The sequence below is a fragment of the Pseudomonas sp. Lz4W genome, assembly GCF_000346225.2.
GTDB classification, from domain to species: Bacteria; Pseudomonadota; Gammaproteobacteria; order Pseudomonadales; family Pseudomonadaceae; genus Aquipseudomonas; species Aquipseudomonas paraversuta.
Window position 1 is genome coordinate 2,164,434 of the sequence record NZ_CP017432.1, and the last position, 57,453, is coordinate 2,221,886.

Here is a 57,453-nt window from a genome sequence, read left to right on the forward strand (position 1 = left end):
CCACCGCCAGCGTCGGGCTGATGCTCACCATTTATGCCTGGGTGGTGTCCCTGGCTTCGCTGCCGATCATGCTGCTGACCCGCAACGTGGAACGCCGCAAGTTGCTGCTGGTGCTTTTCGGGCTGTTTATCCTCAGTCATGTGCTGTCGAGCCTGGCCACCAACTTCGGCATTTTATTACTCAGCCGAATAGGGGTAGCGTTGTCTCACGCCCTGTTCTGGTCAATTACCGCCTCCCTGGCCGTGCGTCTGGCACCCGAGGGCAAGCAGGTTCAGGCCCTGGGTTTGCTGGCCACCGGTACCTCGCTGGCAATGGTGCTGGGTGTGCCCCTCGGTCGTTTGCTGGGTGAGGCCATGGGCTGGCGCACCACGTTTATCGTGATTGCCGGGCTGGCCGGGTTGCTGGTGTTGTGGTTGACCCGCACATTGCCCCTGCTGCCAAGCCAGAACTCGGGCTCGCTCAGAAGCCTGCCGATTCTGTTCAAGCGTCCGGCGCTGGTGGCGATCTATGTGCTGACGGCAGTGGTGGTGACTGCGCAGTTCACGGCCTATAGCTACATCGAACCCTTTGTTCAGGGCGTAGCGGGCATGAGTGGCAGCATGGTGACGTTGGTCCTGTTGCTGTTCGGTGGCGCAGGGATCATTGGCTCCCTGTGTTTCAGCTGGTTCCACAAGCACAACCCGCAGCGATTCTTGCTCGGTGCTGTGGCTTTACTGACGCTTTGCCTGTTGCTGCTGCTGCCTGCCAGCGGCTGGATTGAGTCCCTGGGAGTGCTGAGCATTTTCTGGGGCATGGCGATCATGGGCTTCGGCCTGGCGTTGCAGTCCAAGGTGCTGACCCTGGCGCCAGATGCGACAGACGTGGCGATGGCGATGTTTTCGGGAATTTACAACATCGGTATCGGTGGCGGTGCGCTGCTGGGCAGTTATGTCGGTGGCCATCTGGGCTTTGCCTGGATCGGCCTGGTGGGCGGTGCGCTGGCAGGCCTGGCGCTGGCGTTGTACAGCTGGTCACTGTATCGGATCAGCCGCTCGGTCACGCCGGGCTGAGCAATGCCGGTATCTGACGCAGCCCCTGCGTCAGATACCGGTGAGGATTTAAACGGCGCTCAGGTGTTCATAGAGGATCGTTGCACCCACGATAATCAGCACCACGCCACCGACGATTTCCGCACGCTTGCCCACCAGACTGCCGAGTGCTCGCCCCAACATGGTGCCGATGATCACCATGGTCATGGTGGCCAGACCAATGGCCGCGGCGGCCATCCAGATATTCACGTCGACAAATGCCAGGCCAACCCCGACCGCCAGCGCGTCAATGCTGGTGGCGATGGCGGTGATCACCAGAATCCAGAATGAGTGCTGCGACGGTTTCTCTTCGGCTTCTTCCTCATCGGGCTTGACCCCGTTGTAGATCATGTACAGACCCAGACCCAGCAACAGGGTGAAGGCGATCCAGTGATCCCATTGGGTGACATAGCTGCTGGCGGCGTTGCCGATGGCCCAGCCGATTACGGGGGTGATGGCTTCAATCACGCCGAAGATAAGGCCGGTGCGCAGGGCTTCTGTGAAACGCGGTTTGTGCAGACTGGAGCCTTTGCCGATGGCTGCCGCGAAGGCATCTGTCGACATGGCGAAAGCGAGGAGAATCAGGGCAATCGGGTTCATGTTTATTATCCAGTCGGGCTCAAGACAACGGCATAACACTGTGCGCCCGACTTCAGCACAGGTATGTCGTTGGTCTCGCAAATCCAGACGGATGCCATGGCCACGGCAGGTTGCCGAGAATGTTGACCAGAGCGCCGCCACAAGCGTGACGGCCAGCTACTCCCCAAAGAGGCGCGCAGGATAGCAGCTGCATGTGAAAAAAAGGTGAAATCCTTGATTGCCCTTGCCTACTGCAGGAGCGAGGTTGGGGTTCGCAGGAGGCATTTCTGTAATTTGATGCAGACCTGTTTCAATGCCGTGCGGTGCAGGATTTTGCGTGGCCGCGCCAGGCTGATTACCTCTGTAGGAGCGAGCTTGCTCGCGAGCTTTTTCAAGATCAAAAGCTCGCGAGACAAGCTCGCTCCTACAGGTTGCGGTTCGCAGGCAGCATTTCTGTAATTTGATGCAGACCTGTTTCAGGACCGTGCGGTGCAGGATTTTGCGCTGCCTCGCCAGGCTGATTACCTCTGTAGGAGCGAGCTTGCTCGCGAGCTTTTTCAAGATCAAAAGCTCGCTCCTACAGGTTGCGGTTCGCAGGAGGCATTTCTGTAATTTGATGCAGACCTGTTTCAATGCCGTGCGGTGCAGGATTTTGTGTGGCCGCGCCAGGCTGATTACCTCTGTAGGAGCGAGCTTGCCTCGCGAGCTTTTCAAGATCAAAAGCTCGCTCCTACAGGTTGGTGTTCGCTGGAGGCATTTCTGTGGCTTGATCCTGGCCTGTTTCAATGCCGCAGAGGGTTGAAGCGCGGGTCTTTGAGCCATTCCTGCAATTCAAGTTCGGCCTGTTCCAGGGCTGTGCGGTTGAGCAGTTTGCGCAACAGTGCCACGTTGACCGCCCTCGAACGCAGGTTAAAGGCCGGGCTGCTGTCACTGTCGGTGCCGGGCTGGCGCACGCCGAGCTTTTCATACAGTTGTTGCAGGCGGTTTTGCACGCTGCGCAACGACAGGTTGCGACGTTGGGCGATGATCCGGTCTGTCAGGCCCAGGGCGATATCCTGCAATACTTCGTATTCGGTATCGGTCAGACCAAGCAGGTGATTCTGGCTCTTTTGCTGCACTCCGCGCACTTCACGATCGATCACGCACTGCTGCTCGATAAACAGGCTGCGCAGTGCCAGCCGCAGGCGATCCTCGGAGGCTGTCTTGAGGATATAACCATACGCCGCACCCTCGGGAACGATGCGTGAGATACCCCGCACATAGGCTTCGTCGGCGTAGTTGGACCAGAACATGATTGAGGTGTGGGGACGCTCGCGCCAGATCGCCCGTGCAGCTTCGACCCCGGTGCGTTTTGGCATCTGCAGATCCATGACCACCGAGGTGATGGCAAATTCATGGGCCAGCCGCTCGCCCACCAGGCCATCCTCGGCTTCATGCAGGCGCTCGCATTCTGGCAGCGCCCCCTCGATCACCTCCCTGAAAAAGGCACGGTGCACCGGGTCGTCTTCGATCAACAGGATTTGCATGGTGTTCTCTCTACCTATTGGGCCCGGTCCGACAATGGCAGGCTGACCTGGACGCAGGTGCCTTTGTTGTCGGGACCTTTCTCGATCTGCACCTGCGCGCCAAGCAGCTGTGCGCCTATGCGCATGTTTTTGATACCGCCGGTTTCCAGTCGATTGAGGCTGTCCAGCCCGGGGCCGTCGTCGACAATGGTCAGTTGCAAGTGGCTGCCAGAGACGGTGATCTCGACAATTATCACATTGGGTGCCGCGTGCTTTATCGCATTATTGACCGCTTCCTGAATGATGCGGAACAGCGCGATCTGCTGGGGTTCGGCCAGGTCGTTGGCCCGCCCGCCGGTGTTGTCCCGCAGGCGGGTGACAATCTCCAGACCACTGTTGCGCACGCTGCGCAGCAGCAGGTCCTCCAGCCCCTCGACAAACCCGAACAGCTGCAACACGGTGGGTTTGACCGCATCAATGATCAGTCTCAATTCCTGCATGCTTTCTTGCAGGGCCTGGCCGACCGGGGCCAGTTCTGCTGCCGGGATCTGCTCCAGCAGTTGCAGGCGGGCGATACGCCGGTGCAGACGGGTCATATCGGCCAGGGTCTGGTCGTGCAGGTCCATGCCGATGCGCTGGCGCTCGTTTTCCAGCTCTTCGGTCAGGCGCAGTGCCCCCAGGCGCAGGCCTTCTTCGCGGGCACGGATCTGCGCCTCGGCGATTGCCATATGTTTGGCCTGTTCGGTCTGGCGCAGGGCATACAGATAGGACGCCAGCAGATCAGCCACATGCTGGGTGTGGCGTACATCATCCAGGGTATAGAAGTTGGCGGCGTGGGTGGAGCAACTCAGGGCGCCGATCACTTCACCCCGGGCGCGCAGCGGGACGTGCAGGCGGCTGCGTAAATTGGCATCGAAAATCGGGTGGTTGAGGGCGCCGGGGAACTGGAAGCGCTGGTCGTTCATCGCATCGTCGCTGAGGATATAGGGCTCCATTCCCAGCAACAGCGCGCGAATCGGACTTCGGGTAATGGCCAGCGGATGAAAGGCAAAATCGCTCCAGGAGGTGTGCAGACCCGTTTCGTAGGCCGACAGGTGACTGTCGTCATCCAGCAGCAGGCTGACGTCAAGATGATCGTGGGGCAGGATAAAACGGATCTCTTCGGATACCGCATCGATCATCGACTGAAAGTCCAGGCGCCCGGCCAGTGCGCGGGAAATCCCGAGAAAATGATGCAACACGTTTTCTGCCGCGATGGGGACTCTTTGGGTCATGGCCTGCAATCCGTCAGAGGCGCACCCGCTGGCGGCCCGATATCCGAGTATGACCCAAAGCGCTCAGCGGCCAGGGGCAAAAACCCTGCATATTTGCGCGTTTCTTTTGCGGGATCCCGCAGGTTATTTGCGCGCAAAGGGTATCAAGTGTGCATCAACGCCCCAGACAGAGCCCCGTGGCCCGATCAGACTGAGGGTGTCAATTAGCCTACAAAAATAATAAGGGTCATGTCATGGAACGTCACACGCTGCGTTGCGCCTTGCTGTCCACTGCATTGCTGATTACCCCCTTCATGCACGCCCAGGCCGACACGGCCGACAAAACCATCGCGCTGTCCAATAACTATGCCGGCAACTCCTGGCGCCAGAGCATGCTCAACAGTTGGCAACAGACCACTGAGCAGGCGGTCAAGGACGGGATCATTGCCGGGGCGGACTCGTTCACCACAGCGGAGAACCAGGCCACTGAACAGGCGGCGCAGATCCAGAACCTGATCCTGCAGGGCTACAACGCCATCGTGATCAATGCGGCTTCGCCCACCGCACTGAACGGCGCAGTCAAGCAGGCCTGCGATGCGGGAATTGTCGTGGTGTCTTTCGACGGCATCGTCACTGAACCCTGTGCCTACAGAATTTCCATGGACTTCAAGCAAAGCGGTCTGGATGGCATGGACTATCTGGCCAAGCGCTTCCCGGACGGGGCTAATGTGCTGGAAGTGCGCGGCCTGGCCGGGGTCTCGGTGGACGGGATGATCCACTCCGGGGTCGTCGCCGGCGCGAGCAAGCATCCGCAGTTGAAGGTCGTAGGCTCGGTCAACGGCAACTGGTCGCAGACCGCGGCGCAAAAAGCCGTGGCGGGGATCTTGCCCAGCTTGCCGAAAATCGATGCGGTGGTGACCCAGGGCGATGACGGCTTCGGGGTGGCCCAGGCCTTTACCGCAGCGGGTCGGCCATTGCCGGTGATCATTTTCGGTAACCGCGAAGAAGAACTGGCGTGGTGGAAAAAACAGAAAGACGCCAACGGCTACCAGTCGTTCTCGATCTCCAGCGCGCCGAGCATCTCCAGCCTGTCGTTCTGGGTTGCCCAGCAGTTGCTCGATGGCAAACAGTTGCCCCATGACCTGCTGTCGCCCGCGATCAGCGTCACCCAGGACACTCTCGAAAGCTCGCTCAAAGGCCTGGAGAAGGGCGGGATCGTGAGTCAGGTGTACAGCGTCGACGACGTTGCCCAACTGAAGAGCCCTGCACCTCAATAAGCCTGGCCGGGGAAGGAGAGCGCAATGACAGTTACTCAAGCAGCGCTGGTTGACCTCAAGGGGGTCGGCAAGCGTTTTGGCGCCGTGCGCGCACTTAATGACGTAGATCTGACGTTTCGTCCCGGTGAGTGTCTGGGGCTGATCGGTCACAACGGCGCGGGCAAGTCGACCCTGATGCATATTCTGGCGGGGACCCTGAGTGCCGACAGCGGCACGGTGCTGATGGGCGGTGCCGATGTGCGCAACGGCTACTCGGTACAGGTGGCCCGGCAACACGGGATTCGCTGCGTGTTTCAGGAACTGTCGCTGTGCCCCAACCTGACCGTTGCCGAGAATACCCGGCTGACATGCCCCGGCCTGCGCGGTTTTGGCTGGCGGCGCAAGGCCGGCGCATTGATTGTGGCAACCCTGGACAGCATCTTCCCGGACCACAGGATCAGCCCCGGGGAGGTGGTGGCGGACTTGCCGATCGCCCAGCGGCAGATGGTGGAAATCGCCCGTGCTTTTACCTGTGTGGATGAGCATCTGGCGCTGGTGATTCTCGATGAACCCACCTCGTCGCTGGACGCCCGGGTCGCCGGGCAATTGCTGCACCATGTGCGGCGCTATGTCGAAAGCGGCGGCTGCGTGGTGCTGATCAGCCACATTCTGGGGGAGATGCTCGCCACCTGTGACCGGATTGCGGTGATGAGCGATGGCTGTGTGGTGGAGGTACGGGGTGCCAGTGCTTTTACCCATGCTTCGCTGGTGGAGTGCATGGGCACGGTGAGCAAGCCCCAGGATCAGGACCGGGTGTTTGTGTCCAGACGCGACGGGCAGCCACCGGTGGTCGAACAGTTGCCGGCACGCCAGCAGAACGGGCAGGCAGTGGCCGCCTGGCCGGGTGAAATCGTCGGTCTGGCGGGGCTGGCCGGGCAGGGCCAGAGCCAGTTGCTGGTGCAGTTGCTGCGCGAACGGATTGCCAGCGGGAAGCGAGTGGCCATGGTCGCCGGCGACCGGCAGACCGACGGGGTGTTCAGCCTGTGGTCGATTGCCGAGAACATCAGCATCAGCTCCCTGGCGGCACTCAGGCACGGCCTGTTGATTGATCCGCAGGCAGAGCAAGCCATGGCGGCCAAGTGGCAGCAGCGGATGAACATCCGCACCCCGGACATGAATAATCCGATTCTGTCGCTCTCCGGCGGTAACCAGCAAAAGGCCCTGTTTGCCCGGGCCCTGGCCAGTGACAGCGAGCTGATTCTGATGGATGACCCCATGCGCGGGGTCGATGTCGGCACCAAGCGCGAGGTCTACGCCATCATCAAGGAAGAGGCGGCCCGTGGCCGGACTTTTATCTGGTACTCCACCGAGCTTGAAGAGCTCAATCACTGCGATCACATCTACGTGTTCCGCAACGGCCAGGCGGTGGCGGATCTGCCGCGCAATGAACTGAGTGAAGCGCAAATCCTGCGCAGTTCCTTTCAGGAGGAGGTGGCATGAACGCGCCTCAACCCATGACATTAAAAAAACCGCCCGCGGCCAACACCGTGGACCGCGCAGCCGGGGGGGTGAACCGCGCCCGCTGGTTGCGTAACGCCTTGCCTGGGATTTCCCTGGTGGTGCTGCTGGCGACGATTTTTATCATGCAGCCGCGGGCCATGAGCTACATGGGCATGAATCTGATGCTCAACCTGGCGGTGCCCATCGCCCTGGCCACCATTGCGCAGATGCTGATCATCACGGTCAACGACCTTGATCTATCGCTGGGCAGCTTTATCAGCTTTGTGGCCTGTGTGGCAGCTACCTTGCTCAACGATCATCCGCTGCTGGGATGCCTGGTGCTGTTGGGCTGCATCGGTGTTTACGCGTTGCTCGGGGCGCTGATTCACAGTCGCCGGTTACCGGCGATTGTGGTGACCCTGGGCATGTCGTTCATCTGGGTCGGCGGCGCTGTGCTGTTGCTGCCCGCACCCGGCGGCAGTGCGCCGCAATGGTTGCAGGCGCTGGTCAAAATCAAGACCCCGGTGCTGCCGTTTGCCATTGTGGTGTGCGTGGTACTGGCCGTGGCGGTGCATCTGTTTTTGATGCGCTCCAGGTTTGGTGTGGTCTTGCGTGGCGCTGGCGGGAACCCGCTGGCGATGGCCAAGGCCGGCTGGTCGCTGTTGCGGATCAAGGTCACGCTGTATGCCCTGGCGGGTGGCTTCGGAGTGCTGTCCGGATTGTTTCTGGTGGGCCTGACCACCTCGGCCGACGCCAATATGGCGCTGCGTTACACCTTGCTGTCGATCGCTGGGGTGATTCTGGGCGGTGGTGAGTTTACCGGCGGCCGGGTGTCCCCCATCGGTGCGGTGCTGGGGGCTTTGACCCTGGTGCTGGCCGGCTCGCTACTGTCATTTATCCGCATTTCCCCCGACTGGCAGATCGGTGCCCAGGGCGCGATCTTGATCCTGGTGCTGGCCCTGCGCACTGCCGTCAATCGTCTGGAGGTACGTCCGGTATGAATCTGCCCATTGCTCTGAACCGTATTCGCAGCAAACCCTGGTTGTGGTCGTTTCTGGCGGCGTTGCTGGTGTGGCTGGCGACCCTGGGGTTTACCGGCGGTGAGGGTGCCGCTGCGCTGACGTCCAGTGCGCTGTCGTTCTCGGCATTTTTTGTCATCGTCGGCGTGGGGCAGATGTTCGTCATCACCACCGGCCCCGGCAATATCGATCTGTCGATTCCGGCCAATATCGCCCTCAGCGCAGCGGTCGGCATGAAGTTGATGGACAGCCAGAACAGCCTGATCGCTTTGGGGCTGGCCGGGGTGCTGGGGATTGGTGTGCTGGTGGGGTGTGCCAACTATGGGCTGATCCGTCTGCTGCGCATCCCGCCGATTATCGCCACCTTGTCGGCGAGCTTTCTGTTGCAGTCCATGGCCATTGCCTACGGCCGCAGCGTGCGAATCGCGCCGCCGGAGCTGTTCTATCAGTTCTCTACCGGCAGGTGGCTGGGCATTCCTTACCTGGCGCTGGCGGTTGCCTTGTTTACGGTTCTGGCCGGCTACCTGTTGACGCGCACCCGCTATGGGCGCTGGACCCTGGCCATCGGCCAGAATATGCGTGCTGCCGAGCTTGCCGGAGTGCGGGTGGAGCGGGTGCGCTGGGCCACCTATGTGTTGAGTGCGGTGTTTGCCAGTGTCTGCGGGGTACTGCTGGCCGGGTTTTCCGGCGGCGCGTCCCTGAGCATGGGCGAGGAATACCTGCTGGCATCGATTGCGGTGGTGGTGATTGGCGGCACTTCGGTGGCGGGCGGGTTTTCCAATGTGCCGGGGCTGTGGGGGGCGGCACTGTTTCTTTACTTGCTGGTGAGCATGCTCAACACCTTTGGCGCCAGCGCCGGTGTGCGGCTGATTCTCACCGGCGTCATCATAATCGCGGTGATTGCCGCCGTCAGCGGGCGCAAGACGCTGCGCAGCCTTTAAAGGACAGAACCATGAATGATGATATTTACCAGTTTCACGACCAGCGTTTTCGTCGCCTGACCCTGCCCAATACCCAGCTGGAGCGTCTGTACGACAAGTGCCGCTGGGCAGAAGGCCCGGTGTGGTTCAACGACGGCGGCTACCTGTTGTGGAGTGATATTCCCAACCAGCGCATCCTGCGCTGGACTCCGGAGCAGGGGGTTTCGGTATTTCGTCCGGCGTCCAATTTCGCCAATGGCAACACCCGCGACCTGCAGGGGCGACTCGTCACTTGCCAACACGGCACGCGCAGCGTCACCCGCACCGAAGCAGATGGCAGCATCACCACCCTGGCCGATCAGTTTGAAGGCAAACGCCTGAACTCGCCCAACGACGTGGTGGTGCACCGCGATGGCAGTATCTGGTTCACCGATCCCACCTACGGCATCCTCAGCGATTATGAGGGCTACCAGGCCGAGCCCGAGCAGAGCGGGCGCAACGTGTTTCGCATCGACCCCGATACGCTGCACATCACCTGTGTTGCCGATGATTTTGAACAACCCAACGGCCTGGCCTTTGCCCCGGACGGCAAGACCCTTTACATCGCCGACTCCGCCCGCTCCCACGACCCGGATGCGGCCCACCACATCCGCGCCATGACCGTTATCGACAACTGCCGCCTGGGTGAATCAAGGGTGCTGACCCATATTGAACCGGGCATCCCGGACGGCTTGCGGGTTGATGTGCAGGGCAACATCTGGACCAGCGCCGGGGATGGCGTGCAATGCTTTGATGCCAACGGGGTGATGCTGGGCAAAATCCTGCTGCCGGAAACCGTGGCCAACCTGACCTTCGGCGGGCCACGGCGTAACCAGTTGTTCATCACCGCCAATACCTCGCTGTACATGATTCATGTCGCGGTGGCGGGGGCGCAGCGGCCTTGATGGCATCGGCTAGGGGTTTTGCCCGGGCCCGGTGCCCGGCACAGGCAGCGCAGGGTCGCTGATGCTCGCGGTTGATGCCTTGGCGCGGCCCGGTTCCCACGGGGAATCTGCCCTGCTGCAGTCTTGTCTCGGGTCGGGCTTATAACGGTAACTGTTGAGCCCCCCGGCCAGTTTGTCCGGGTCGGGGGTCAGGTAGCGCCCCGTATGGGGGTTGTAGTAGCGATGGCGGTGGTAATGCAGGCCGCTTTCCTCGTCGTGATACTGGCCCTGAACACGCAGGGGATTGCTGATGTCGGCGATGTCGAGTTGCTGCACCTTGCCGTAGGCACGGTAGTGCGCCGACCAGACGATATCAGCCTTGCGGCCGGTGAGCTCCATGGGCATACCCAGCGGGTCGAGCTGGTAGTAAAAAATTTCGCCGCGGGGGCCTTTGCCCTGGAGCATGGCCAGCGGTTTGCCGGTGCCTGGCTCGTAGAGGTAGCTGCGGTAGCGGGAGCTTTCTGCGGTGTCTGAGACCCGGGTGCATTCGGCGATCAGGCGCTGCCCTTGCCAGATAAATTCTGTGCTCTGGTGCTTGAGCTGCTTGGCGATGCGGCGGCCGAAGGGATCATAACGGTAGTTGATTTCATTGCCGTCAGGCAGGGTGAGGGCGCTCAGGCGGTGCTGGCAGTCGTAGCGGTATTGGCGCACCAGGCGCTGGCCCGCGCCGCGTCGTTCCTGGATCAGGTTGCCGTAGGCGTCGTACACGAAATGGCAGTCGCCCTGTATCAGGAGGCGGTTTGCCTTGACGTTGGCCAGGCTGCTGCGCCCTCTGCCACTGGCGCTCTGGCGTAGCAGGTTACCCGCCGGGTCGTGATCGAAATACTCTTCAGCATGACCCCTTATTGCGATCAGCCGGTTCAGCGGGTCGTAGGCAAAACTGTGCTGGCCTTTGCGGCTGTCGCTGAGCAGCCGCAGATTGCCGCCGGGGTCGTACTGGTAAGTGCGCCGGTAAAGCGCCAGGGCGGCGAAGCCATGGTGGTGGCTGATCGGGGTGACGACATGCTCTTGCATTCGTCCTTGTCGGTCGTATTGGTAGTGGCTGAGCAAGTCGCCCTGCTGACGGTCAGTTTCGCGGCCGTCGTCGAAGCAGTGGCTGGTAAGGCATTCACCGTTGAGGTCGATGGCTGTCAGGCCGGCCCCTTGCCGATAGTAGTAGGTCAGCCGGTTGCCGTCCGGTAGCTGGCAGGCCCTGAGCCGGCCCTGAGCGTCATATTGATAGCGCAGGGTGACCTGGCCCTGATGTTCGGTGATCAGGCGGTCCTGCAGGTCGTACTGGAAAATCAGTGGCCGGTCGCCGTCATGGACCCGGGTGAGGCGGCCCAGGCTGTCGTAGCTGTAGCGGATCTGGCTGCCGTCGGGCAGGGTTTTCAGAAGCAGGCGCCCGGCGCTGTCACGCTGATAAGCAGTGATCAGCCGTGGCTGGTCAGGGTAATCGGGTGTCGGGTACTGGGTTTTTTCCAGCAACTGGCCGTTGAGATCGTATTTATAGCCAGTCGTACCGCCGTCAAAGCCGATTTCCAGACGGAGCAGGCCGTTGGGGTAATAGTCGAGCTGGTAGTGTTCGTTGCGCTGGTTTTCGATGCCGGTGAGCAACAGGCGGCCATTGTCATAGCGGTAATTGACCTGGCTGGCGTCGGGGTTGATACGGCGGCGGGGCAGGGGCAGGTTGTCGAGGTATTCGTAGCGGGTAATGTGCCCTCGCTCGTCGCGCACGGCGGTCACTTTGCCGTAGGCGTTATAGCTCCAGGCGCGGGTTTTGCCGTCGGGCTGGATGATCTGACTCATGCGCCCCACGGCGTCCCAGTGGTAGCGGGTGATGACGCCGCTAGCATTCTGGCGGGCTGTTTTTCGACCCCGCAGATCATAGCTGTAACGCTGTTGCGAGCCATCGGGCAGGGAGTGCTCCAGCAACTGGCCGAGGGCGTTCCAGATGAGCCGGTGAGCGCTGCCGTCCGCTTGCACAATGCTGCTGATTTGCCCCTTGGGGGTGTAGCTGCAGGTGGTGACGCAGCCGTCGGGGTCGGTTTGGCGGGTGATATCACCCTGGGCGTTGCGCTCGTATCTCCAGCTGGCCGGTCCTTGCCGGACTGAGTGCAGGTAGCCGTTGCAGTAACTGTAAAACGTAGGTTCGTCGTGGGGCGGGATCAGTGCCGAGAGCTGCCCGGCCGGGTTGTAACGGTATTGGATGACGGCGCCCAGAGGGTCAATTTCGGCAATCAAACGGCCTTGCTCATCGTAGGATTTCTGATGTTGGGCACCGTCCGGGCCGGTTTGACTGACGAGGCGTCCGTTGTTGTCGTACACCCAGGTTTGTTGGCTGCCGTCCTGGCTTTTGGCCGTCACAGCGCCCTGGCCATCCCGTTCGTAGTGGATCTGCATCTGCCCGAAATTGGTGCTGTGGCGGATGCAGCGCGAGTGTTTGCCACAGTGTTGCCACTCCCAGAACAACGCTGCGCCGCCGGCCAGTTGCCGCTCCTGGATCACGTGCCGGGCGTCGTAGCGATAGTGCTCGGTTTCTTGCAGGGCATTACTGGCGCTGATCAGTTGACCGCTGTCGTTGTACTGATAAGTTACGAGGGTGAACAGGGTGCTCCAGCGCTCGGGGCGGCAGCCGGCATTGTGTCCGGTCAGGGTGTCGCCGGGTTCACCACTGTCATCATATTGCTGATAGTCCACCGCGCAGAGCCGGCCATGTGCATGGCGCAGCAACAAGGCGCGTCCTGCGCCGTTGTCGATGCGCCGAAGGTTTGCGGTGTGCCAGGTAATGCTCAGACGATTGCCGTAGGCATCGCTGATGCCTGACAGTTCGAGGTCTTGAAAGTGATAGAAATGCCGGGGCCTGGCGGCCGGGGCGAGGATCAGTTCGCCGTCGCTGTCGCCGCGGTAAATGGCCGGGCCGGTTGCGCAGGCGTTGATGTACGGGCGTTGCCCGACAGGCCGGGGAAAACGCGTCTCACGGTTCTCAGGATCGGTCCATAGCAGGCTTTGCCCGTCGCAGTGCAGGCGATGGCACAGGGCGTGGGTCCAGCCAAATCCCAGTTCACTGGCGGTTTCCACGGCGCCACTGCAATACCGGCGTGTCCACTCAAAGGCCAGCGGGCCGTCGAGCACACCATCGCTGAGCCGCAGCAGGACTTCGCCGGTAGCCATCGATACCGAGGGCCAACCGGCCGGCTCCCGGTCGAACGCGCAGGGCGCACTGTTGAAAGGAGGGGCTTGAAGATCATCGCCGATGCCTGCGGATAACAGGTTGAAGCGATGTCGGGGCAGTGAACGTGACATCCGCGTTTCCTTGCGCTGCGGTCGTTCTGACGCAATTGAACGTCAGGGATTTTTGGTCACGCAAGTGTGCAAGGCGGTGTTCAAGTTGGCTGTAGGGCGTGTCTCTGAGATTTTAGGAATTGCGTGAAGCTTGTGTAGGCAATTGGATTTTTACCTATGGGATGTTTAGGTCCACCCCAGAGTCAGCGCAGCCAGTGCCAGATAACGTGCGCCTTTGGCCAATGTGACAATCAGCACAAAGAGCCACAGCGGTTCGCCCATCACGCCAGCGATCATGGTCAGTGGATCGCCGATGATCGGCACCCAGCTCAGCAGCAATGACCAGCGGCCGTAGCGCAGATAGAACTGCCGGGCCTTGTCGAGCTTTTGCTCACTGACCGGGAACCAGGGTTTATGCCGCAAGCGCTCGACTGAACGCCCCAGCAGCCAGTTCAGGACCGAGCCCAGTACATTGCCCAAAGTAGCAACGAGCAGCAGGGTGCTTGCCAGGTATTTTCCGGAAAGCAGCATGGCCACCAGTACGGCTTCAGATTGCATCGGCAGCAATGACGCGGCACCGAAGGCGGCCAGAAACAGCCCGAGATAGCTGGTGATTTCAAACACTGTGGGGTCCACGGGTGAGGGGAGCTGCACGCACTTATTGCAGCAATCCTTGCGAGGCTGCTGCGCCGGTTGGCTTTTTAACATCATCCTTGGGAGGGATGCCGGAGTTTGTTGCGGGCTGGCAATATTTTGCAGCACATAGAGGCGGTTTATGCCGCTGTTTCAGGAGGGGGCTTACCTGCTGCCGTCCGCCTGAGTCGCCATGCTGGCACGAGTTTGAGCAAAGGCGTGATCCACCGTTTCGAGCAGAGCCAGACCATGCCCACCCTGAAGGTGCAGCACCGCGAGCCGCGCTTTTTGCTTGCCGACAGAATTACCGTCAACGAGGAAAACATCGAATGGCAACTGCCGGGCTAACCCATAAGAGCCACCAGTGCCTGCTGCGCAGCCCATCGCAGCCTCGTCCCTGGTCAGCGACTACATCCCTTCCATAGGCAACAGGCAGGGAGCGCTGATCCGGCAGCGGGTATGACCAACTACAGGTCGGATTCACACAAAAAAGTCAGCTTTTTATCTGTTCGAATGATCCTCAACGACCCGCCTGCCGGCGGCTTCCGAAGATCGATCACAGAACAGGGTAACTGACATGCAAATGCCGAAAACCATCGAGATCAAGAACGGTGAGAAAGTCACTCCAACCTTCTCGGCCCGGGAATATGCCAATCGCCAGTCCAGGCTGCGCGACTACATGGCACAGAACAATATTGATGCGGCGGTGTTTACCTCTTATCACAACATCAACTATTACAGTGATTTCCTGTACTGCTCGTTCGGCAGGCATTACGCGCTGGTCGTGACCCAGGACAGTGCAGTCACCATCAGTGCCAATATCGACGGTGGCCAGCCATGGCGCCGGACCATGGGTACCGACAATATTGTGTATACCGACTGGCAGCGCGATAACTACTTTGTTGCGATCCAGCAGGCGCTACCAAAAGCAGGGCGCATCGGCATCGAGTTCGACCATCTGAACCTGCTCAACCGCGACAAGCTCGCCAGCCGTTACCCCCAGGCCGAACTGGTGGATATTGCCGCGCCGTGCATGCGTATGCGCATGATCAAGTCAGCAGAGGAACACGCGATTATTCGTCATGGTGCGCGAATTGCAGACATCGGCGGCGCTGCTGTCATTGAAGCCTTGGGCGACCAGGTGCCGGAATACGAAGTGGCCCTGCATGCAACCCGGGCGATGGTGCGCGAAATTGCCCGCACCTTCCCGGACTCCGAGCTGATGGACACCTGGACCTGGTTCCAGTCGGGGATCAATACCGACGGCGCACACAACCCGGTGACCACGCGCAAAGTGAACAAGGGCGACATTCTGAGCCTCAATTGCTTCCCGATGATTGCCGGTTATTACACGGCGCTTGAACGTACGCTGTTTCTGGATCACTGCTCCGACGAGCACCTGCGCTTGTGGGAGGTCAACGTCAAGGTGCACGAGGCCGGGTTAAAGCTGATCAAGCCGGGCATGCGCTGCTCCGAGATTGCCCTGCAACTCAACGAGATTTTCCTGGAGCACGACTTGCTGCAGTACCGGACCTTTGGTTATGGCCATTCATTTGGCACCTTGAGTCACTACTATGGCCGCGAAGCCGGGCTGGAGTTGCGTGAAGACATCGACACCGTGCTGGAACCGGGCATGGTGATCTCCATCGAACCGATGATCATGATCCCCCAAGGCCGGCCGGGGGCGGGTGGATATCGTGAGCACGATATCTTGATCGTCAATGAACACGGCGGGGAAAACATCACCCGTTTCCCCTATGGCCCGGAGCACAACATCATCAAGAAATAGCCGCTCGCAGCCTTCGCCAGCGACTACAGATTGCCCCACGTGTAGTCGCTGACTCCTTTGCTACGAACCCACGCATGCGTACCCAGACACGCAGCGTTTTCTGACCCATTACCCCTGCCAAGAACTACACAATGAGGGTATTTGTCATGTCCCATGTCCCGGCTTTGCTGTCTGTTTTTCATCCCTGCACCTGTGCCTTCGGAGGTGTCCTGTGAGTACTCCGAGCGCAACTCTTACCCTGACGGCAGCACAACACACTGAGCGTCTGAGCGAGCGCAAGGCCCTGCGCCGCGCCGCCGTAGCCAGCTTCATGGGCAACTTTGTGGAGTGGTTTGACTACGCCGCCTATGGCTATCTTGCGACCGTGATCGCGCTGACGTTCTTCCCCCAGACCGATTCGGCAACCGGCCTGCTGGCAACTTTCGCGGTGTTCGCCCTGTCGTTTCTGGTGCGGCCGGTCGGTGGCCTGGTCTGGGGGCATTTCGGCGACAAATACGGGCGTCGCAGCGCTTTGTCGTGGTCGATCCTGATCATGACCGTCTCGACCTTTTGCATCGGCCTGCTGCCGGGCTACAACCATATCGGTCTGTGGGCCCCGGCGTTGTTGCTGTTGATTCGTCTGGTCCAGGGTTTTTCGGCCTCCGGTGAATATGCCGGGGCTTCGGCGTTTCTGGCGGAATATGCCCCCGACGGCAAGCGCGGGTTTTATACCAGCATCGTACCGGCGAGCACGGCTGCCGGGTTGCTGTTTGGCGCAGTGTTCGTTGCCGCCATGCACAGCCTGATGAGCGTCGAGAACCTGCATGACTGGGGCTGGCGCCTGCCGTTTTTACTGGCGGCACCCTTTGGTCTGGTGGGGCGCTATATCCGCATGAGCTTGCAGGATTCGCCCAAATTTCTGGAGATGGAACAACGCCTGGAGGCCAAGGAGTGCGCGACCCATGCACCGATTCGTGAATTGCTGACGGTGCACCGCCGGGCAGTGATGATCGGGATCGGCGTGACCTGTCTCAATGCCGTGGCCTTTTATCTGTTGCTCAGTTACATGCCCACCTACTTGTCGACGGAAATGGGCATGGATGAGAGCGATTCATTTATCGCGTCCACTGTGTCACTGGCGACCTATATCGGTCTGATTTTTTTGATGGGCAAGCTGTCTGACCGCTTTGGCCGCAAGACCATGCTGGTGAGCGCATCGGTGCTGTTTTTGCTGCTGACCTTTCCGCTGTTCGGCATGCTCGGTAACCCGTCGCTGGTGGTAATTCTGATGATCCAGATTGCCTTTGGCGCCATCCTGGCAATGAACGACGGTACCTTGCCGTGCTTCCTGGCCGAGATCTTCCCGACCCGGGTACGGTTCAGCGGTTTTGCTTTCAGTTTTAACCTGGCCAATGCCTTGTTCGGCGGTACTGCCCCGTTCATTGCCACCTGGCTGATTCAGCTGACCGGCAACAAGATGGCACCGGCCTGGTACTTGCTGGCGGCGGCCGGGGTGGCGCTGGTGGCGATGCTGGCCAGCCGGGAGACTGCGCACAAGGCGCTGGCGGACTGACATCTGCGCGCTGTAACAGCGAGCTTGCGGCCATGGCCCGCAAGCTCGTTTTCGTTTTAATGCACCGCCACCTGCTTGCGTTCGCCAATGGGTGATACCCCGAACAGGCGGCTGTAGCACTTGGAAAAATGCGCCGCCGAGACAAAGCCGCAAGCCAGGGCAATATCCCTGACCTGGGATTCACTGCGCAGCAACAGGCTGCGGGCGCGGGCCAGACGCAGTTCGAGGTAGTACTGGCTCGGGGTGCGCTGCAGATGCTTGTGAAACAGGCGCTCCAGCTGGCGCACCGAGACTTCGTTCAAGCGCGCCAGGTCTTCAAGGCTCACCGGCTCTTCGAGATTGGCTTCCATGATGGCCACCACCTGGCTGAGCTTGGGCTGCGAGGTGCCGAGCTTTTGCCGCAGCGGTACACGCTGCTGCTCCTGGGCTCCGCGGGCGCGATCACACAGCAGCAGTTCGGCGGCATGGGCCGCAATCTCCCGGCCACCCGGTTCGCGGGCAATCAGCTGCAGGGTCATGTCCATGGACGCCACGCCGCCGGAGCAGGTGTAGCGATCACGATCCAGTTCGAACAGCTGGTTGGAAATGATGATCCCCGGAAAGTGGTCCTTGAGGGTTTCGATGTCTTCCCAGTGGATGGTGCAGCGATACCCCTTGAGCAGACCCGCGCGGGCCAGCCAGTAACTGCCGGTGCAAATGCCCCCCAGCGCCACCTGTTCATGGGCCAGTTTGCGCAGCCAGTTGAGTACGGGCCGGCTGCTGAGGTGGGAGACGATGGGGTTGGAGCCCACCACCAGCAGAATATCCAGCTTTGGTGCATCGCCAACGGCATGGTCGGGGAGGATGCGCATACCGTTGCTGGCAATGACCGGGTCCATGTTGGGGGCAATGATCACGCTGCGAAACAGCTCGCGCCGGGCTGCCATATTGGCCATGCGCAGGGTCTCGATGGCCGAGGCAAAACCGATGGTGGTGAAGTTTGGTATCACCAAAAAGCCCACGGTTTTCACTGTGGGCTGATTGCTCGGTGACGCTGTTACTGGTGTTGCCATCTTCAGATTCCTCCTTATGATCCGGGACGTGTCTAGCTCAGGGCAAGCGCATTGAGCCCCTGCAATGACCCGTACTCTTGGAGGCTAAGGAAGCATTTGTTATGCCAGTGAGTCACTGCTTGCTATTGAGGAAGATATTTATCGCTGACATAGCCTGAATAGTCCGGCAGAACGCTTTCAATCTTGCCTTGCTCCTTGAGGAACAGGGCCGTCCGGGCGATGTCTTTGGCGGTGCCGCCGCCCAGCAGTTGCGGGGATTTCTGCTCGGCAGTTGAAGGGAAGTGCGCGCCCTGCAGCAGTTGCGGAATATCGGCTGCATTGGCCCCGGTGAGTTTGGCAATTTTCTGCACCTGCTGCGAATCTGCCGTCCAGGCGGCCTGATGGGCGTTGTAATCGGCAATGGCATCCAGGCTGACTTTGGCGAATTCAGCGACGATTTCCGGGTGTTTTTCGGCAAAGTCCTTGCGTGCTACCCATACTTCAAAGGTTGGCGCGCCCCATTCGCTGACCTGGCCCGCGTCGGTCAGTATGGTTCCGGTTTTGCGGATTTCCCCCAGTGCAGGTGACCAGGTGAAGGCGCCGTCGATATCGCCACGTTTCCAGGCTGCGGTAATTTGTGCCGGACTGAGGTTGACCACTTTCACCTGTTGCGGCGTGAGCCCCCAGTGTTTCAGCGCCCCCAGCAGGCTGTAGTGGGAGGTGGAGACAAAGGGGGTGGCAATGGTTTTGCCGATCAGGTCCCTGGGCTCCTTGATCCCGCTGCCATCACGTACCACCAGGGCTTCTGAGCCTTTGATCCGGGCGGTGACGATAAAGGTCACCAGCGGTACGTTGCGCGAGGCGGCGGCTGCCAGCGGGCTTGAGCCCAGATTACCGATCTGCAGGTCGCCCGAGGCCAGCGCGGCGACCACCGAAGGGCCCGAGTCGAAGCGTCGCCAGTCGATTTTCTGGCCAATGGCTTTGTCGTAGCTGCCTTCCGCCTGGGCCAGTTTGGTCGGATCGATACCGGTGATGTAGCCGATGGTCAGGTCGGCGGCCTGGGCGCCAAGGCTCAGGCCTGCCAGTGAAAGGGCAACGAGAAGGGTGCGCAGGGACATGGACCGGACCTTGTTGTAATGGACTGAAAGAGAGGTTCAAGCAAAGGGCCGGTGGTCCGGTGGGCTGAATCTAAGTGCTTTAAATAAAAGGGGAAAATACCGTTTTGGAACTAGCTTAGAGCGTTGCTGCAAGGGGCAACGTGGCCCATGCCTGACCCGGGTCAAGCACTGTCTGTTTAAAACCGGCTACAACAGATTGTGAGGAGTCAATAACAAAAACAGCATGGCCGAGGGGATCACCCCAGGCCGTTGCTTTAAAGGAATAGCCCATGCTTTTTACCCTTCCACGTCTGGTGCTCGCGGGCCTGACGCTGTTTTGCACGGTTCAGGCCCAGGCCAGCGAGTCGATAACGGCCGCTGACGCCGATCCGCTGCATCAGAATGCCTTGATCGAACGCGGCCTGTATGTGGCCCGGCTCGGCGACTGCATTGCCTGTCATACCGCCAAAGGCGGGGCGGTGATGGCGGGCGGGCTGGAACTGAAAACACCCATGGGTACGATTTACTCCAGCAACATCACCCCTGAGCGCGATACCGGGATTGGTCAGTACAGCCTGGATGAGTTTGACCTGGTGATGCGTAAAGGCATTACGCGTACCGGCCAGAATCTATACCCGGCCATGCCGTATCCGTCCTACGCGAAGATGAGTGAAGAGGACATGCGCGCCCTGTACGTTTATCTGATGCAGGGTGTGACTCCAGTCAGGCAGGCAAACCTGGAGGCCGACATGGGATTTCCGTTCAACCAGCGCTGGGGGCTGGCGCTGTGGAATCTGCTGTTTGTCGATGACCAGCGGTTCGTTCCCGAGCCGGGCCGCAGCGAGCAGCTGAACCGCGGTGCTTATCTGGTACAGGGCCTGGGGCATTGCGGGTCGTGTCACACACCCCGCGGGATAGCCTTTCAGGAAAAGGCCATGAGCGATGCGGGCAGTAGCGGTAAATACTATCTGGCCGGGGAAACCGTGGAAGACTGGCGGGCAATTGGCCTGCGCAACCTGTGGACCGTCGAAGACACGGTGCAGTTGCTTAAAACCGGGCAAAACCGCTTTGCCACGGTCTCGGGCAACATGGCCGAAGTGATTCATCACAGTACCCAGCATTTCACCGATGGGGACCTGACGGCGATCGCCAGCTATCTGAAGTCGTTGCCGGCGGGCAAGGACGACTTGCCAATGCCGATGGTTGCCAGTGAGCCAGCCATTGCCCCGGACTCCCTGTTCAGCAGTCGTGGCGGTCTGGGCTACACCCAGTTCTGTGCCGATTGCCATCGCCCGGACGGTGGCGGAGTCAAAGGTATGTTCCCGCCATTGAATGGCAACCCGGGCATCATTGCTGCCAACCCGGCCTCTTTGCTGCATATCACCCTTACGGGCTGGGCAACCCCGCAGACCGAGGCTCATCCGCGGGTCTACAGAATGCCCGGCTTTGCCCGGTTGAGTGACGGGGAAATTGCCGAGATCCTCAGTTTTGTCCGTAGCAGCTGGGGCAACCAGGCGTCAGCGATCAGCCCTGCGCAAGTGGCGGCAATGCGTAAACAGCTCAACCCGCAAACCATCGACGCTACGGCGTTTGAGACGCCGCGCCTGGCCGGTCTGTTGTCCGCAGCCAATGCTGACCAGGTGCTGCGCGGCATGCGGTTGCACCTGCAAACCAAGGCTTTGCTGCCGGACAACGTCGGGAATGCGCTTAATTGCACCAGTTGCCACCTGAACGCGGGCACCGTGGCCGACGGTTCGCCGTTTGTGGGGGTGTCGGCGTTTTTCCCTGGCTATGCACCCCGGGCGGGCAAGGAAGTGACGCTGGAGGAACGGATCAACGGCTGTTTCCGGCGCTCGATGAATGGCCAGCCGTTGCCTGTGGCATCAGCTGACATGCAGGCGATGGTGGCGTATTTCGACTGGATGAAAATGAACACGGCCCCGGGCGATAAAGTGGCGGGTCGTGGTGTGGGCAAGGTGGACCCGGGCATCAAGCCCGATTCACAGAACGGCAAGGTGGTGTATGTGCAGCAATGTGCGGTGTGCCACGGTGATAACGGGCAAGGCTTGAAGCATGCCGATGGCAGCTTTGTGTTCCCGCCGTTGTGGGGCGATGAGTCGTTCAATATCGGGGCGGGCATGGCACGCACCTATACCGCGGCGGCATTCGTCAAACGCAATATGCCGATTGGCTTTCACCAGAAATTCCCGTTGGGGCAGGGCGGGTTGTCGGATCAGGATGCAGTGGACGTGGCCGAGTACTTCTCGCACCAGCCTCGTCCGGACTTTGCCGACAAGGCCGGGGACTGGCCAAAGGGCGGCAAACCGGCGGACGCCCGCTACTGAAGCCAATGATTATCTGCAGGAGCAAGCTGTTTAAAAGCTCGCTCCTGCAGATGAATCAATTACACATGCGGGTTTGGATGGGCCTTGACCTGCGGGCTGGCATACTGGGGTTTCAGCACGCCCTGATTATCAAGCAACCAGGCGTCCATCACCTTGCGCACCACCGGCCCTGCCACGCGGCCGCCGGCTTCGCCGTTTTCGATCATTACCGAGATGACGATCTGCGGGTCTTCGGCCGGGGCGAATCCGACAAACAAGGCGTTGTCGCGGTTGCGCTCGGCTGTCTTCAAGCGGTTGTAGCGCTCGCCCTGCTTGATCGCCACCACCTGTGCAGTACCGCTTTTGCCGGCAATCCGATACTGCGCACCCTGGGCAGCTGCCCGGGCAATGCCGCGCGGGTCGTGCATGACCAGCTGCATCGCATGGTTGACCTGCTCCCAGTCCCTGGGGTCGCGCAGCACGATATTGGCGATCGGGTTGTCGTCAGCCGGCGGCGTGCCGTCGATGGTTTTGGCCAGGTGCGGACGGTTCCACACGCCCTTGTTGGCAATCAGTGCAGTGGCTTGCGCCAGTTGCAACGGCGTGACCTGCATGTAGCCCTGGCCAATCCCCAAAATCACCGTTTCGCCGGGGAACCATGCCTGGCGACGGGTGCTGCGCTTCCATTCGCGGGAGGGCATCAGGCCCGAGGACTCTTCAAACATGTCCAGCGAGACCTTCTGTCCCAGCCCGAACATCGCCATGTAGTCGTGCATGCGGTCGATGCCCAGCTTGGATGCCAGGTCATAAAAATAGGTGTCGTTGGAGCGCATGATTGCCGCGTTCAAGTCCACCCAGCCATCACCGCTGTGGTTCCAGTTGCGGTACTTGTGGTCGACGTTGGGCAACTGGAAATAGCCGGGGTCGAACACCCGGGTCGAGGCCGAGATGACGCCGCTGTCGAGCCCGGCAATCGCCACTTCAGGCTTGATGGTCGAGCCCGGCGCATACAGGCCACGCAAGGCCCGGTTAAACAGCGGCTTGTCGATGGAATCGCGCAGGGCCGAGTAGTCTCTGGAGCTGATACCGGTCACGAACAGGTTCGGATCGAAGCTGGGTTTGCTGACCATCGCCAGCACTTCGCCGGTTTTCGGGTCCAGGGCAATGATTGAGCCACGACGGTCACCCAGGGCTTCTTCAGCGGCTTCCTGGAGTTTGATATCGAGGCTCAACACGATGTTTTTGCCTGCCACCGCGTCGGTGTGGCGCAGCACCCGCATCACCCGGCCCTGGGCGTTGGTCTCGACCTCTTCAAAGCCGACCTTGCCGTGCAGTTCGGGCTCGTAGAAGCGTTCGATACCGGTTTTACCGATCGATTGCGTGCCCCGGTACTGAGTGGGGTCCAGCTGTTTGGCTTCTTTCTCGTTGATGCGGCCAACGTATCCCACCGAGTGGGCGAAATGATCGCCCTGGGGATAGTGGCGTACAAACTGGGCTTCTACATCGATTCCCGGCAGGCGGAACTGATTGACCGCCAGCAGCGCGATCTGCTCTTCGCTCAGCTCATACAGCAGGGTCGAGGGGTCAAACGGGTGGCGGGCCTGCTTCATTGATTTGGCGAAGACGGCGCGGTCTTCTTCCGGCAAGTGCAGGATGCTCATGACCGAGTCCAGCACTTTGGCGGTATCGCCGGCACGTTCGCGGGTGATGGTCATGTTGAAGCTGGGCTGGTTGTCGGCCAGCAGCACGCCGTTGCGGTCGTAAATGAAGCCGCGTTCCGGCGGGATCGGCAACACATGCACCCGGTTGTTCTCGGACACCGTCGAGTTGTAGTCAAATTCGGTGACTTGCAAAAAGTACATTCGGCCGATCAGGGTGCAACTGACCGTCAGCACCAGCAGGGCGCAGGCAATCAGGCGTTTATTGACCAGACGCTTCTCGGTTTCGTGATCTTTAAGAGGGATCGGCTCGGGCATTTCTGGGGCGTCTCACGTCAGTAAACACAAAGCAGCGGCCAGCAGGTCGTTAGCTGGCTACGAAAGTCGGCGCACACCTTACCAAGAAGCCGGTGATCGAGTCGGTTTATTGGTCGACTGGCGTGTGAAAACCGACAGGCTGCGCCTGTTGTCGGGTGCGCTAAACTGGCTTCCTTTTAAATGGAAGCCGCCATGATGTTGCCCTTGATTGACTGGCATCCCCGAGCCACGTTGCAGCCGCTGCACTTTGCCTGGCTGCAGCGGGCCGGGGTTGAAGTGGCGGTGCTGCGCCTGGACCGGATTGACCCGCTGATCAGCGGCAACAAGTGGTTCAAGCTCACAGGGTATTTGCAGGCGGCGCACGCTGCCGGGGCCCATGGACTGATCAGTCTGGGCGGCGCCCACTCCAACCATTTGCATGCCCTGGCGGCGGCCGGCAAGCGCTTTGGCTTTGCGACAGTGGGCCTGCTGCGCGGGCACCCACAGCAAACCCCGACCACCCTCGATCTGGAGCGGTTCGGCATGCAGTTGCACTGGCTGGGTTTTGCCGGGTATCGGGCGCGCCATGCTCCGGGTTTCTGGGAGCCCTGGCAGGAGCGCTATCCACTGTTGCATAACGTACCTGAAGGCGGCGGCGGGCTGGTGGGCGCTGCAGGCTGCATGCCGCTGGTGGTTCAGGTACGTGAGCAGTTGAGCACCCTGGGCTGGGACGATTACCACGGCTGGTGGCTGGCAGCCGGCACCGGGACTACGCTGGCCGGGCTGATACTGGGCGAAGACCCGCAGCGAAGGGTTTATGGCGCGCTGGCGGTGCCGGATGACCATGGCGTGGCGGCCCAGGTGGAGCGGATTTTGCTGGAGGCAGGGTGGGGGCCGGGCAATCATGAACTGATTGATGCCAGTCGCGGTGGTTTTGCCAAAGTCGACGGGGCGTTGCTGGACTTTATTCGCGACAGTGAAGCGGCCAGCGACTTGCCGCTGGAACCCTTGTACACCGGCAAGGCGTTAATGGCGCTCAAACAGGCGGTCGAGGCGGGGCGGTTTACCGCCGGTCAGCGCCTGGTGTTTGTGCACACCGGCGGTTTGCAGGGCCGCCGGGGGTTTGAGGCCCTGCTGTAGGAGCGAGCTTGTCTCGCGAGCTCTTCGTCATCAAGAGATCGCGAGGCAAGCTCGCTCCTACATTTCACATTTCACCGCTGGTTTATCGGCGGCGGGGCAGCATGCGCAACAGGGTGTTGTCCTTGATCAGGTAGTGATGCGCCAGGCCCGCCACGGCGTGCAAACCTATCAGCCAGTAACCGATGGTGCCCCCCAGTTCGTGCCAGCCTTTGATCTGCTTGGCGAAGTCCACGTCCTTGGCGGTGAGCGGCGGCAGGTCGAAACCATAGAAAAACACCGATTTGTCATTGTTGCTGAGGATCAGGTAGCCCAGCACCGGCATGGCGATCATGAACAGGTACAGCGCCCAGTGCATCAAGGTGGCGAGGGCTGTTTGCCAGGCCGGCGGGGTCGGGGTGATTTTTGGTGCCGCGCCCAGGGTTCGCGCCAGCAACCGCAGCCAGACCAGCACAAACACCGTCAGGCCGAGCATGAAGTGCGCGTCTTTCATCAGATTGCGCCCATCGCTGTCCTTCGGGAATATCCCGCGAAACTCGATGGCCGCATAAATCAGTACAAACAACAGCACCATGAGCCAGTGCAGGGCGATGGACATTCGACTGTATTGATCGGCGGTGCTTTTCCAGGACATGCTGTTTCCTCTCGATTCAGGTCTAAAACCTCCGCTCTTGTTCGACGGAGTAGCTTCACTTTAAACGGGTTGTGTCAGGTTGCACCTGAGATGTGTCAGTTTTCAGGGGTTCCGGGCAAATTTGGCCATAGATCGGCCACCAGAAACAGCCGCTCAGCTTCTTCCCAGTCACCTTGGGGGCTTTCTGTGAGGCGTACCAGCAGCTGGGCCGGGGCTTGGGGGTGCAGTTCGTCGAGCCAGACCTGCAGCTGTTGCCCGCTCCAGATGCCCTCCGGGCCATAGTGCGCCGGGGCGAGCCAGGCATGCCGGGGCAAGGGCTGCCAGCAACCGGCAGCGCTTTGCCCGATAAACGCAGGCCAGTCACTTTGATGCAGCCACCTGCCACGCAAGTGCTGCGGGTTGGCGCCCAGTGGCGGCCGAGACTGGCCCGGCCACGGGTACAGCAGGTAGCCCCCCAGCCACATGTGGGCGCTGAAGGTCTGTACATCCAGCCCGGCGAGAATTTCGCGGCTTTCAGGGCGCTGTGACATGGGTAATTGATGCTGGCTGAAATGCCTGAGCTTGCGGTCCAGCCGGTCATTGCTGCCGGGGCCCAGCCACTGGGCAGGATCACTGCCATCACCTTGCTGCGGACCGAGGTAGAGCTTGATCGCCAGTTCCAGGTGATGTACGCCGTCGCTATCACGCAGCACCATGTCCAGCTCGCCCAGGGTATGCCCACCCAGGCGGATCGGCAGGTTGGCGGCGATCAGTTCGACTCCCGGCGCGTGCTGTACGGCAAACTGCCACAGCCGCTCATAATAACGGCCCAGTCGGCGGGTGGTGGCCAGTGCCAGCCATTGCTGCAAGGGCTCGCTGTTGCTGTCCAGAGCCCGCAGCCAGCGTTCCAGCTGCTCGGGGGCCTGGACCCAGGCGCTGCCGGCCAGGGGGTGGCGCTGTGGCCAGGGGGTCTGTTCAAGCATGGGCGGAGCGAGAATCACCCACGCCAGATCACGCACCTCGGGGTGACGCAATTGGCGGGGCAGGTTGAGCAAGTCGGGGAAGAGGATCATTGTGCGAGCATAGCTGTTTGCACACTGACTGAAAGGGTTTTGTCTATCGTCCCGTTTCGCCCATAATCGCTGTTTTCGCACGCCTAGAACCTTGCAGGAGCCTCATGGAGCAATTTCGTAATATCGGCATCATTGGTCGTTTGGGCAGTTCACAGGTGCTCGATACGGTTCGCCGACTGAAAAAATTCCTGCTTGAGCGGCACATGCACGTGATCCTCGAAGACACCATTGGTGAGGTTTTACCCGGCCATGGCCTGCAAACCTCATCGCGCAAAATGCTCGGTGAAGTGTGCGACATGGTGATAGTGGTCGGTGGTGATGGCAGTTTGCTGGGCGCGGCCCGGGCGCTGGCCCGGCACAATGTCCCGGTACTGGGGATCAACCGTGGCAGCCTGGGCTTCCTGACCGACATCCGTCCCGACGAGCTGGAAATCAAGGTCGCCGAAGTGCTCGATGGCCACTATCTGGTTGAAAACCGTTTTCTGCTGCAAGCTGAAGTCCGCCGCCACGGCGAAGCCATTGGCCAGGGCGATGCCCTGAACGACGTGGTACTGCACCCCGGCAAATCAACGCGCATGATCGAATTCGAACTGCATATCGACGGCCAGTTCGTCTGCAGCCAGAAGGCCGACGGCCTGATTGTGGCCACTCCCACCGGTTCAACCGCCTACGCCATGTCGGCCGGTGGCCCGATCATGCATCCCAAGCTGGATGCCATCGTCATAGTTCCGATGTACCCGCACACCCTCAGCAGCCGTCCGATTGTGGTGGACGGCAACAGCGAGTTGAAAATCGTGGTGGCCAAGGACATGCAGATCTACCCGCAAGTGTCCTGCGACGGCCAGAACCATTTCACCTGCGCGCCGGGTGACACCATCACCGTCAGTAAAAAAGCGCAGAAACTGCGCCTGATTCATCCGCTGGACCACAACTACTACGAAGTGTGCAGGACCAAACTCGGCTGGGGCAGCCGTTTGGGCGGCAGGGCTGACTGATGCTAGATCCAGCGCGCAGTTACGATTTGATCGGTGACGTGCATGGCTGTGCTCATACCCTTGAGCACCTGCTGGAGCGTCTGGGCTATCGCAAACTCGCCGGTATCTGGCGACACCCGCAACGGATGGCGGTGTTTCTCGGTGACATCATTGACCGCGGCCCGCGCATTCGCGAGTCGCTGCATATTGTGCATGACATGGTCAGGACCGGTCAGGCGCTGTGCCTGATGGGCAACCATGAATTCAACGCGCTGGGCTGGTGTACCCCGGCACCTGCGGGCAGTGGCAAGCTGTATGTGCGCGAACATACCCCGCGCCATGCCCGGTTAATTCACGAAACCCTCGAACAATTCGCCCCGTATCCAGACGAGTGGCGCGAGTTCGTGCAGTGGTTTTACGACATGCCGCTGTTTGTCGACGCCGGTCGTTTCCGGGTAGTGCATGCCTGTTGGGATGCCCGGGTGATTGCAACCCTGCGCGGGGAATTTCCCGATGGCTGCATTGACCAGCCGTTTCTGCAGGCCGCAGCCATGCCTGAAAGTTTCGCCAACCTGAGTTTCAACCGGCTGTTGCGCGGTACCGACATGCGCTTGCCGGACGGCATGACGCTGACTGGCGGCGATGGTCTGACGCGGGCGTTCTTTCGCACCAAGTTCTGGGAAGACGACCCTAAAACCTACGGAGACATTGTGTTCCAGCCTGATGCACTGCCCGAGCGCGTGGCGCAAAAGCCGCTGTCCAGCATTGAGAAGGATACGTTGTTGCGTTACGGCAGCGATGAACCGCTGTTGTTTGTCGGTCATTACTGGCGCAGTGGTAATCCGGCACCGATCCGCCCCAACCTGGCCTGCCTGGATTACAGCGCGGTGCTATACGGCAAGCTGGTGGCTTATCGCCTTGATCAGGAAACCCGGCTCGATCCGAACAAGTTCGTGTGGGTAGATGTGGAACGCCCGGAGGCGATTCAATGAGTGCTGTTGCTGTTTTACGTTTGCCGCTGTCTACCGATCTCAGCGGTTTTGTGCATTTGCTCAAGCGCATGCAAGTGCCGCATAGGGTCAGTGAGGAGGCGGGGGAACTGGTGTTGTGGGCCCCCGAAACCATTGCCGATGATGTGCGCAGCCTGTATCAGCGTTTTCCGGCAGGTGACCCCGAGCATGAACTGCCCATAGTCGAGCGTCCGCCGGCCATGGCCCGCCCGGGGTTCGTCCAGCAGGTGCGCGACAGCCCGGCAACGGCCATCGTTCTCTTGCTGTGCGTGATAGTGGCTGCCGTGACGCAACTGGGGGACAACCTGTCGACCCTGAGCGCGCTGACGTTTGTCGATTTCAGCATTCACGGGCAGTACATCCAGTTCACACCTTTGTCCGATAGCCTGGCAGCGGGGCAGTGGTGGAGATTGTTCACGCCGATGCTGATCCACTTCGGTTTTCTGCACATTGCCATGAACGGCATGTGGTACTGGGAGCTGGGGCGACGGATTGAAATGCGCCAGGGCAGCATCAACCTGATCGGCCTGAGCCTGCTGTTCAGCCTGGTCTCCAACTTCGCCCAATACCTGTTTGGCGGCCCGAGCCTGTTTGGCGGGTTGTCGGGGGTGTTGTACGGCCTGCTGGGGCATGTCTGGATTTACCAGTTGATGGCGCCCAACCCGATGTATCACCTGCCTCGCGGAGTGCTGGTAATGATGCTGGTGTGGCTGGCGCTGTGCATGTCGGGGCTGGTGTCGATGATAGGTTTTGGCCAGATCGCCAACGCGGCCCATGTCGGCGGCCTGTTGATCGGTTGCCTGACCGGCCTGCTGGGCGGCCTTTGGGCCCGGCGCAAAGCTGTTCAAACCCTGTAGGAGCAAGCTTGCTCGCGAGCAAGCTGGCCCTGCGGCTAAAAGTTAATTTTCAAAGAGCGGAAACAGAACCATGTCCTCTTTCAACGAAATGATTCAAAACATCACTCCCGAGATCTATCAGAGCCTGAAACTGGCCGTTGAAATCGGTAAATGGGCCGACGGCAACAAGCTCACTGCCGAGCAGCGCGAGCTGTCGCTGCAGGCGATGATCGCCTGGGAAGTCAACAACCTGCCCGAAGAGCAGCGCACCGGCTACATGGGCCCGCAAGAGTGCAGCTCGAAATCGGCACCCGTACCCAACATCCTGTTCAAGTCGGATGCTATCCATTGATTGAAATTGGTCGCGGTGCAATCAGCAAGATGTCGGCAAGTTTAGAGACGCCGACCGTTCAATATGCGTTTCGTCTGGGCGATACCGAGCTGCCGGTCAATCCTTTGATCGGCACCCGGTTGCGTCTGGAATACCTGGGTGAGATCAACTGCACTCACTGCGGGCGCAAAACCAAGAAGAGCTTCAGCCAGGGCTATTGCTACCCGTGCATGACCAAGCTGGCGCAGTGCGACATGTGCATCATGAGCCCGGAGCGTTGCCATTACGATGCAGGCACCTGCCGTGATCCGTCGTGGGGCGAGCAGTTCTGCATGACCGACCACGTGGTGTATCTGGCCAATTCTTCGGGGATCAAGGTCGGCATCACCCGTGCCACCCAGTTGCCGACCCGCTGGCTCGATCAGGGCGCCAGCCAGGCGCTGCCGATTGTGCGAGTGGCCACCCGTCAGCAATCGGGTTTTGTCGAGGACCTGTTTCGCTCGCAAGTGGGCGACCGTACCAACTGGCGCGCATTGCTCAAGGGCGATGCCGAGCCGGTGGACCTGGTGGCGGTGCGCGAACATTTATTCGAGAGTTGCGCCGAAGGCATGCAGGCCTTGCAGGAGCGTTTCGGGTTACAGGCGGTCCAACCCCTGGCGACTGCAGAACCCGTTGAGATCCGTTACCCGGTGGAGCAGTATCCGAGCAAGATCGTCAGTTTCAACCTGGACAAAGATCCGATCGTTGAAGGCACGCTGATGGGGATCAAGGGTCAGTACCTGATCTTCGACACCGGCGTTATCAATATTCGCAAATACACGGCCTATCAGCTGGCCGTGCATCAGTAAAAGGACTCCAGCATGCGCACCGAACAACCGCAGATGATCTACCTGAAGGACTATCAGGCGCCCGAGTATCTGATCGACGAGACGCACCTGACCTTCGAGTTGTTCGAGGACCACAGCCTGGTCCATGCGCAACTGGTGATGCGCCGCAACCCTGCACGTGGTGCGGGTTTCCCGGCACTGGAGCTGGACGGTCAGCAACTGCAGCTGTTGTCGGTCAAGCTCGACGACGCCGAGCTGACGGCGGCTGATTACCAGCTCACCGACAGCCACCTGATTTTGCACCCGAGCACCGAACATTTCGTAGTCGATACCAGCGTCAAGATCCACCCCGAATCCAATACCGCGCTGGAAGGCCTGTACAAGTCCGGCACGATGTTCTGCACCCAGTGCGAGGCCGAAGGCTTTCGCAAAATCACCTACTACCTCGACCGCCCGGATGTGATGAGCAAGTTCACCACCACCGTGGTGGCCGAGCAGCACAGCTACCCGGTTCTGCTGTCCAACGGCAACCCGATTGCCAGCGGTCCCGACGAAGACGGCCGGCACTGGGCAACCTGGGAAGACCCGTTCATGAAACCGGCCTACCTGTTTGCTCTGGTGGCCGGAGATCTGTGGTGCGTTGAAGACAACTTCATCACCATGACCGACCGCACTGTGGCGCTGCGTATTTATGTCGAGCCGGAAAACATCGACAAATGCCAGCACGCCATGACCAGCCTGAAGAAGTCCATGCTGTGGGACGAAAAAACCTACGGCCGCGAATACGATCTGGATATTTTCATGATCGTGGCCGTCAATGATTTCAACATGGGCGCGATGGAGAACAAGGGCCTCAACATCTTTAACTCCAGCGCCGTGCTGGCCCGTGCCGAAACCGCCACTGACGCCGCGCATCAGCGGGTCGAGGCGATTGTTGCCCACGAATACTTCCACAACTGGTCGGGCAACCGCGTGACCTGCCGTGACTGGTTCCAGCTGTCGCTCAAGGAAGGCTTCACGGTATTCCGTGACTCCGAGTTCTCGGCCGACATGAACTCGCGGGTGGTCAAACGCATTCAGGACGTGGCGTATCTGCGCACCCACCAGTTTGCCGAAGACGCCGGCCCCATGGCCCACGCCGTGCGCCCCGAGAGCTTTATCGAAATCTCCAACTTCTACACCCTGACCGTGTATGAGAAGGGTTCGGAAGTGGTGCGCATGATCCATACCCTGCTCGGCGAAGCAGGCTTTCGCAAAGGCAGCGACCTGTACTTCGAACGCCATGATGGCCAGGCCGTGACCTGCGATGACTTTATCAAGGCCATGGAAGACGCCAACGGCGCCGACCTGAGCCAGTTCAAGCGCTGGTACAGCCAGGCAGGCACCCCGCGCCTGGCGGTCAGCGAGCACTATGACGCAGCACAGAAAACCTACAGCCTGACGTTCGCCCAAAGCTGCCCGGCGACTCCGGACAAGGTTGAGAAACTGCCGTTTGTGATTCCGGTGCAGTTGGGCCTGCTGGATGCCCGGGGCGCAGAAATCGCGCTGCAACTCAAGGGTGAACCGGCGGCTTGCGGCACCAGCCGCGTGCTATGCGTTACCGAGGCTGAGCAAAGCTTCACCTTCGTTGGCATCAATGAGCAGCCATTGCCTTCGCTGCTGCGCGAGTTTTCGGCGCCGGTCAAACTGCAATTTCCATACAGCCGTGACCAGTTGATGTTCCTGATGCAGCATGACAGCGATGGTTTTAACCGTTGGGATGCCGGTCAGCAACTGGCCGTGCTGGTACTCCAGGAATTGATTGGCCAGCATCAGCGTGGCGCAGCGCTGGTCATGGATCAGCGTCTGGTTGAAGCCTTGCGCACCGTGCTGGGCAACCAGCAACTGGATCAGGCGATGATTGGCGAAATGCTGTCGCTGCCGGGCGAAGCCTATCTCACCGAAATCAGCGAAGTGGCCGATGTAGAGGCCATCCACGTGGCCCGTGAGTTTGCCCGCAAGCAACTGGCCGATAGCCTGTTTGACGGCCTGTGGGCGCGCTATCAGAGCAACCGTGAAGTGTCGAAAGTCACGCCGTATGTGGCCGAAGCCGAACATTTTGCCCGTCGCGCGTTGCAAAACATCGCGCTGTCGTACCTGATGCTCAGCGGTAAACCGCAGGTGCTGGCCGCGGCACAGGAGCAGTTCGAACACAGCGACAACATGACCGAGCGCCTGACGGCTCTGGCAGTACTGGTCAATTCGCCGTTCGAGGCTGAAAAGGCCGCGGCGCTGGCCAGCTTTGCCGATCAGTTCAAGGACAATCCGCTGGTCATGGACCAATGGTTCAGTGTGCAGGCGGGCAGCGGTTTGCCAGGTGGTCTGCAGCGGGTTAAACAGTTGATGGAGCACCCGGCCTTCAACATCAAGAACCCGAACAAGGTACGGGCTCTGGTCGGTGCCTTTGCCGGGCAGAACCTGATCAACTTCCATGCGGCGGATGGTTCGGGGTATCGCTTCCTGGCGGACCTGGTGATTGAGCTCAATGGCTTCAATCCGCAGATTGCTTCGCGGCAACTGGCGCCACTGACCCGCTGGCGCAAATACGACAGCGCCCGTCAGGCGTTGATGAAAGCCGAACTGGAGCGCATCCGCAGCTCGGGCGAGCTTTCCAGCGACGTGTTTGAAGTGGTCAGCAAAAGCCTGGCCTGATCCGGCCTTCGGTTGTAGGAGCGAGCTTTTTAAACAGCTCGCTCCTACAGGTTCAAAGATGCGTCAGTGCGTCTGTCCCAACACCACATCCAGCGCGGTGCGCGCATCGTCCAGCTGCACCAGGGTGGCATGCCGGGCGCCGAGGGCGTCGTGGTTTTCTATCGCGGTCAGAATCGCCTTGTGCCTGGGCAACGCCAGTTCGTGCAGGTTAGGCCGGCGATTGGAGTGCTTCAACGCTTCACGCAAGGCCAGCGACAGCATGTTGCACAGGTTGGACAACAGGTCGTTATGGGTCGCGTCGGCGATCCGGCTGTGAAAATCCAGATCAGGTTGCAGCAAGGCTTCGGGGGTTTGAGCATGCTCCATGCGCTCATAAGCCTCGCGGATCGAGGCTATCTCATCTTCGGTGGCATGCTGGGCGGCGAGGGCGGCAACAGCGGGCTCGATAATGCTGCGCACACTGGTCAGCAAGGCAAAAAACTCGTTTTGCGGTGAGCTTTGCATCAGCCAGTGCAGCACATCGGGGTCGAGCATATGCCATTCACGGCGCGGCTTGACCACGGTGCCCACCCGCGGCCTGGAATACACCAGGCCCTTGGCCACCAGCACCCGCGTGGCTTCACGCAATACCGGGCGGCTGACGGCATATTCTTCGCACAGCAAGGCTTCGGCGGGCAGCTTGTCATCGGGTTTCAATCGGCCGGAAACAATCTGCATGCCGAGTTCCTGAACGATGCGCGCGTGCATGCTTTTGCGCTCGGAGGGCTGACGATAATCCATTGGGCGCGGGTCGGTCCTGTGGCTGAAAAGCGCCGATCATAGCAGGCGCCGGTTTTACAGGTGGCACAAAACCTGATGGGCAAAGGTCGAACAAGCTGCAGGAGCGAGCTCTTCAGCTGGCTGGAGAAAAGCTCGCGAGCAAGCTCGCTCCTGCAGGGCCGGGGTTAGTGGGAGTGGCGCGGCACTTCGGAGCCGCGGCAACCCACCAGGAAGTCAAAATCACAACCTTGATCGGCTTGCATCACGTGGTCGATATAGAGCTGGCGGTAACCACCGATCAGCAGTTTCTGTGGCGGTGGAATATCGGCCAGACGGGCCGCCAGTTCTGCATCCGGGATATCCAGATGCAGGCGCCCGCCGGCGCAGTCCAGTTCGATCCAGTCACCTTCCTGAACCGCCGCCAGAGGCCCTCCGGCTGCCGCTTCCGGCGCCACATGCAAGACCACGGTGCCGTAGGCGGTGCCGCTCATGCGGGCATCGGAGATGCGCACCATATCGGTCACTCCCTGGGCCAGCAGCTTGGCAGGCAAGCCCATGTTGCCGACTTCGGCCATGCCCGGATAACCCTTGGGCCCGCAGTTTTTCATCACCAGGATCGAGTCGGCAGTGACTTGCAGATCCGGATCGTTGATGCGCTGCTTGTACATGTCGAAGTTCTCGAACACCACGGCCTGACCACGATGCTTCATCAGCGCCGGGGTCGCCGCCGATGGTTTGAGCACGGCCCCCAGTGGTGCCAGATTGCCGCGCAGCACGCAGATACCGCCATCGGCCACCAGCGGGTTTTCGATGGCACGGATGACTTCGTCGTCACCATAAATCGGCGAGTTCTTGACGTTTTCCCACAGACTCTTGCCATTGACGGTCAGGGCGTCCGGGTGCGGGATCAGGTTGTTTTCCCCCAGTCGGCGCAGTACCGCAGGCAGGCCGCCGGCATAGTAGAACTCTTCCATCAAGAAGCGCCCGGAAGGCTGCAGATCAACCAGGGTCGGGGTGCCGCGGCCGATGCGGGTCCAGTCGTCCAGCTCCAGATCGACGCCGATGCGTCCGGCGATGGCTTTAAGGTGGATCACCGCGTTAGTCGAGCCGCCAATGGCGGCGTTGACCCGAATCGCATTCTCAAAGGCTTCTCTGGTCAGCACCTTGGACAGGCGCAAGTCCTCGCGAACCATTGCCACGGCGCGCATGCCGGACATGTGCGCCAGGACATAACGCCGTGAATCCACCGCAGGGATCGCCGCGTTGTGCGGTAACGAAGTGCCCAGGGCTTCGGCCATGCAGGCCATGGTGGAGGCGGTGCCCATGGTGTTGCAGGTGCCTGCCGAGCGTGACATGCCGGCTTCAGCGGAAAGGAACTCGTCAAGGCTGATATTGCCGGCCTTATAGGACTCGTGCATTTGCCAGACGATGGTGCCGGCGCCGATATCTTTGCCCTTGTGCTTGCCATTGAGCATCGGCCCGCCGGTGACCACGATGGCCGGCACATCGCAACTGGCAGCGCCCATCAGCAGGGCCGGGGTGGTTTTGTCGCAGCCGGTCAGCAGCACTACGCCATCAATCGGATTGCCGCGAATCGCTTCTTCCACGTCCATGCTGGCCAGGTTGCGGGTGAGCATGGCGGTAGGGCGCAGGTTCGACTCACCGTTGGAAAACACCGGAAACTCCACCGGAAACCCCCCGGCCTCGATCACACCGCGTTTTACGTGTTCGGCAATGGTGCGGAAGTGGGCGTTGCACGGGGTCAGCTCTGACCAGGTGTTACAGATGCCGATGATCGGCTTGCCCTGGAACTGATGGTCGGCAATGCCCTGGTTCTTCATCCAGCTGCGGTACATGAAACCGTTTTTATCTGCGCTGCCAAACCATTGGGCGGAACGCAGTGGAGGGGTTTTGTCAGACATTGCGGCCTCTCTTATTGTATGACTAATTTATTTTCTGTGGCAGAAGTTAGCGCTAAATGGCTCTGTTTGGAAGTGTTGTTGGGTAAATAGTATTACTATATAGTTCGATTCAACTGAGAGCTGATCCTGGCATTTTCCCGCCTGAGGCCACTCCAGAGGTGCCATAACAAAAACAATGGGAGACCGTCACATGAGCCAGGAATCCGGGCTTATCCGCCGCATCACGCTAAAACTCATTCCGTTTCTGATCCTGCTGTACCTGATTGCCTATGTGGACCGCTCTGCCGTGGGCTTCGCCAAGCTGCATATGGGCGCAGACATCGGCATTGGCGATGCGGCCTACGGCCTGGGTGCCGGGCTGTTCTTTATCGGTTACTTCTTGATGGAGATCCCCAGCAACCTGATGCTGGAGCGCTTTGGCGCCCGGCGCTGGTTCGCCCGGATCATGCTGACCTGGGGCGCGATCACCATCGGCATGGCCTTTGTCCAGGGGCCGCAGAGTTTCTACGTGATGCGCTTTTTGCTCGGTGTCGCCGAGGCAGGCTTCTTTCCTGGCGTGCTGTACTACATCACCCAGTGGTTCCCGGTGCGCCATCGCGGCAAGATCCTGGGCCTGTTCATCCTCTCGCAACCCATCGCCATGATGATCACCGGCCCGGTGTCCGGCGGCCTGCTGGGCATGGACGGGGTGCTGGGGCTGCATGGCTGGCAATGGTTGTTCATTGTCATCGGCATGCCGGCCATCCTGTTGACCTGGCCGGTACTGCGCTACCTGCCGGACGGCCCGCAACAGGTCAACTGGATGACCCGGGACGAGAAGAGCTGGCTGCTGGGGGAGCTGGAAAAAGACCTGCAGCAATACGGCCAGACCCGCCACGGTAATCCGCTGCATGCTTTGAAAGACAAGCGGGTGTTGCTGCTGGCGCTGTTCTATCTACCCGTCACCCTGAGCATCTACGGCCTGGGCCTGTGGCTGCCGACGCTGATCAAGCAGTTTGGTGGCAGCGATCTGACAACCGGCTTCGTGTCCTCGGTGCCCTACATCTTCGGCATCATCGGCTTGCTGATCATTCCCCGCAGCTCGGATCGCCTGAATGACCGTTACGGTCACCTGGGCGGCCTGTATGTGCTGGGGGCGATCGGTCTGTTCCTGAGTGCATGGTTGACGGTTCCGGCACTGCAACTGGGGGCTCTGTGCCTGGTGGCTTTCTCGTTGTTCTCCTGCACGGCGATTTTCTGGACCTTGCCCGGGCGCTTTTTTGCCGGTGCCAGTGCTGCCGCCGGGATAGCCCTGATCAACTCGGTGGGCAACCTGGGCGGCTATATAGGACCGTTCGTGATAGGTGCGCTCAAGGAACACACCGGCAACCTGGCGTCGGGCCTGTACTTCCTTTCGGGGGTGATGGTGTTCGGGCTGTTGCTGACGGTGGTGGTGTATCGCACCCTGGAGCGCAAACATGCACTCAAGCCCGATGAGTTTGCCGCCAGTGCCCGTCCGGCTAGCGATCATTAATCAGCCGCCAGAGCTATTCATCCATGGGTTAGTACGCAGGTTTGACCTATCATTACGCCTTTCCAACAGGTGATAGATTAATGAGCGATTCAAACCAGACCTTGCGTGCAGCCCTTGAAACCAGTGACATGCTGGAAATTGACGGGCTGCATGCCTGGGATTTTTCTCTGGACGATGTGCAGTTGCTCATCAAGTGCATGGATGGTCGTGCCGAAAAGCGTTGGAGCTTCACCCTCGCACAGCTGGATGCAGCCGTGTTTGACGAAGCATTGAAAAGCTGGACCCTGACCGGCGACTCGGGTGAGCACCGCCTGGTTTGCCTCAGCGCATTTAGCGCGAGCAATGACGACGATGACACTGAGGTGGTTGATGAAGTTTAAATGGTTACCCTTGTTGATGGCTTCAAGCATTGGCGCCATGTCGGCGCAGGCGGCCTTCGGGTCTGAGGTCGAGCTGCTGGTAGGGTCCTATACCCAGGGCAAGAGCCAGGGGATTTACCGTTTACAGTTCGACAGTCAGAGCGGGCGGCTCACCCCCGAGCCGCTGCAAGTGTTCAAGGCCACCAACCCTTCGTGGCTGACTTTATCTCGGGATCAAAGCCGCCTGTTTGTGGTCAATGAAAACGGGCAGGGCCAGGCCGATGTGGTGGGGCGTGTCAGCAGTTTGTCGATCGATCCGAAAACCAATGAGCTGAACCTGATCAACCAGGTCAAGACCCTGGGCGAAGAGCCGACCCATTCCAGCCTTAGCGGCGACGAGCGCTACCTGTTTGTTGCCAACTACGGTGTGCACGCCGATCCGGGCGGCAGCCTGGCGGTGGTGCCGATAAACGCCCGGGGCGAGTTGCAGCCTGTGACCCAGATGAGCAGCCATCCGGCCAGCCGGGTAAACCCCGAGCGCCAGATGTCGGCACACGTGCATTCGGTGGTGTCTTCACCGGACGGCAAGTTTGTATTCGCCAGTGACCTGGGGGCCGACAAGGTTTTTGTCTACAAGTACGATCCGGCGGCCAACCCCGAGCATCCTTTGGTGGCTGCCGATCCGGCCTATGTCGAGTTGCCGGCGGGTAGCGGTCCGCGTCACTTGTTGTTCTCCAAGGACGGCAAGCACGCGTACCTGACCACTGAAATGAGTGCCCAGGTGTTTGTGTTCGACTATGCCGACGGTCAGCTCAAGCAGCGCCAGGCACTGGAACTGGCCCACGGCCAGCCAGCGCAAAATCGTGCCGCAGGTGCGGTGCATGCGTCGCCGGATGGCAAGTTTCTTTACGTGAGCAACCGCGGCAAGGCCAATGAAATTCTGGTATTTGCAATCAATCCGGCGAACGGTGAGCTGAGCGAGATTCAACGCCGTTCGGTTGAGGGAGACCATCCCCGGGAGTTTGCCCTGAGCCCCAACGGCAAGTTCCTGTTGATCGCCAATCAGATGAGCAATGCCATCGTGGTGCTGGAGCGCGACCCCCAGACCGGCAAGCTGGGTAAAACCCTGCAAACCCTGGCCATGGATGCGCCTTCAGATCTGAAATTCATCAAACGCCCGTAATCAGGGGCTTGCAGCCCTCTATTAATCCTGCTGATAGAGGCTAGTGCTGCAATGAATTTCTGCGGGATGACCCTTGGCGTTAAGTTGGTTCCACGGCCTGAAAAGGCAAGCAAGCCAACTGAATCGTCGAGGGTTACCGCCATGAATTTCAATCTTTTCTCCGTGATTGCTGCCTCCGCCATCTCTGCCACCGTGGCCCTGCCTGCCAGTGCCAGCGTGCTCATCAGCGACAAAAAATCCCCCAGCTATACCCAGAAGTACCTGCAGCAAAGCGCTAACTTCTACGCCGCCCTGGACCATAAGACCCAATCCTGAAAAGACCTGCCCCCCCTGTAGGAGCGAGCTTGCCTCGCGAGCTTTTCAGCTTTGCCGGGAAGAGCTCGCGAGGCAAGCTCGCTCCTACAGGGGCTCAATAAATATTGAGCTTTTATTCGCGGCTACAGGTTGTGTCCTGTCTCGAGCAATTCTGCGGTTGGGCCGTCTGCCGGGCCGACCATGGCGTAGTTGTAGCCTGAAATGATCTGCCCCCCTTGTAGGAGCGAGCTTGCCTCGCGAGCTTTTCAGCTTTGCCGGGAAGCGCTCGCGAGGCAAGCTCGCTCCTGCAGGGCTCAATAAATATTGAGCTTTTATTCGCGGCTACAGGTTGTGGCCTGTCTCGAGCAATTCTGCGGTTGGGCCGTCTGCCGGGCCGACCATGGCGTAGTTGTAGCCTGAAATGATCTGCCCCCCTGTAGGAGCGAGCTTGCCTCGCGAGCTTTTCAGCTTTGCGGGGAGAAGAGCTCGCGAGGCAAGCTCGCTCCTGCAGGGCTCAATAAATATTGAGCTTTTATTCGCGGCTACAGGTTGTGTCCTGTCTCGAGCAATTCTGTGGTTGGGCCGTCTGCCGGGCCGACCATGGCGTAGTTGTAGCCGGGCCCGGACCAGTAGTCCGCCTGCAAATCGCCATCGCGCCGGCTGCCCCGTGGTAACAGGTTGTTTTGCGGGCCGGGCGGGCGGATGTAGAAGCTGATGTGCTGGCCCTGGCCATTCTCGTACAACACCATCGCCGCACCGCCCTGATCGGTGGTCAGCAATCGCCCGCTGACCGGCCGGAAGCCCGCACCGCTCAGGTCCGGCAAGCGTTCGGCCTGATTGAAATAACCATCTATCCAGCCCTGCATGTCATTGCTTTGCTGCACCTTGTAGTCGGCCGGCAGAAAGCCCTGCAGCGCAAACATGCGATGGGCTGCCAGTGCGTCGGTCATGGGCAAGCCAGCGGAGCCCTGAGTGATTTGCCGGGCTTGCCAGCCGCCGACGCCGCCGATGCTCACGGCGATTAACAGCACTGCCGCTGTTGCCCACTGGCGACGTGACTGGCGGTGCAATCGCTGGCGTATGGCTACGGGGTCGAGTGCCGCATTTTCCGGCTGCTGCAGGCTCTGCTGCAACGCAGTACGCAACACCTGAGCGTCCCGCTGCCAGGCTTGCACCCGGGCAGCGACTTCAGGGTTGGCCTGCAGATACTGCTCAACCTGGTGGCGTTCAGCTTCGCTGAGCGCGTAATCGACATAAGCGTGCAGGTCACGCTCACTGGGCGGGGTGGTGATCATTTCAGTCTCCGCAGGGCAGGGCGGGTGATTTCGCCTTCGCTGAGTTGGCGCAAGGCCTGGCGTGCGCGTGACAGACGCGACATCACGGTGCCAATCGGCACTTCCAGAATGTCGGCCACTTGCTGGTAACTCATGCCCTCCACCGATACCCACAGCAGCAGGGCCCGTTGCTCGGTGCCCAGGCGTTCGAATGCCTGCAACGTCGATTGCGCGATGACTGTGCGTTCGGTGGAGGGCTGAGTGTCATCGCGCCCGGTAAAAAATTCGAGCATGCGGGCATAGCGCCGCGAGCGCCGATGGTTGTCGACAAACTGGCGATACAAAATAGTGAATAGCCAGGCCCGCAAATCGCCTTCGGGACGTTTGCTCGCCACGCTGGCCAGTGCCCGTTCCAGGCAGGTTTGCACCAGATCGTCGGCATTGCTGGAGTGGCGTGTCAGCGACAGGGCAAATCGCCTGAGGCGCGGGATCAGTTCGCGCAGTTGCTCGTCAAAGGGTGACATGGGGACCTGCAAGGCGTTGGTCTGTTAGTCGGGGTCATCAGCATGCAGACGACCAGGATTGATGGTTATTCCCGAGGGGCAAAAAAATAAATGCCTGAAAAACTTTCCTCTACCGCGGGAATAAGCCGGTCCGGCCTTCGTCTCATATGCAATCCACCTGACGGCCCCGTGGCCCTGGAGTTTTTTATGGTAGATCAATTGCCGCCTGTGCGGCCTGCCAAGCCACCGTTGAGCCCGACCAGTGTGATGCTGCGTCTGGCCGGGATCGGTGTTGTTGTGGTGGTCATGGCCGGGGCGTTTTATTACGTCAACGGTACGCTGGATTCCCAGCGCCTGCGCCCTAAAACCCTGGTCAATGCGCTGGAGCACAACAACGGTGTGTATCCGGGGTACCGACGCAACCATGCCAAGGGTATCTGCGTGGTGGGGTATTTCCAGAGCAACGGCAATGCCCAGGGTTTGTCCCGGGCCCAGGTTTTCGAGGACGGGCGCACCCCGGTGGTGGGGCGCTTTGCCTTGCCCAGCGGCAATCCGTACGCGCCCGACAGCAGTGTGCCGATACGCAGCCTGGCGCTGCGCTTCACCGAGGCCAACGGCCAGCAATGGCGCACGGGCATGAACAGCATGCCGGTGTTTGCAGTGGGCACCCCCGAGGCGTTCTACCAGATGCTGCAAGCCGGCGCGCCGGATCCGGCAACCGGTAAACCCCGGCCCGGAGCCATGCCCGGTTTTTTTGCGGCGCACCCTGAATCAGCCCCGTTCCTGCAGTGGGTCAAAACCGCGAAGCCATCAGCCAGTTTCGCCACCGAAAGCTATAACGGGATCAATGCGTTTTATCTGGTCAATGCTGTCGGGCAACGTCAGGCCGTGCGCTGGGGCGTAGTACCTGAAGGCCAGGATGCCCCGGGCGCCACGGCGCCCGATGATGCTGACTATCTGGAACAGGACCTGACCCGGCGCCTGGCCGCAGGGCCGCTGAAATGGCAGCTCAACCTGACCCTGGCCGAGGCCGGTGACCCGGTCAACGACGCCAGCAAGGCCTGGCCTGCCGGGCGCAAGGTGATCAACGCCGGCACCCTGGTGTTGCAACAGGCCGAGCAACAGAACTCGGGAGAATGTCGCGATATCAACTATGACCCGCTGATCCTGCCAAGGGGCATTGAACCTTCGGATGATCCGTTGCTGGCGGCACGTTCGGCGGCCTATGCCAGTTCGTATCTGCGGCGCACCAGTGAAGTCGATCAGCTTTCCCAGGAGAAACGGCCATGAGCGCTCCAGTCTCACATTTCGCCCCGGTGGCGCGTTTTCTGCACTGGTTGATGGCGGTGATGGTTATCGCCATGTTGTTTATTGGTGCGGGCATGGCGGCATCGGTGTCCGAGCGCCATGAATGGCTGTTGAATCTGCACAAGCCTCTGGGCATTGCGATACTGCTGCTGGTAGTCGTACGCCTGTTTGTGCGCTTTTCAACCCGCCAGCCAGGGTTGCCGGCGGATCTGCCGGCGGTCCAGGTATTGGCGGCCAGGATGTCTCACCTGTTGCTGTACGGGTTGATGTTCTGCTTGCCGATTGTGGGCTGGGCGATGATTTCGGCAGCGGGTGATCCGGTGATGCTCAGCAGTTCCTTGCAACTGCCCGGGATAGTGCCGGCCAGTCCCGGCACCTTTGCCTTTTTGCGCAAGGCCCATACCTACCTGGCGTATTTGCTGTTTTTTACCGTATTGCTGCATTTGGCGGCGGCGTTGTTCCATGGCTGGATTCGCCGGGACGGGGTGCTGCAAAGCATGGTGCGCGGTAAGGACTGACGTTGTCCTTGAAGCCCCTGTAGGAGCGAGCTTGCCTCGCGAGCTTTTGATCCAGGAAAAGCTCGCTCCTGCAGGTTTGGGTTCAGGACCTGGCCATGATTGAGGTGAATAACTCGCTTGCCAGAAACCGCTCCAGCCACGCTCTCAGGCGCGGGTAGGGTGCTTGCTCGAACCAGTCTCGATCGACGTGGGCAAACTGCCGCACAAATGGCGCAAGGGCCACATCAGCCAGGCTCAATCGCGGCCCGGCGAGATACGGCGTCTGTTCAAGCAAATCTTCCAGGCGTTGTAAAAAGGCTTCCCCCTGGCCCCGGTAATACTCCATCGGGTATTCGGGATATCGGTTGGCGTATTTGTAACGATCCAGACTGGCCTTGAAGCGGCTGTCGTTTTCTTCAATCAGCTCCCCCCAGGCCCCTTGTCGCCAATGCTCCGGATCATGCTGCTCAAGTGCCCAGTGCATGATGTCCAGGCTTTGTTCGATGACCCTGCCATCGGCACACACCAGTACCGGTACTGTGCCTTTTGGCGAGGCTGCCAGCATTTCGGCAGGTTTGGCCTTGAGGCTGACTTCCACAATCGACACCGGTACGCCGCTGTAGTGCAAGGCCATGCGCGCCCGCATGGCATAGGGGCAGCGACGGAAGGAATAAAGCAGGGTCATTTGACCTCCACGGTGCTCAGGCCGTTGCCTTGACGGCGCACTTGAATTTGCACGGGGATGCGCTCGTGCATTTCCTGGACATGGGAAATCACTCCGACTTTGCGGCCCTGGGCCTGCAGCCCATCGAGGGCATCCATTGCCAGTTGCAGCGACTCGGGATCGAGACTGCCGAAGCCTTCGTCGATAAACAGTGATTCGATTTTCAGCGTGCTGGACGCCATTGACGCCAGACCCAGGGCCAGAGCCAGTGACACCAGGAAGGTCTCACCGCCGGACAACGAGTGGACTGAACGCAGTTCGTCGCCCATTTCGGTATCCATTACCAGCAGGCCGAGCATGCTGCCGCCGCGTTTGAGGCGATAGCGGCGCACCAGTTGGCGCAGCTGTGCATTGGCGTGGTGCACCAGCAAATCGAGGTTGTAGGCCTGGGCGATTTTGCGGAAGGTGTCGCCGGTGGCGGAACCGATCAGGGCATTGAGCCGTGCCCAGCGCTGCCATTCGTCATAGGCCTGGCTGATGCGTTGCGCCAGTGCCTGGTTGGCCTCCTGGCGGCGCTGGTCTTCGGCTTGCCGGGCACGTAACTCCGCAGATTGCTGTTCGCTGGTGTTGATCAGGCCGTGCAGCTCATTCAGGGCGCTGTCCAGTGCCTGGGCGTCAAGGTTGCCGTTGGCCTGGGCCTGATGCTGATTCAGACGTTGGTCGCGCTCCTGCAACAGAACGCGGGCTTGCTCTACGGCCTTCTCGCTGTTTTGCAGTTGCAGGCGCAACTGACGCAATTGCGCTTCGTCAATGCTCAGCAACTGTTGCAAACGGCTGTCATCCAGTTCGCTGTGCTGCGCACGCCATTGCGCAACCTGAGCACTGAGGGTGCTGTGTTCCTGTTGCAGTGCGTGCTGGTGTTGCTGTTGCGCCTTGAGCTCGGCGGTCAGTTGCAGCAACTGGTTGGCGCAGGTCTGCACGGCCTGCTCTGCTTCGGCCTGGGCCACACGGGCCTGTTCCACTGCCTGTTCCAGGCTGTGTTGCCATAGTTGCGCACTGCTGTAATCGCCCAGTAGCTCATGGAGGGCCTGCTGGCCCGACTGCTGTTGCGCGGTCAGTTCGAGCACGCTGCGTTGCAGGGTTTCGAGCTCTTTAGTGATATTGGCTTGCTGATACTGCGCCCGCTCGATTTGGCTCGCCCGTTGCGCCTGCTCCGATTGTTCATCGCGCAGTTGCTCGAGTTGCGCCAGTCGATCGGCCACTTGCTGGTCAAGCGCCATAAAACAGGCTGACGGATTATCGCGCAGCGCTGCGAGAGTCGCCTCGGGCAACAGGCCGGCGAATTCCGCCAGCTCATCGCCAAGGCGCTGCTTGTCGGCTTGCAGGTGCAGGCGTTGCTCGGCCAGCTGTTGCGCGGCCATCTGGCTGGCCTCGGTACTGCGCTGCACTTGCTGCTGTAATTGTGCGGCTTCTTTTTGCAGGGCCAGCAGGGTGTTCTGGCGCTGTTGATCCTGGTTGATGCTGTGTTGCAACTGGCCCAGGCGCTGGGTCAGCCACTGCTCACGCCTGGCTGGATCTTGTGCCAGCCATTGCGGATACAGCGGATGCGCCTCAAGGCCGGGAGCCAGGGCCTGTTGTTCGTCGAGGATGTGCTGATGTTGCTGGAGGAACTCGCGGTGCTGGGCGTTCACCCCGCCGACTTTTTCGCGCAACTGAATCAAGGTTTCTTTAAGGCCGTCGACCACCTTGCGGGCGCTGGCCTCTTCTTCCTCGTCAAAGCGTGAAAGGCTCTGCAACAGTACTTCTGGCTGGTGATAGGGGTGCTCATGACTGCCGCAAACCGGACACGGCTGGTCATCCTGCAGCCGGGCGCGCAGTTCTTCGACGCTGGCGCTGCGAGCCAGTCGCTGGCGTTCCAGTAGCTGTTGGGTGACCAGCAGGGCCTGCTCGGCCGACTCGAATTGTTTCTTGGTCGCGGTGCCTTGTTCGATCAGCTGTTCGCGTTCGGTCTGCAGGGTCTGCAGCTTGAGTTGTAACCCCTGCAAGCGGGCCTCCAGTGCAAGCTGGCTGCTGCACAGGCGCTGCAAGTCTTCGAACGCGCGTTGTTGCTGATGGTTGTCGGAGAGCAGGCTGCCCAGGGTCTGGATTTGCTCATTGACGGCCTGCGGCTCGGCTTCGGCCTCCTGGAACAGTATTTCCAGAGTGTTGCGCAATTCGTTGAGTTGTTGCGCCGCCAGCTGCGCCCGTTGTTCAAGGGCGGGCAGTTCTTTATTACCGGTGCCGAGGTTGTTGCTCAGGCGAACCAGTTGCTGCAGGCGCGGGCGATAGGCGTCCCAGGCATTGGCCAATGGCGTCAGTTCAGCACTTTGCTCCAGTTGCCGGGTGATGTGCTCAATGCGCCCGGCACCTTGTTGCTGGTGCTCGACCATCCGGGCCAGCCCTTGCTGGCCCTCGTCACAGGCCTGTTGCGCTTGTTGCATGAGGACTTGCTGGGCGTCGAGGGCTTGCGTCAGGCGACTGAGGTTGGCCTGGGCCAAATGTGCCTGCTGCACCCGGGGTGCGCACTCGCGTTGTCGGGCCTGAGCCTGGGTGGCCTCCAGTTGCGCTGTTTGTAGCGCTTGTTGCAGTTGCCCCTGGCGCTGGTTGAGTGCGGTTTGTTGCTGCAGATGAGCAGCAATGTGTGCGGCCAGCGGGCTGAGCTGTGCCTCAAGCTCGGCCAGTCGGGCAAATTGATGGCGTTGCGGTGCCAATTGCTCCAGCAGGTTGAGGGTCTGGCGCTGGTCGGCCTGGCTCTGCCACAGGGTTTGCGCCTGTTGCAGTTGCTCGGCGGCACTGTGTTGTTGCTCTTGCAGCTCGCGCAGGGTTTTAAGCCAGCTGTGCTGTTGCTCCAGCTGCTTGAGCTGGCTCTGCCGGTTTTTCAGCTGTTGCCGGGCTTCGTCGTACTGCTGGTCCAGTTCGACGCGGGCTTCAGGGGTCAAGGGGGTCACACCAACGGCCTGGTCCAGCAACTGCTTGTGGTTGTCCCGGGCTTCTTTGGCCTTGTCGAAGGCCCGTTTACCCAGCCGGGTGTAGAGCGCGGTGTCGGTGAGTTTTTCCAGCAGTTCGCTGCGCTCGTTGTCATCGGCTTTGAGAAAGGCGCTGAACTCGCTCTGGGCCAGCATCACGGCGCGGGTGAACTGCTCGAAGTTGAGCCCCAGACGCGCTTCGAGCTGCACTTTGTAATCGCCTTTCTGGCTGGCCAGCAGTTGGTCGCTGTCGAGGTCGCGCAGGCTTTGGCGGCTGGCCTGCAGTTTGCCGGCGGCTTTCTCCCGGGCGCGGTTGGCTTCCCAGCGGGCCCGGTAACGGCGGCCGTCGATGCCGACAAAGTCGACTTCGGCATAGCCTTCACCGGTGCCGCGACGCAGCAGGGTACGAGGGTCGCCGGTGGCCACTTCGCCATCGGCATCCGGCACCTTGGCATCGCGCCCGGTGTTGCTCAGGCGCGGAACGGCACCAAACAGTGCCAGGCACAATGCGTCGAGCAAGGTACTTTTGCCGGCCCCGGTGGGGCCTGTTATGGCAAACAGTCCGGCACTGGCCAGGGGCTCGGCGGTGAAGTCCAGCTCAAAGGGGCCGGCCAGCGAGGCGAGGTTCTTCAGGCGAATGGCCAGGATTTTCATGGTTGTTCACCTTCCAGCTGTACTTCTTGCAGCAACAGCGCGAAGTCGTTGAGGGTTTGCTCGTCGGCTTCACTGCCGTAATTTTCCTGCCAGGCGCGGCTGAACAGTTCCCGGGGAGTCAGTTGATCGAGTTCGATCAGGCCATTGGCGTCATCCTCGTCGGCGCGCCGACCACTGCCGGCGTACTCGGCAGCGATGCGCACCAGGCGAACCGATTTTCCCTGCAGCGCGGTTTCAATTTGCTGGCGCAGATCGGGTTGCGGCTCGTCAAGTTTGACCCGTACTTCGAGCCAGGGCTGACGCTGGGGATCGGCCAGCAAGTCGATGTCCGGCAGTTCGGCCAGTTGCTCAAGGACTTGCGCCAAGGGGGCCGGGCCAATGCGCTGCAGGTTGACGGCCCGCGGGATCAGGCGCGGTTCGACACTGACCAGGGTTTCGCCATCCAGTTGCACATCGAGGATTTGATGTTGGTAGCCGATTTCCGAGAATGACAACGGAATTGGAGATCCGCAGTAGCGAATGCGTTCTTCACCATTCACTCGCTGGGGTTTATGCAAATGCCCCAGGGCGACATAGCTGATGCTGGGGCCGAACAGGCTGGCGGGCAGGGCTTCGGCGTTGCCGATGATCAGGCTGCGCTCGGAGTCTTGCGAGACCGAACCGCCGGCCATGTGCGCATGGCTGATGGCGATCAGGGCCTGGCCTGGCTTGCGCCGGGCGTTGGCGGCGGCGATCAGCCATTCATGGACCTGGCCGATGCCGCGCAGGTAGTCATCCCCCAGATGGGCGCCGGTGACTTCGGCGGGCCGCAGAAACGGCAGCGCCAGGCACCAGCCGGCAATTTCGCCAGAGGCATCGGGGAGCGGGATCAGCAGGCGTTCTGCGTCCAGCCGCCCGTCGTCGAGCCACAGCACCCGGCCCAGGGCATGGGCCCGCAGGCGGCGCATCAAGGGCGCCGGCAGCTCAATCCGGGATCCGGAGTCGTGGTTGCCGGCAATCATCACGATGGTCAGGCCGGGCTGTTGCTCATGGGCGCTGACGATAAAGTCGTAGAGCCGTTCCTGGGCTTTGACCGGCGGGTTGACGGTGTCGAAGATGTCACCGGCAATCAGCAGCACGTCCGGTTGCTGGTCGGCCAGTTGGCTCAATAGCCAGCTCAGAAAGCAAGCGTGTTCGAAGTCGCGTTCCTGGCCATGGAGGTTTTGCCCCAGGTGCCAGTCGGAAGTGTGAAACAGGCGCATGACAGAGTCCGTAAAAAATGGGCTTCGTCCAGCGCAGGCTGGACGCAAAACCGGCCCCGGTACACACACGGGCGCGGGGCCGGCTGGAAATTATTTGGGGTAGAGCGGTGGCAGGCTGCTCGGCTCGCTGCCCGCATCGTGCTCACGTTCGGCGGCAGGAATGCTGCGAATGGCCTTCCACAGTTCTTCACCCTGCCAGTGCTGACCGGTTTCGCTGTAGAGCGCGCCATTGAGACCATCCAGGGCATCGGACAGCAGTACAAACCGCGCGGCCATTTCGGCCAGGGTTTCCGGCTGTTGCCGGGCCCAGGCATCGAGTGCCTGGCGGGTGGCCTGCGGGTCGTTGGCAAGGCAGGCGCGCTTGAGATCATCGAGCAGGGTACGGGGGCTGGGACCGGTTTGCGCGGCCCGTAAAATGGCCGGCTGCCAGCGGGCGCGCCACCACAGGCCGAAACCTGCGAGGGTGGTGCAGGCGAGGATAAAGGTGCTCAGTTGCCAGAGCCACAATGTGGAGTCGTCATTCATTGCCGCAGGCAGGGTGCTGACCGGTGTATCCAGCGCCAGATTCGGGTTGGCGGCTACCTGTAAGGTCCGTGCAGGCAGGTAACTACGTTCCAGGCTGTCTTCATGGGTGTTCCACCAGACCACTTCGACGGCAGGCAATTCAACCTGGCCGACCCGGGAGGGGACCAGAGCCTCGCGTTCTTCACGGCTGCCCACCAGGCCGTTTTCGGTGATCTGATTGCTCAGTTGCGGCAGGTCCGGGTAGCGGCGCAATCCGTTTACATCGGTGGCGGGCAGGGGCGGCAGCTGGGCGCTGGACAGACCTTCAGCCTTGAGGGTGAGGGTACGGGTCAATGATTCGCCGACCTGGCAGTGATCCGGCTCGGGGTTCCACGACTCACTGACGCTAAGGCTGCGTGCTGGCAGCCAGGGCGAGTTGGCCGGATAGTCCGCAGGTTTGGGTTTGACCGTCAGCGGGATGTCGGCTGTGCTCACATGCACCATTTTTCCAGGCTTGGGGCCCAGCGGGGCAGGGGCGGCGGCTTGCTGGCTGTCAACCTGGGTAGCGCTGAACGTCTGGGCCGGGATGATCAGCTCGCCGCTTTTCTGCGGGTAAATGCCGTAGCGCAGTTCAATCACGCCGTGGCGTACCCCATTGATCAATTTCTCGTAGGTCCGCGACTCGCCCAGTTGCTCGACAATGGCGTCTGTCAGGTGCAAGGGGGTCAGGCTGCTGTCGTCGTACAGGGCAACCGAGTGGTAGATGCGCAGGGTCAGTATTGCCTGGGCCTGAACGTAGACGCTTGGCTGGTCGAGGACGGCTTCGATAAATACCGGCGCCAGCTCGTTGTCGCTGCGGATGCTTTGAGTGACCGTCAGGCTGATGGGCAGGCTGTGGTAGGCACCGACCTGCAGCGGCGGAATAATCACGGTGCCGGTGCTTTTGGGCTGCAAGGTGATGATCCAGCGGGTGTTGGCCTTGTTGTCTTCGCTGAGGTCGGTCAGTTGGTTGACCTGGCGCGTACCCCGGACATCGAACAGGGCCTGGAGCGGTGTCAGATCCGGTTTGCCGAACAGGGTGGCGTCGTTTGATTGAAGGGTCAGCTCGACGGTTTCGCCGGAGTTGAGTTGATTGCGATCAACACTGGCAACCAGCCCGAGCGCATGGGCCGGCACGGTCCAGCAGCAGAGCAGGAGAAGCAAGGCGCAAATGCGGTTCATTGGGGCGAGTCCTGATGTTGCTGCTGTTCGTACCAAAATTTCCGTCGCAACAATTCGCTGGGGTTGTCGGGAATCTGTCTGAGCCATTGTTCCAGTGCCTGGCGATGCTCCTCGTCCAGGTGGTCTGACGTCGGCGCCGGGGGGCGGGTGGTCGTATCGTCGGTGGATTCGCTGCCGGGCTCTGGATTGCTGGCTGGCGGAGGCGGTTCCGGGGAATCGTTGTTGTTTGCCGCAGCATCCGGCTCGGTGGCCGAACTGTTTTCCTGCTGCTGCGCGCTGTCACCCGAGGCGCTGCTGTTACGGGTGCTGATGGCAGGCGCCGGTTCCGGTTCTGAGTCAGTCTCGGGTTTGTTGTCGGCCGGCGGGGTGGTCTCGGCGTTTTTTTGTTCGAGCACTTTTTCGATCAGGGCTTTGTTCTGTGCCGCTACCTGCAAGTCCGGTTGCAACTCCAGGGCTTGTTCATAGGCGTCGATGGCCGCTTCCAGTTGACCGCCCTTGGCCAGCGCATTGCCGCGATTATAGTGGGCGCTGGCGGTGTTGGACTCGGCAAAGCGCTGAGCCGCAGCGGCGTAATCGCCCGCTTGATACAGGGCAACGCCTTGCCATTGCGCGTCCTCGAAGTGCTCGACGGCTTGCAACGGTTTCTTCTGCTCCAGTAAACGCTGACCTTGCTGGTCGGGGCGCAGCCACAGGTCGGTGAAGCTCATGGCGTAACCGTGCTGGGGCAGCATCAATAACAACGGCAGGCACAGCAGCCAGCCGCGGCGGCCTGCGCAGGCTGCCAACAGCAACAGTGGCAGCAGCAACCAGTAGCCCTGGTCGGCCCAGGTGTCCAGCTGCAGGGTCTGGCCGTTATTGCGTAACTGCCGGGGCCCGTCGAGCAGGCCCAGGCCGCGCAAGTCGTTGTCGTCCAGGCGCGCCTGGCGGTAGCGGCCGTCAACTTCGAGGGCGAAGGCCCGCAGGGCCGCGCTGTCGAGACGGGGCATGAGGATGGCGCCCTGGTCGTCCTTGAGAAACTGGCCGTTTTCATCAACCACCGGCGCACCCTCACGACTGCCGATGCCGAGCATCAGTAACTGCGGGGTATGGCCCTTCAAGACCTGGCTGATGCCCTCGCGCTCCTGTTCGCTGAGCGATGAGGTGATAAGCAGCAAGCGGCCCTGGCCCAGGGCCCCCTGATCCAGCAGCTTGAGGGCTTTGGCCACCGCCAGATCGGCGCGATGGCCCGGCTGCGGCATGATGGAGGGCTTGAGCGCTTCGAGCAGGTTGCGGCTGGTGGACAGGTCATCGGACAGCGGCACCAGGGTATGGGCGCTGCCGGCGTAGACAATGACGGCCGTTTGCGCATCGCTGCGGCTTTGCAACAGGTCGTAGAGTTTGCGTCGCGCCTGCTCCAGCCGGTTTGGATTTTTGTCCGTGGCCAGCATCTCCGGAGTGAGCTGCAACATCACCACCAACGGGTCGGCAGGTTTTTGGGTGGATTGCTCAACCCGTTCCCAGCTTGGGCCCAGCAGTGCCAGCAGGGCTAGCAGCCAGGCCAGTCCCAGGGCGATCCAGGGCAGTTTGCTGTTACGCCCGCTGCCGCCACTGAGCAGTACGCGATGGAAGGCCACCGGCAGAATCATCTGCCAGCGCCCCGCACGTTTTTGTCGGTGCCAGAGTTTCCACAGCAACCAGCACAGCAGCGGCAAGAGCAACAGCCATTCGGGACGGAACCAGTGGGGCCAGAGCGTGCTCATCGGCGCCTCCGCAGACGCAGACGTTTGAGCTGCGAACGCCAGTGAGGATGTTGTTGCAGAAAATGTTCCTTGCTCAGCCAGCGTTGCAGTGGATTGTTTGGCCACAGTTCCCGTATCACCAGCAACACGCTCAGCAGCAGGGCACCGGCCAATGGCCAGCTGTAAAGTGCCTGTACCGGACGGGCCTGGGTCGGCTGCTGGGCGACGGGTTCCAGTCGGTCGAGGGTGTCTTTGATGGCGGCCAGCTCCTGACCATCGCGGGCCCGGAAGTACTGACCGCCGGTGACTTTGGCAATTTCCTGCAGAGCCGGTTCGTCGAGGTCCACCCCGGGATTGATGCTGAACATGCCCTTGGCACTGCTTTGGGCAGGGTCGGCGCCGATGCCGATCGGATAAATTCTGACCCCTTCCTCGGCGGCAAGGCGGGCGGCAGTCAGCGGGTCGATCTGCCCGCCGTTGTTGGCCCCGTCGGTCACCAGAATCAACACTCGACTCTGTGCCGGGCGCTGACGCAAGCGCTTGAGGGCCAGGCCAATGGCGTCGCCGATGGCGGTGTTTTTACCGGCAATGCCGATTCGCGCTTCATCCAGCCAGGTGTGGACGGTGTGGCGGTCGAAGGTCAAAGGCGCTTGCAGATAGGCCTGACTGCCGAACAGGATCAGGCCTACGCGATCGCCTTCGCGGTTTTCCAGGAAGTCCCCGAGCAGGCTTTTGACCAGATCGAGACGACTGATGTCTTCGTTGTGCCATTGCATGTCCGGGAAGTCCATGGAGCCGGAAACATCCACCGCCACCAGCAAATCCCGGCCGCTGGCGGCAATCGGCAGTGGCTCACCCAGCCACTGTGGCCGCGCGGCAGCGGTCAGCAGCAGCAGCCATAAGAGCAAAAACGGAATTTGCTGACGCAATGAAGGCATTGTTGCGCGGGCTTTGCGCCGGGCCAGCTCTTCCAGGTCAGACAGAAAACTGACTTTGAGTGCGGCCTCGCCGCTGTCGGCGGCCGGCAGCACCAGGCGCATCAGCCAGGGCAGCGGCAACAGGACGAACAGCCAGGGCCAGGCGAACTCAAACATGTTTGCGAATCCAGGTTTCAACCGCTTGATTGAGGCCGGCAATCGCCTTGTCATCAAGCTTGCATTCGGGCTTGTAGGCCCCTTCAACCAGCACCATCCAGCGCGTCAGACCGGCCGCCGGACAGCGGTTGTCGAGGAATGCCAGCCATTTTCGGCCATTGAGCGTGTGGCTCTGGCTGTAGGGGTAGTGGTTGCGGCACAGGCGTTTGAGCAGGCCGTTGAGTTGTTGCAGCCAGGCTCCGGCCGGTGCGCCGTCGTAGGGTTTGGGGAAACCTGCAAGCTCTTCAAGCGCCGCCAGCCGCACCGGGTCCAGAGGCTGCTCGGCCCTGCGCGGCTGGCGCTTGACCGGCAGATATCGGCGTAGCCACCACAGGCCCCAGGCCAGGGCCGCAAGGAGGATCAGCAGCAGCCACCAGCCAGGCGCAGGCGGCCAGAAGCCGATCACGGGCGGCTGGATCAGGGGCTGCAACTGTTCCAGGTCTTTCATAATGGTTTGCCGGGGCGTTTGGCGTTCAGGTATTCACGCAATTGCTCGATCATTTCACTTTGTGTGCTCAACGGCATCAGCATCACGCTCAATTTTTGTGCCAGCAACGCCCAGCGCGCAATACGTGCTTCGCCCTGGGCGCGATAGGCCTGACGCAAGTCGTAGTTGAGGGTGTCCAGCTCCAGCTGTGCTCCGCGTTCGGCAAAGCGCAGCAGTCCGGCAGCGGGCAGGGCGTGGTCCAGCGGGTCGGACAGCGGCAGCAGCATCAAGTCGCAATGGCGGGCCAACAGGCTCAGTTGCTGCTCGGCGGCGTCGGTGAGTGCGCGCTCATCGCAAATCACAATCACCAGGCTGCCGGGGCGCAGCACTTCCCGCGCCCGGATCAGCGCCATGCCCAGGGCATCGCGGTCGGACTGCACTTCGGTGTGCAGCGACTGGTTGACCCGTACCAGACGGTTAAGCAGTTGCAGCAGGCTCTGCTTGCTGCGCCGGGGTTTGATTTCGTAATGTTCGTGGTCGCCGAATACCAGTCCGCCCACCCGGTCGTTGTGCCCCAGTGCCGCCCAGCCGATCAGACTGGCAGCCTGGGCCGCAAGCACCGACTTGAACATCAGGCCCGAGCCAAAGAACAGCCGCCGGCTTTGTTCGGCGAGAATGAAGATCGGCCGTTCGCGCTCTTCATGGAACATTTTGGTGTGCGGCTCCTGGGTGCGAGCCGTGACGCGCCAGTCGATGGTGCGCACATCGTCACCGGCCTGATAGACCCGTACCTGATCGAAATCCACGCCGCGGCCGCGCAATTTTGAATGGTGCAGGCCCGCCATCGGGCTGCGCTGGCCAGGGGAGGCGAACAGTTGTACTTCGCGCACCCGGTGCCGCATCTCGATCAGTTCGGCAAGGGTGACGCGAATGCCGGGCTCGGCGGGCAGGGGGTTGTTCATGGGTCAGGCGACGGCAACGACGTCAAGGATGCGCTGCACCACACGGTCCTGGTCGATACCGGCGGCTTCAGCTTCGAATGACAAAATGATCCGGTGACGCAGAACGTCAAACAGCACGGCCTGAATGTCTTCGGGGCTGACGAAGTCGCGTCCGGCCAGCCAGGCATGCGCCCGGGCACAGCGGTCCAGGGCAATCGAGCCGCGGGGGCTTGCGCCATAGGCGATCCAGTCGGCCATTTCCGGGTCGAACTTGCCCGGAGTACGGGTGGCCATGACCAGTTGCACCAGGTATTCCTCTACTGCATCGGCCATGTACAGGCCGAGGATTTCCTTGCGTGCAGCAAAAATGGCTTGCTGGCTGACCCGGCGCTCGGGTTTGGTTTCACCGTTGAGCGCTTCGCCGCGGGCCTGCTGCAGGATGCGCCGTTCTACAGCCGCATCGGGGAAGCCGATTTTGACGTGCATCAGGAAGCGGTCGAGCTGGGCTTCGGGCAACGGATAGGTGCCTTCCTGCTCGATCGGGTTTTGCGTGGCCATCACCAGAAACAGCGGCGACAGTTCGTAGGTGCTGCGCCCGACACTGACCTGGCGCTCGGCCATGGCTTCGAGCAATGCCGACTGAACCTTGGCCGGCGCGCGATTGATTTCATCCGCCAGCACCAGATTGTGGAAAATCGGCCCTTGCTGGAAGACGAAACTGCCGGTCTCCGGACGATAGATTTCAGTCCCGGTGATGTCGGCGGGGAGCAGGTCGGGGGTGAACTGAATTCGATGGAACTGCGCTTCAATCCCTTCCGCCAATTCTTTGATGGCCTTGGTTTTTGCAAGGCCGGGCGCACCCTCGACCAGCATGTGGCCGTCAGCCAGCAGCGCGATCAGCAGGCGGTCGATGAGTTTTTCCTGACCGAGAATCTGCGTTGAGAGAAAGGTTCGCAGCGCAAGCAGCGCTTCACGATGTTCCATCGTTGACTGTTCCTGAAAAGGACACCGACGGCGCAAGAGTTACGCCGGGGCTGGGGCCGTTACTTTAATCCATTGGAGGGGTCGCGGACTAATCGCAGGGGGAGCTTTTTAAGGAAAAATCCGATATTTAAGGAAAAATCCGAAATCCAGGGAGTTGTTGAGAACAGTGCTCATCTGCGCCTCGCCATTACCGGCGTCTGGCCAGTGTCACCAGGGTGACGCCAATCAAGGCGGTCAAGCCTGTCAGCCACAGGATGACCGTCTGGGTGCCCAAGGGACCTGCCAGCAGGGCAATCAGTAGTCCGGCCAAGGGTTGGGACAGGTTGTTGAGCAAACTGACCACTCCCACGGTTTTGCCAAAATCCTGTGGCGGGATGACTTTCTGGCGAACACTGCGAAAGTAGATGTTGAACATCTTGTCAAAGCCGGTAATCAGCAAGAAGCCCAGGGTGTAGGCCCAGATATTCGGGCTCAGGGCGGTGATCAGCGCGCCACACGCGATCATGGAGTAGGACAGGCTGCCCAGCACTTTCAATGACAGGGTCGAGCGCGCCAGGTAAAACAGAATGGCAATGGTCGTCAGCGCGCCTGCGGCCTGTAAGCCGGCATAGATCTGCTTGCCGGCCGCATATTGGCCGATGACCATGGCCGCGGAGGTGGCCAGGGTGACACCGATCAGCAAATTGACGCCCACTGCCAGGACGATGATTTTTTGCAACTCTGCCAATTGGCGGATATGCCTGAAGGCGATGCGCAATGGCTGTAGCCAGAGGTCTTGGTGTTGTTCGAAGGTTGGCAGGTTGACCCTGGTATTGCGTTGCCAGAACAGCATCGCCAGATCGGCCAGGACAAAGAGTCCGGCTACGGCCATGACCACCCAGTGCCAGGCCCAGATTTCGAGCAGCAATGCAGCTACCAGCGGCCCCAGGACCAACCCGCTCTGATCGGCGATCTGCGAGTAGGACAGGGTTTTGCCGTAGGTGTAGTGCTTGAAGATGTGCGGCATCAGCACCTCCCGGGCCATGACGCCCTGGGTGGTCAGTACCCCGCATAGTGCTGACAGGATGACCACCCAGTGAATCCCGTCGAACAGTGCGTAAAGCCCTACGGCGATGACGCAGGCAACCGCGCGATAGACCTGGCTGATGTGCAGGATGCGTACCGGGGGGTATTTGTCACAGAGTGCCCCGCAGACCGGGAACGCCAGATAGCGCGGCAAAGACTCGACAAAAAATGCCAGTCCGGCCCACGACACGCTATTGGTGGTCTGGAACACAATCAGCGGCACGATAAATAACAGGATCTGGTCGGCAAGCCGCGACACAAACAGCGAAATGAAAAAAGCCAGGTAATCCTTACGCATGCTGTTCTCGTGTCAGTGGCTAAACACCCTGTTTAGCTCAAGCGATAAAACTCCCGGGCGTTGTGCCACAGGGCCCGCGCGGCGCCGTCCTCACCCAGGGCATCGCTCAACAGGACGATGTCGCTGTCTGCAAAGGGGCGGGGCGCGCGGGTCGACGGCAAGTCGCTGCCAAACATCAGTGCATGGGGGTTGGCGCTGTGAATCTGTTGCAGTACGCCGGGCAGCGCGAAATCTACCCGGCCAAAACCGCAGGCTTTGACCCGAACCCCGTATCCGGCCAGGCGCAGCAGGCTGGGCAAGCCTTCATGGCTCAGCCCCAGGTGATCGATGCTCAGGGCTGGCAAGCGCAGCAGCCGGGTTTCAATGGCTGGCAGTTCCCGCGAGTCGATATACAACTCCGAATGCCAGCCCACGCAGTCATGCACCCTTTTGGCCAGGGATTCGAGCTGGTCCAGTTGCTCGGAACCGCCGCGCTTGAGATTGAAGCGCAAGGCGCGAACACCATGCCGGTCCAGGGTTTGCAACTGGGTATCGGTGACGCTGGCGGGCAGTTGCGTTACCCCCACGAAGCCCGGGCCCAGGCGGTTCAGTGCAGCGATCAGGTAAGTCTGATCGAAACCCTGAAAAGATCCCGAGACCACGGCCCCGCCGACGATGCCCAGGGGGCGGGTACGTTCCTGGTAATCATCGACACTGAAAAACTCGGGCATATAGCCGTTGTTCGGGATCAGCGGATAGGCGCTGTCGATGATATGGCAGTGAGCATC

General features: G+C 60.6%; 49 protein-coding genes (2 of these 49 running past the window's edge). 23 read left to right on the forward strand and 26 right to left on the reverse strand.

What is annotated here, in order from left to right:
• On the forward strand, positions 1-1,049 hold the 3' portion of the coding sequence (locus B195_RS10145; RefSeq protein WP_003444849.1) for a sugar transporter. Its footprint begins 136 nt before the window's first position; only the last 1,049 of its 1,185 coding nucleotides appear in the window; the start codon falls outside the window, past its left edge; the stop codon is at positions 1,047-1,049.
• 48 nt (positions 1,050-1,097) lie between these two features.
• On the opposite strand, the gene mntP is transcribed toward B195_RS10145, so the two are convergent.
• The 4 genes from mntP to B195_RS10165 form a co-directional block, all read right to left on the reverse strand.
• Positions 1,098-1,667, reverse strand: coding sequence for a manganese efflux pump MntP (mntP, locus tag B195_RS10150; protein WP_003444846.1), 570 nt, complete (start codon positions 1,665-1,667; stop codon positions 1,098-1,100).
• A gap of 156 nt (positions 1,668-1,823) precedes the next feature.
• Positions 1,824-2,366: a hypothetical protein gene (locus B195_RS10155; protein WP_003444844.1), complete on the reverse strand. Its 543-nt coding sequence runs from the start codon at positions 2,364-2,366 to the stop codon at positions 1,824-1,826.
• Positions 2,367-2,428: 62 nt separating this feature from the next.
• Positions 2,429-3,172, reverse strand: coding sequence for a response regulator transcription factor (locus B195_RS10160; RefSeq protein WP_003444841.1), 744 nt, complete (start codon positions 3,170-3,172; stop codon positions 2,429-2,431).
• A 14-nt stretch (positions 3,173-3,186) separates the two neighbouring features.
• Complete coding sequence (locus B195_RS10165; RefSeq protein ID WP_003444838.1) at positions 3,187-4,425, reverse strand: GAF domain-containing sensor histidine kinase; 1,239 nt, start codon at positions 4,423-4,425, stop codon at positions 3,187-3,189.
• Positions 4,426-4,658: 233 nt separating this feature from the next.
• Between B195_RS10165 and B195_RS10170 the strand changes: the two genes are divergently transcribed.
• The 5 genes from B195_RS10170 to B195_RS10190 are packed head-to-tail and all read left to right on the forward strand — an operon-like array spanning position 4,659 to position 10,043.
• Positions 4,659-5,681, forward strand: coding sequence for an ABC transporter substrate-binding protein (locus B195_RS10170; RefSeq protein WP_003444827.1), 1,023 nt, complete (start codon positions 4,659-4,661; stop codon positions 5,679-5,681).
• 24 nt (positions 5,682-5,705) lie between these two features.
• Positions 5,706-7,160, forward strand: coding sequence for a sugar ABC transporter ATP-binding protein (locus tag B195_RS10175; RefSeq protein ID WP_003444825.1), 1,455 nt, complete (start codon positions 5,706-5,708; stop codon positions 7,158-7,160).
• The gene (locus B195_RS10180; protein ID WP_003444823.1) at positions 7,157-8,161 is read left to right on the forward strand and encodes an ABC transporter permease; all 1,005 of its coding nucleotides are present in this window, start codon (positions 7,157-7,159) and stop codon (positions 8,159-8,161) included. The genes B195_RS10175 and B195_RS10180 overlap by 4 nt, the downstream gene beginning before the upstream one ends.
• Positions 8,158-9,120 carry an ABC transporter permease gene (locus tag B195_RS10185; protein WP_003444822.1) on the forward strand — a complete coding sequence of 321 codons (963 nt, stop codon included), beginning with the start codon at positions 8,158-8,160 and terminating at the stop codon, positions 9,118-9,120. Before B195_RS10180 ends, B195_RS10185 begins: the two co-directional genes overlap by 4 nt.
• 11 nt (positions 9,121-9,131) lie before the next feature.
• The gene (locus tag B195_RS10190) at positions 9,132-10,043 is read left to right on the forward strand and encodes an SMP-30/gluconolactonase/LRE family protein (protein ID WP_003444819.1); all 912 of its coding nucleotides are present in this window, start codon (positions 9,132-9,134) and stop codon (positions 10,041-10,043) included.
• 9 nt (positions 10,044-10,052) lie between these two features.
• On the opposite strand, the gene B195_RS10195 is transcribed toward B195_RS10190, so the two are convergent.
• Positions 10,053-13,367 carry an RHS repeat-associated core domain-containing protein gene (locus B195_RS10195; protein ID WP_003444817.1) on the reverse strand — a complete coding sequence of 1,105 codons (3,315 nt, stop codon included), beginning with the start codon at positions 13,365-13,367 and terminating at the stop codon, positions 10,053-10,055.
• A gap of 165 nt (positions 13,368-13,532) precedes the next feature.
• Positions 13,533-13,970: a YqaA family protein gene (locus B195_RS10200; protein ID WP_003444810.1), complete on the reverse strand. Its 438-nt coding sequence runs from the start codon at positions 13,968-13,970 to the stop codon at positions 13,533-13,535.
• A 108-nt stretch (positions 13,971-14,078) separates the two neighbouring features.
• On the opposite strand from B195_RS10200, the gene B195_RS22865 reads away from it, so the two are divergent.
• The 3 genes from B195_RS22865 (at position 14,079) to B195_RS10210 (ending at position 17,320) form a co-directional block, all read left to right on the forward strand.
• Positions 14,079-14,327: a hypothetical protein gene (locus tag B195_RS22865; protein WP_003444808.1), complete on the forward strand. Its 249-nt coding sequence runs from the start codon at positions 14,079-14,081 to the stop codon at positions 14,325-14,327.
• A 229-nt stretch (positions 14,328-14,556) separates the two neighbouring features.
• Positions 14,557-15,768 carry a M24 family metallopeptidase gene (locus tag B195_RS10205; RefSeq protein WP_003444806.1) on the forward strand — a complete coding sequence of 404 codons (1,212 nt, stop codon included), beginning with the start codon at positions 14,557-14,559 and terminating at the stop codon, positions 15,766-15,768.
• A gap of 211 nt (positions 15,769-15,979) precedes the next feature.
• Positions 15,980-17,320 carry an MFS transporter gene (locus B195_RS10210; protein WP_003444804.1) on the forward strand — a complete coding sequence of 447 codons (1,341 nt, stop codon included), beginning with the start codon at positions 15,980-15,982 and terminating at the stop codon, positions 17,318-17,320.
• Between the two features lie 56 nt (positions 17,321-17,376).
• Here the strand turns inward: B195_RS10210 and B195_RS10215 are convergent, their stop codons facing one another.
• Together B195_RS10215 and tauA are read right to left on the reverse strand one after the other, a co-directional pair.
• Positions 17,377-18,372, reverse strand: coding sequence for a GlxA family transcriptional regulator (locus B195_RS10215; RefSeq protein WP_003444796.1), 996 nt, complete (start codon positions 18,370-18,372; stop codon positions 17,377-17,379).
• A 122-nt stretch (positions 18,373-18,494) separates the two neighbouring features.
• Positions 18,495-19,469 (reverse strand): taurine ABC transporter substrate-binding protein, encoded by a 975-nt coding sequence (gene tauA / locus B195_RS10220; protein ID WP_003444795.1) that lies wholly within the window; start codon positions 19,467-19,469, stop codon positions 18,495-18,497.
• 269 nt (positions 19,470-19,738) lie between these two features.
• On the opposite strand from tauA, the gene B195_RS10225 reads away from it, so the two are divergent.
• The gene (locus tag B195_RS10225) at positions 19,739-21,793 is read left to right on the forward strand and encodes a c-type cytochrome (protein WP_003444794.1); all 2,055 of its coding nucleotides are present in this window, start codon (positions 19,739-19,741) and stop codon (positions 21,791-21,793) included.
• 59 nt (positions 21,794-21,852) lie between these two features.
• Here the strand turns inward: B195_RS10225 and mrdA are convergent, their stop codons facing one another.
• Complete coding sequence (gene mrdA, locus B195_RS10230) at positions 21,853-23,748, reverse strand: penicillin-binding protein 2 (RefSeq protein ID WP_003444793.1); 1,896 nt, start codon at positions 23,746-23,748, stop codon at positions 21,853-21,855.
• A 192-nt stretch (positions 23,749-23,940) separates the two neighbouring features.
• Here mrdA and B195_RS10235 point away from each other — a divergent pair, with 192 nt between their 5' ends.
• On the forward strand, positions 23,941-24,867 hold the full coding sequence (locus B195_RS10235) for a 1-aminocyclopropane-1-carboxylate deaminase/D-cysteine desulfhydrase (protein ID WP_003444792.1): 927 nt from the start codon (positions 23,941-23,943) through the stop codon (positions 24,865-24,867).
• Positions 24,868-24,949: 82 nt separating this feature from the next.
• Here B195_RS10235 and B195_RS10240 read toward each other — a convergent pair whose 3' ends face one another.
• Positions 24,950-25,498, reverse strand: coding sequence for a cytochrome b (locus B195_RS10240; protein WP_003444790.1), 549 nt, complete (start codon positions 25,496-25,498; stop codon positions 24,950-24,952).
• Positions 25,499-25,593: 95 nt separating this feature from the next.
• Entirely contained in the window at positions 25,594-26,550 is a 957-nt protein-coding gene (locus tag B195_RS10245) for a DUF1853 family protein (protein WP_003444787.1), read from the reverse strand.
• Between the two features lie 104 nt (positions 26,551-26,654).
• On the opposite strand from B195_RS10245, the gene B195_RS10250 reads away from it, so the two are divergent.
• The 6 genes from B195_RS10250 to pepN all read left to right on the forward strand — a co-directional run bounded on the left by B195_RS10250 (position 26,655) and on the right by pepN (position 33,219).
• Positions 26,655-27,545, forward strand: a complete 891-nt coding sequence (locus B195_RS10250) for an NAD(+) kinase (protein WP_003444785.1) — start codon at positions 26,655-26,657, stop codon at positions 27,543-27,545.
• Positions 27,545-28,516: a metallophosphoesterase gene (locus B195_RS10255; protein ID WP_003444783.1), complete on the forward strand. Its 972-nt coding sequence runs from the start codon at positions 27,545-27,547 to the stop codon at positions 28,514-28,516. Before B195_RS10250 ends, B195_RS10255 begins: the two co-directional genes overlap by 1 nt.
• Positions 28,513-29,391, forward strand: coding sequence for a rhomboid family intramembrane serine protease (locus B195_RS10260; protein WP_003444782.1), 879 nt, complete (start codon positions 28,513-28,515; stop codon positions 29,389-29,391). The genes B195_RS10255 and B195_RS10260 overlap by 4 nt, the downstream gene beginning before the upstream one ends.
• Positions 29,392-29,461: 70 nt before the next feature.
• The gene (locus tag B195_RS10265) at positions 29,462-29,722 is read left to right on the forward strand and encodes a YeaC family protein (protein WP_003444780.1); all 261 of its coding nucleotides are present in this window, start codon (positions 29,462-29,464) and stop codon (positions 29,720-29,722) included.
• Positions 29,719-30,549 (forward strand): DUF2797 domain-containing protein, encoded by an 831-nt coding sequence (locus B195_RS10270; protein ID WP_003444778.1) that lies wholly within the window; start codon positions 29,719-29,721, stop codon positions 30,547-30,549. Before B195_RS10265 ends, B195_RS10270 begins: the two co-directional genes overlap by 4 nt.
• Before the next feature lie 12 nt (positions 30,550-30,561).
• Positions 30,562-33,219, forward strand: a complete 2,658-nt coding sequence (gene pepN, locus B195_RS10275) for an aminopeptidase N (protein ID WP_003444774.1) — start codon at positions 30,562-30,564, stop codon at positions 33,217-33,219.
• A 63-nt stretch (positions 33,220-33,282) separates the two neighbouring features.
• On the opposite strand, the gene B195_RS10280 is transcribed toward pepN, so the two are convergent.
• Positions 33,283-33,999: a FadR/GntR family transcriptional regulator gene (locus B195_RS10280; RefSeq protein WP_003444772.1), complete on the reverse strand. Its 717-nt coding sequence runs from the start codon at positions 33,997-33,999 to the stop codon at positions 33,283-33,285.
• A gap of 164 nt (positions 34,000-34,163) precedes the next feature.
• Positions 34,164-35,900 carry an IlvD/Edd family dehydratase gene (locus tag B195_RS10285; protein ID WP_003444770.1) on the reverse strand — a complete coding sequence of 579 codons (1,737 nt, stop codon included), beginning with the start codon at positions 35,898-35,900 and terminating at the stop codon, positions 34,164-34,166.
• 190 nt (positions 35,901-36,090) lie between these two features.
• Between B195_RS10285 and B195_RS10290 the strand changes: the two genes are divergently transcribed.
• The 4 genes from B195_RS10290 to B195_RS22990 all read left to right on the forward strand — a co-directional run bounded on the left by B195_RS10290 (position 36,091) and on the right by B195_RS22990 (position 39,270).
• Positions 36,091-37,413, forward strand: a complete 1,323-nt coding sequence (locus B195_RS10290; protein WP_003444769.1) for an MFS transporter — start codon at positions 36,091-36,093, stop codon at positions 37,411-37,413.
• 80 nt (positions 37,414-37,493) lie between these two features.
• Positions 37,494-37,793, forward strand: coding sequence for a DUF5629 family protein (locus tag B195_RS10295; protein ID WP_003444766.1), 300 nt, complete (start codon positions 37,494-37,496; stop codon positions 37,791-37,793).
• Entirely contained in the window at positions 37,783-38,955 is a 1,173-nt protein-coding gene (locus B195_RS10300) for a lactonase family protein (RefSeq protein WP_003444764.1), read from the forward strand. The genes B195_RS10295 and B195_RS10300 overlap by 11 nt, the downstream gene beginning before the upstream one ends.
• A 141-nt stretch (positions 38,956-39,096) precedes the next feature.
• Entirely contained in the window at positions 39,097-39,270 is a 174-nt protein-coding gene (locus B195_RS22990; RefSeq protein WP_003444762.1) for a hypothetical protein, read from the forward strand.
• Between the two features lie 521 nt (positions 39,271-39,791).
• Here the strand turns inward: B195_RS22990 and B195_RS10305 are convergent.
• Entirely contained in the window at positions 39,792-40,544 is a 753-nt protein-coding gene (locus tag B195_RS10305) for an anti-sigma factor (protein WP_003444744.1), read from the reverse strand.
• Positions 40,541-41,047 carry a sigma-70 family RNA polymerase sigma factor gene (locus B195_RS10310; protein WP_003444741.1) on the reverse strand — a complete coding sequence of 169 codons (507 nt, stop codon included), beginning with the start codon at positions 41,045-41,047 and terminating at the stop codon, positions 40,541-40,543. Before B195_RS10310 ends, B195_RS10305 begins: the two co-directional genes overlap by 4 nt.
• Positions 41,048-41,233: 186 nt before the next feature.
• On the opposite strand from B195_RS10310, the gene B195_RS10315 reads away from it, so the two are divergent.
• Together B195_RS10315 and B195_RS10320 are read left to right on the forward strand one after the other, a co-directional pair.
• Entirely contained in the window at positions 41,234-42,316 is a 1,083-nt protein-coding gene (locus B195_RS10315) for a catalase family peroxidase (protein ID WP_003444740.1), read from the forward strand.
• Positions 42,313-42,852, forward strand: a complete 540-nt coding sequence (locus B195_RS10320; RefSeq protein ID WP_003444739.1) for a cytochrome b — start codon at positions 42,313-42,315, stop codon at positions 42,850-42,852. The genes B195_RS10315 and B195_RS10320 overlap by 4 nt, the downstream gene beginning before the upstream one ends.
• An 82-nt stretch (positions 42,853-42,934) precedes the next feature.
• Here B195_RS10320 and B195_RS10325 read toward each other — a convergent pair whose 3' ends face one another.
• The 11 genes from B195_RS10325 to B195_RS10375 all read right to left on the reverse strand — a co-directional run.
• The gene (locus B195_RS10325; protein WP_003444738.1) at positions 42,935-43,516 is read right to left on the reverse strand and encodes a glutathione S-transferase; all 582 of its coding nucleotides are present in this window, start codon (positions 43,514-43,516) and stop codon (positions 42,935-42,937) included.
• Positions 43,513-47,154, reverse strand: a complete 3,642-nt coding sequence (locus B195_RS10330; protein WP_003444737.1) for an AAA family ATPase — start codon at positions 47,152-47,154, stop codon at positions 43,513-43,515. Before B195_RS10330 ends, B195_RS10325 begins: the two co-directional genes overlap by 4 nt.
• Positions 47,151-48,395: an exonuclease SbcCD subunit D C-terminal domain-containing protein gene (locus B195_RS10335; protein ID WP_003444736.1), complete on the reverse strand. Its 1,245-nt coding sequence runs from the start codon at positions 48,393-48,395 to the stop codon at positions 47,151-47,153. The genes B195_RS10330 and B195_RS10335 overlap by 4 nt, the downstream gene beginning before the upstream one ends.
• A 90-nt stretch (positions 48,396-48,485) precedes the next feature.
• A complete protein-coding gene (locus B195_RS10340; protein WP_003444734.1) occupies positions 48,486-50,120 on the reverse strand; it encodes a BatD family protein in 1,635 nt (544 codons plus the stop codon).
• Positions 50,117-51,859, reverse strand: a complete 1,743-nt coding sequence (locus B195_RS10345) for a VWA domain-containing protein (RefSeq protein ID WP_003444733.1) — start codon at positions 51,857-51,859, stop codon at positions 50,117-50,119. The genes B195_RS10340 and B195_RS10345 overlap by 4 nt, the downstream gene beginning before the upstream one ends.
• Positions 51,856-52,932: a VWA domain-containing protein gene (locus B195_RS10350; RefSeq protein WP_003444730.1), complete on the reverse strand. Its 1,077-nt coding sequence runs from the start codon at positions 52,930-52,932 to the stop codon at positions 51,856-51,858. Before B195_RS10350 ends, B195_RS10345 begins: the two co-directional genes overlap by 4 nt.
• Positions 52,925-53,419: a DUF4381 domain-containing protein gene (locus B195_RS10355; protein ID WP_003444728.1), complete on the reverse strand. Its 495-nt coding sequence runs from the start codon at positions 53,417-53,419 to the stop codon at positions 52,925-52,927. The genes B195_RS10350 and B195_RS10355 overlap by 8 nt, the downstream gene beginning before the upstream one ends.
• The gene (locus B195_RS10360) at positions 53,416-54,360 is read right to left on the reverse strand and encodes a DUF58 domain-containing protein (protein WP_003444727.1); all 945 of its coding nucleotides are present in this window, start codon (positions 54,358-54,360) and stop codon (positions 53,416-53,418) included. The genes B195_RS10355 and B195_RS10360 overlap by 4 nt, the downstream gene beginning before the upstream one ends.
• Positions 54,361-54,363: 3 nt before the next feature.
• Positions 54,364-55,323 carry a MoxR family ATPase gene (locus B195_RS10365; protein WP_003444726.1) on the reverse strand — a complete coding sequence of 320 codons (960 nt, stop codon included), beginning with the start codon at positions 55,321-55,323 and terminating at the stop codon, positions 54,364-54,366.
• A 187-nt stretch (positions 55,324-55,510) separates the two neighbouring features.
• Positions 55,511-56,686 (reverse strand): MFS transporter, encoded by a 1,176-nt coding sequence (locus B195_RS10370; RefSeq protein ID WP_003444725.1) that lies wholly within the window; start codon positions 56,684-56,686, stop codon positions 55,511-55,513.
• 32 nt (positions 56,687-56,718) lie between these two features.
• A protein-coding gene (locus B195_RS10375) for an amidohydrolase (RefSeq protein WP_003444724.1) crosses the window boundary here: on the reverse strand, positions 56,719-57,453 show its 3' portion. Its footprint extends 15 nt past the window's final position; only the last 735 of its 750 coding nucleotides appear in the window; the start codon falls outside the window, past its right edge; its stop codon occupies positions 56,719-56,721.

Coding starts and splice junctions, on each gene's coding strand:
- mntP (WP_003444846.1), bottom strand. CDS start 1,667: ATGAACCCGATTGCCCTGATTCTCCTCGCTTTCGCCATGTCGACAGAT.
- B195_RS10160 (WP_003444841.1), bottom strand. CDS start 3,172: ATGCAAATCCTGTTGATCGAAGACGACCCGGTGCACCGTGCCTTTTTC.
- B195_RS10165 (WP_003444838.1), bottom strand. CDS start 4,425: ATGACCCAAAGAGTCCCCATCGCGGCAGAAAACGTGTTGCATCATTTT.
- B195_RS10170 (WP_003444827.1), top strand. CDS start 4,659: ATGGAACGTCACACGCTGCGTTGCGCCTTGCTGTCCACTGCATTGCTG.
- B195_RS10175 (WP_003444825.1), top strand. CDS start 5,706: ATGACAGTTACTCAAGCAGCGCTGGTTGACCTCAAGGGGGTCGGCAAG.
- B195_RS10180 (WP_003444823.1), top strand. CDS start 7,157: ATGAACGCGCCTCAACCCATGACATTAAAAAAACCGCCCGCGGCCAAC.
- B195_RS10185 (WP_003444822.1), top strand. CDS start 8,158: ATGAATCTGCCCATTGCTCTGAACCGTATTCGCAGCAAACCCTGGTTG.
- B195_RS10190 (WP_003444819.1), top strand. CDS start 9,132: ATGAATGATGATATTTACCAGTTTCACGACCAGCGTTTTCGTCGCCTG.
- B195_RS10195 (WP_003444817.1), bottom strand. CDS start 13,367: ATGTCACGTTCACTGCCCCGACATCGCTTCAACCTGTTATCCGCAGGC.
- B195_RS10205 (WP_003444806.1), top strand. CDS start 14,557: ATGCAAATGCCGAAAACCATCGAGATCAAGAACGGTGAGAAAGTCACT.
- B195_RS10215 (WP_003444796.1), bottom strand. CDS start 18,372: ATGGCAACACCAGTAACAGCGTCACCGAGCAATCAGCCCACAGTGAAA.
- tauA (WP_003444795.1), bottom strand. CDS start 19,469: ATGTCCCTGCGCACCCTTCTCGTTGCCCTTTCACTGGCAGGCCTGAGC.
- B195_RS10225 (WP_003444794.1), top strand. CDS start 19,739: ATGCTTTTTACCCTTCCACGTCTGGTGCTCGCGGGCCTGACGCTGTTT.
- mrdA (WP_003444793.1), bottom strand. CDS start 23,748: ATGCCCGAGCCGATCCCTCTTAAAGATCACGAAACCGAGAAGCGTCTG.
- B195_RS10235 (WP_003444792.1), top strand. CDS start 23,941: ATGATGTTGCCCTTGATTGACTGGCATCCCCGAGCCACGTTGCAGCCG.
- B195_RS10240 (WP_003444790.1), bottom strand. CDS start 25,498: ATGTCCTGGAAAAGCACCGCCGATCAATACAGTCGAATGTCCATCGCC.
- B195_RS10245 (WP_003444787.1), bottom strand. CDS start 26,550: ATGATCCTCTTCCCCGACTTGCTCAACCTGCCCCGCCAATTGCGTCAC.
- B195_RS10250 (WP_003444785.1), top strand. CDS start 26,655: ATGGAGCAATTTCGTAATATCGGCATCATTGGTCGTTTGGGCAGTTCA.
- B195_RS10255 (WP_003444783.1), top strand. CDS start 27,545: ATGCTAGATCCAGCGCGCAGTTACGATTTGATCGGTGACGTGCATGGC.
- B195_RS10260 (WP_003444782.1), top strand. CDS start 28,513: ATGAGTGCTGTTGCTGTTTTACGTTTGCCGCTGTCTACCGATCTCAGC.
- B195_RS10265 (WP_003444780.1), top strand. CDS start 29,462: ATGTCCTCTTTCAACGAAATGATTCAAAACATCACTCCCGAGATCTAT.
- pepN (WP_003444774.1), top strand. CDS start 30,562: ATGCGCACCGAACAACCGCAGATGATCTACCTGAAGGACTATCAGGCG.
- B195_RS10280 (WP_003444772.1), bottom strand. CDS start 33,999: ATGGATTATCGTCAGCCCTCCGAGCGCAAAAGCATGCACGCGCGCATC.
- B195_RS10285 (WP_003444770.1), bottom strand. CDS start 35,900: ATGTCTGACAAAACCCCTCCACTGCGTTCCGCCCAATGGTTTGGCAGC.
- B195_RS10290 (WP_003444769.1), top strand. CDS start 36,091: ATGAGCCAGGAATCCGGGCTTATCCGCCGCATCACGCTAAAACTCATT.
- B195_RS10295 (WP_003444766.1), top strand. CDS start 37,494: ATGAGCGATTCAAACCAGACCTTGCGTGCAGCCCTTGAAACCAGTGAC.
- B195_RS10300 (WP_003444764.1), top strand. CDS start 37,783: ATGAAGTTTAAATGGTTACCCTTGTTGATGGCTTCAAGCATTGGCGCC.
- B195_RS22990 (WP_003444762.1), top strand. CDS start 39,097: ATGAATTTCAATCTTTTCTCCGTGATTGCTGCCTCCGCCATCTCTGCC.
- B195_RS10305 (WP_003444744.1), bottom strand. CDS start 40,544: ATGATCACCACCCCGCCCAGTGAGCGTGACCTGCACGCTTATGTCGAT.
- B195_RS10310 (WP_003444741.1), bottom strand. CDS start 41,047: ATGTCACCCTTTGACGAGCAACTGCGCGAACTGATCCCGCGCCTCAGG.
- B195_RS10315 (WP_003444740.1), top strand. CDS start 41,234: ATGGTAGATCAATTGCCGCCTGTGCGGCCTGCCAAGCCACCGTTGAGC.
- B195_RS10320 (WP_003444739.1), top strand. CDS start 42,313: ATGAGCGCTCCAGTCTCACATTTCGCCCCGGTGGCGCGTTTTCTGCAC.
- B195_RS10325 (WP_003444738.1), bottom strand. CDS start 43,516: ATGACCCTGCTTTATTCCTTCCGTCGCTGCCCCTATGCCATGCGGGCG.
- B195_RS10330 (WP_003444737.1), bottom strand. CDS start 47,154: ATGAAAATCCTGGCCATTCGCCTGAAGAACCTCGCCTCGCTGGCCGGC.
- B195_RS10335 (WP_003444736.1), bottom strand. CDS start 48,395: ATGCGCCTGTTTCACACTTCCGACTGGCACCTGGGGCAAAACCTCCAT.
- B195_RS10340 (WP_003444734.1), bottom strand. CDS start 50,120: ATGAACCGCATTTGCGCCTTGCTTCTCCTGCTCTGCTGCTGGACCGTG.
- B195_RS10345 (WP_003444733.1), bottom strand. CDS start 51,859: ATGAGCACGCTCTGGCCCCACTGGTTCCGTCCCGAATGGCTGTTGCTC.
- B195_RS10350 (WP_003444730.1), bottom strand. CDS start 52,932: ATGTTTGAGTTCGCCTGGCCCTGGCTGTTCGTCCTGTTGCCGCTGCCC.
- B195_RS10355 (WP_003444728.1), bottom strand. CDS start 53,419: ATGAAAGACCTGGAACAGTTGCAGCCCCTGATCCAGCCGCCCGTGATC.
- B195_RS10360 (WP_003444727.1), bottom strand. CDS start 54,360: ATGAACAACCCCCTGCCCGCCGAGCCCGGCATTCGCGTCACCCTTGCC.
- B195_RS10365 (WP_003444726.1), bottom strand. CDS start 55,323: ATGGAACATCGTGAAGCGCTGCTTGCGCTGCGAACCTTTCTCTCAACG.
- B195_RS10370 (WP_003444725.1), bottom strand. CDS start 56,686: ATGCGTAAGGATTACCTGGCTTTTTTCATTTCGCTGTTTGTGTCGCGG.